Here is a 57,671-nt window from a genome sequence, read left to right on the forward strand (position 1 = left end):
CCCTGCAGCTTCTCGGCGGGAAGCCGGAGGGGGTGAGATCCCGTGTTGCGACGATGCTCGAACGTCTTGGCCTGACTGAGGTTGCGGACCGTCGGGCCGCCCAGGTCTCGGGTGGGCAGGCGCAGCGTGCGGCTGTCGGCCGAGCCCTTGTGCATCAGCCAGCTCTGCTCGTGGCGGACGAGCCGACCGGCGCGCTCGACACCGTGACGGCGGATGTGGTGATGCAGGCGCTGATCGAGACTGCTGCCGAGCAGAGCACGGCCCTGGTGGTCGTGACGCACGACAATCGCGTGGCGGCGTACCTGGATCGGCTTGTGACCATGCGCGACGGAAAGCTGGTGGGGTGACATGCTGCGGCCAGCTCGACTTGGTCTCACCCTCGCGTTGCGTTCGAGTGGAACAGGCCGATTCCGTGCGCTGAGTGCCCTGCTCACCACCGCGATCGGCAGCGCGATGCTGATCCTGGTGCTCTCCCTGCTGGACGCAGGCCGGCCACGCATGCTGGCGCCGCAAGAAGGCAGTGGCGTCTACGAGCTGATCCTGCCGGGCATTGTCGGCCTTGCCATCGGCTTGCCGGTCCTAGCGGCAGCCGCGGCGACGGGCCGCATGTCGGAACGCGAGCGGGCGCAGCGGATGGCTCGCCTGCAGCTGCTCGGCATGTGCAGACGAGACCAGATCCTGGTGGGGATCGGGGAGACGCTGCTGCCGACGCTGATCGGCCTGGTCGCAGGCACCGCCGCGGGGACGGCGCTGGTGCCGCTCATCGGTCGCTCACTGCTGGATATGTCACCGGAGCCGAGCGCGACCCGGTTCGCTGTCGTGGCGTCGTTCGCGGTGCCGCTGTGCTTGATCGCCGGATCTGTGATGCCGTCGGGGCGCGCCCGCGAGCGCAGCCTGGAGCGTGCCCGGGGTGCGGTGCCGCGCACGCCCGGTCTGTGGCGCGCCGCCGTACTGGGCATCGGCCTGGTGATGCTCTGGGTCAGCTGGGCCCTCCCACACCCGCACCAGCGCACGGCCGCTCTGTTCTTCGGTGGCACCGCCCTCGCCGCACTCGGAACCCTGCTTCTTCCAGCGCTGCTTGTGCGTCGAAGCGCCGATGTCATGGTTCGATCGCATGCCCCCGTCGCGGTGGTGGCGGGCCGACGTCTGCAGGTGCAGCCCGCGTTGCTGGGCAGGGTGCTCGGCGGCCTCGTGGTGGGTGTTGTGGTCACGACAGCGGCGCAGGGGCTCATCAGCGAACTGATGAAGGCGCCGGTCTATCAGGCGGGTCGGCACGACCGTGACGTCGAAGCGAGCGCTCAGGCGCGCGTCGGGGATGCCGCTGCGATCACAGACCTGGAGAACGCTGTCGAACAGGTTGGGGGTATTCGGCGTATCGGGTACAGCGCTGCAGGGGTCATCGCCGCCGCGGGTCAGGTACCGGACGAACTCCCCGTCGGGGCGCTCATCACCACATGCGAGGAGCTGCAGATTATCCGGCCCGAGATCACGGGGTGCACAGAGGACCAGGCGGCCTGGCTGCCCGCCGAACCATCTGTGGATCTGGGAACGCCGCCGGGCGGAGCAGTCGACGTGTTCAGCGGTGAATACGACGAGAACACCGGCGGATTCGGCGACGCCGTGCTACGGGTTGACCCGGGTGGAAACACGCTCAGCAGATCCCCCGATGCTCCCGCGTGGCAGAACACGGACGAGGCCCCGATGTTGTTCGTCCCACGAGCGCTGGTGAGTGATCAACAGTTCTGGCGCATCGGTGACGTCAGGGCGACGATCCTCGCTGATCCCCGTCCCGATTTGCCCGCGGAACTGCGCGCCCATGGCATCGACGCCTTCACCGGGTGGACCGCTGAGGACTTCGCTCCGTATCAGGCGACGATCGATGCGATCCGACTGCTGAACCTGGCTGTGCTCGCCGTAGGACTGGGCGCCTTCCTGCTCGGGACTGCAGATCTGGCCATAGGGCGCCGCCGCGAGCATGCGCGCTTGAGGCTCGTGGGCACACCCGTGAGCATTCTGCGTGGTGCACATCTGCTGGAAGTCACCCTCCCGCTGGTCATCGGCGGGGGAGCCGCCTTGGCTGTCGGGCATGCCGTGGCTGTCTCATTCGTCGAGCTCGGGAATCAGGGCTTGGGGCCAGAGGAGATGTCTCACCTGGGGCCATCGAGCCTGCTGGGTCCGGCCCTCGCCGTTGTGATCGGTTCGGTGGTGATTGCTGCGATCACCTCGATCGGAATCGGCGCTCCGCTGCGCTCCGACCACATCCGCCAGGAATAAGCGCCCGCGGACTTACGGTGCTGGAGCAGAACGCGTCTGACCTACGATGGAGCGGTGAACGACGCCGCTATCTCCCGCACCAGCTATGACACCGCCCTCGAGCGCAGCCAGGCTCTCGAGCAGAAGATCGCGCAGGACCCTTCGGGGCTGCGCATGCTCACCGGGGATCGCCCCACCGGGGCGCTGCACATCGGGCACTACTTCGGCACGCTGCAGAACCGCGTGCGCCTGCAGTCGGCCGGCGTCGAGACGTGGTTGCTCGTGGCGGATTATCAGGTGATCACTGACCGTGACGTGGTGGGCGATATCGCCGGTAGCGTGCGTGAGCTGCTCACCGACTACCTGGCCGCTGGCATCGATCCGGAGCGAGCCACGATCTTCGCCCACTCCGCTGTGCCCGCCCTGAACCAGCTGCTGCTGCCGTTCCTCTCGCTGGTGACCCAGCCCGAGCTCGAGCGCAACCCCACCGTGAAGTCTGAGCTGCAGGCCGCCGGGAAGTCCGCCATGGGCGGGCTCTTGCTCACCTACCCCGTGCATCAGGCCGCGGATATCCTCTTCTGCCACGGCAACGTGGTGCCCGTCGGCCGTGACCAGCTGCCCCATATCGAGCAGACCCGTGTGATCGCCCGCCGCTTCAACGAGCGTTACGCGGGCGGCGAGCACTTCTTCACTGAGCCCGATGCGCTGCTGTCGGATGCGCCGACGATTCTGGGGCTCGACGGCGACAAGATGAGCAAGTCCCGCGGCAACACCGTGATGCTCAAGATGACGGCCGACGAGACCGCCAAACGGATCAAGAAGGCGAAGACCGATTCCGAGCGGCTGATCACCTATGACCCCGACAACCGCCCCGAGGTGTCGAATCTGCTGATGATCGCCTCACTGTCCACGGGGCGCAGCCCGCAGGAGATCGCCGAGGACATCGGGGATAAGGGCGCCGGGACGCTCAAGGTGATGACGGCCGAGGCGCTCAACGAGCACCTTGCGCCGATTCGTGCGCGCCGCGCTGAGCTTGAGCAGGATCCGGGCTATCTGTTCTCCGTGCTGCGCCGCGGCATTGACCGTGCCAACGAGGTTGCCGACGCCACCTTGAACCGCGTACGCGACGTCATGGGCATGGTGTACTGACCCGCTCTGAGGTGCACCCGCTCGGCGGGACGGACGGCAGCTGCTCAGGCGAAGGGGTCCAGGAAGCTGCCGCCGCCCACGCCATTGAGCTTCCGCTCCCAATCGGGCAGAACGACGTGGGCGTCTTCGGCGATCACGTGATCGAAGGCGGCGCGCAAATACACCTCATCACCCGGGGCGATATCGATCAGCACCGTCGTAGCTCCCGCTGCCCGCGCGGCAGGGGCGAGCTGCGCAGCAGGAAAGACCACACCGCTCGTTCCCACCGCCACGAACAGGTCTGCCCGCTGCGCCAGACGCAGCCCGAGCGAGAGCGCGTCCATCGGCAGCTGCTCATCGAAGAGCACCACATCCGGACGCGTGGCCTCACCGCACCACGGGCACCGCGCGGGGACACCGTGATCCTCTGCGCGAGAACCGTCGCCCGGCGTGACGGCGGTTGACCACTCACAGTCTGGACCCAGGCACACCGCGCGCATCGCGGTGCCGTGCAGTTCGGCCACGAGCTCACTGCCCGCCGCCTGATGCAAGCCGTCGACGTTCTGGGTGATGACAGGGCAGCCCATGCGGGCGATCGCCCGGTGCCCCGGCGTGGGTCCGTGCTCGATGCCGATCCGCGCCATCCGGCCCCACACCCGCCACAGATCCGGTAGGGAGTCCGGCAGCGCGTCGGCGTGCATCGCCCGCTCGATATCGGGATCAAGCGCCCACAGGCCCTGCGGTCCGCGGAACGTTCCCATGCCGGTGCGGGCGCTCAGCCCCGAACCGGTGAGGAACACGATCTCGCGGTGCTGCGGCCCTGGGAAGAACCGGGTGGAGGAGCCAGTCACCACTCCTCATGCTCCCGACTGTCCCAGGCGCGCTCTTCGCCCAGGTCCACGGAGTCGAGCAGGCGACGGTCCTCATCGTCGAGGTGGATCGAAGTGAGGTCGAGGTTTGCTGCCTGACGCGCGGCGGAACTGGCCTTCGGGATCGCCACGATGCCTTGATCCACTGCCCAGCGCAGGCACACCTGGGCGGCGCTCACCCCGCGCTTGGCGGCGACCTTCTGCACCGCGAACTGGTCGGAGAGCTGTTCGCGGCCGCCCAGCGGCCCCCACGCCTCGGTGACGATCCCCTTCTCGCGATGGAAGGCGACGCTGCTGTGGCGGGGGAGGGCGGGGGAGAGCTGGATCTGGTTGACCTCCGGGGTGACGCCGGTGGCGTCGATCAGCTCCTGCAGCTGCTCGGGGCGGAAATTGGAGACGCCGATGTGCTCGGTGAGCCCGGCATCACGCAGCTCGATCAGTTCACGCCACGTCTCCAGTGCGAGGCCACGCGAGGGATTCGGCCAGTGGATCAGCGTGAGGAATACACGCTCGAGCCCGAGCCGACGCAGCGACTCGCGCAGGCCCCGCTCGGTGGTTCCCCGGCCCTGGTCGCCGCCAGCGATCTTCGTGGTCACCAGCACCTGCTCCGGGTCGATACCGCTGGTACGGATCGCCTCACCCACCGCGGCTTCGTTGCCATATTGAGCGGCGGTATCGACCAGCCGGTATCCAGCATGCAGGGCGTTCGTGATCGCCTCGCAGCCTGCCCTGCCTTTCAATGAGCTCGTCCCGAAGCCGATCAGGGGCATCGCGGTGCCGTCAGCGAGCGTGGTCATGGGGATGTCGACAGGCACTGAATCTCCTTCGGGAGGTGGCGCGGCTGGTGGAACGCTCAGCGGTGATCATCGGGGCCGAGGATCGGTGCGTTCCAGAGCGCCGAGTTGAGGCGGACACGTCGAGGCGGACACGGTGAGGTGGACACAGCGGGGTGAATGCTGCGTCTCTGGTCTACCACGTTTCGTGCGCGTCGGCGGGACCGACGACCCCAGCCTGCACGGACACGAGGCGGAGCCGACGCTGAGGTCTGTTCGGAGAAGAATTGGCACGGAAGTGCGGAAACGTGACGCGGGCGACTCGCACGCTCTGCTAGCGTGCCTCGCGGCGAGGACCTCACGACGAAGGAGTCGACATGACGCCGAGCAGCCAGACGACAACGGGGCAGCCCGAGCCTGCCGCGCAGGCAGACCGCGTCGAGCCCCGTCGGCCGACGGTCGCGGCACCTGCCGGAGTTCATGACGAAGTCTCCCCGCTGCGGACTGTGATCGTGCACCGCCCAGGCAGTGAGCTCGAGCGACTCACCCCGGAATCACGGGAGGAGCTGCTGTTCGACGAGGTGCTGTGGCCTGAGCGTGCGGTATCGCAACATGACGCGTTCGCTGCGCTGCTGCGCAGTCACGGAGCTGAGGTTCTTGAGCTGTCCACCCTGCTCGAGGAGCTGGTGGCCATCCCCGACGCGCGCGCCGAGCTGCTCGACGGCGTTCTGGATGCCGCGTTTCTGGGCGCGATCGCCGCGCAGGATCTGCGGGAGGCGCTGCAGGACCTCCCCTCGGCCCAGCTCGTGGACGTCCTCATCGGCGGCATCACCCTCGGGCAGCTGCGCGAGATCGGCGTGAAACCCCGCTCGATCCTCCTACATGCCGCCTCGGATGATGCGCTGGTGCTCTCCGCATTGCCCAATCATCTGTTCACGCGTGACTCGTCGGCCTGGATCGGTGACGCGGTCACCATCGGGCCGATGCGCCACCCTGCTCGTCGCCGCGAGAGCCTGCACCTTGAGGCGCTCTATCGCCACCATCCGCGTTTCCAGACCGATCTGGCACCGGTACGCATCTTCAGCGATGACCCGCGGCATCGCACCGAGGCCACCGTCGAAGGTGGCGATGTGCTCGTGCTGTCCGAGGGGACCGTGGCGATCGGGCTCTCCGAACGCACCAGCGCGGTGGGTGTGGAATGGCTCGCCTCGCAGCTGCTGCGCGGCGGCACCGTGGAGCGGGTGATCGCACTTGCCATGCCGCACCGACGCTCCATGATGCATCTGGACACCGTGATGACGATGGTCGATCACGAATCAATGGTGCGATTCGGCCCGCTCGGCACCCTGGAGAGCTTCGAGGTGCAGCTGAGCGGTGGCCGCCTGCGCACGAGGGCCCGAGCCGCCGACGACATGGACACGGTGCTCGCATCCGGTCTGGGCATCGACGCTCTGCGTGTGCTCATCGCCCCGCTCGACGGCCCGACGGCAGCGCGTGAGCAGTGGGACGATGCCTGCAACGTGCTCGCCGTCGCCCCAGGACGCGTTATCGCCTACGAACGTGCGGTGCGCACCAACGAGTACCTGCGCTCGCAAGGAGTCGAGGTGCTGGAGCTCGTCGGCGATGAACTGGGGCGCGGACGCGGAGGGCCACGCTGTATGAGCTGTCCCGTACGGCGGGATCAGCGTGCCTGAGCCACCCGGAGAGTGTCAGCTGCGCGCGGATGGTGGCAGCGGGGCGTCCGACTGCCCGCGTCCGAGCTCGGCGAGCTCGGGCAATGGCTCGGCCAGTGATCGCTCCATCAGTAACTGCTGGGCACCGAACTCCTCGAGGCCGCGACGCACGGTGAAGCCCAGCTTGCCCAGCAGGTGCACGCTGCGTTTGTTCCGCGTGGGTGTGACGGCGATGACGACGTCATCCGTCAGATGCGTCTGCGCCCAGGCCAGCAGCGTGCGGCATGCCTCGGCGGCATAGCCCTGGCCTGTGCTGTCCGGCAGCAGGGCGTAGGACAGCTGCAGCTCTTCACGGTCATAGTCCAGGGTGATCAGGCCAAGCATTGTGTCGTCGTCGGCGCGTGCGATCACCCAGCGACCCCAGCTGAGCCCCAGTGGTGCGAGCTCGAGCGCGTCCGGAGAGACATGCGCAATGCTGCCGCCCAGGTACTCGCGCGTGACCGGGTTTGTCATCAGCTCGATATGGCGGGGGCGATCTGCATCGCCGGCCTCGCGAATAAGGATCCGCTCCCCCCGGATACGGATCGGCCAGTCGTGCGCGCCATTGTTCGTCACCCCTTCACCGTACAAGCCGAAGCATCGCGGGGGAGAGACTTCCGGCAAAGCAACGGCGTGGATATGCCGGTGACCGGCAGCGTCTGTCAGCGAGATTCGACCGTTGTGTCCGCGTACCCGGACGGTGGCCGGAGACTGTCTGCCGTGGATCGCGACGATGCGGCTGTCCTTCGGGTCGACGGACGGTAGAGTGAGCCGCGCGGCACAGTGCGGTGCGAACTCCCTGCGCTTGGCTGATCGCCGCTGCCATGACCACGTTCGCGGCCAGGCCGCGGGATGGAGGAGACGCCGGATGAGCAACGCGGCACTGCGATCCACTCCGCTGGAGGAGACCCACCGAGCTCTCGGAGCGACCTTCACCGATTTCGCGGGCTGGTCCATGCCTGTGCGATACGGTTCCGACCTCGCCGAGCATCGCGCCGTGCGTGAATCCGCCGGAGTCTTCGACCTCAGCCACATGGGGGAGATTCACCTGCGCGGACCCGAGACGGGGGCAGCGCTCGATTACGCGCTCGCCGGGAAGCTGTCCGGTATCGGTGTGGGCCGCGCGAAGTACTCGCTGATTCTCGCTGAGGACGGCGGCGTGATCGATGACGTGATCGTCTACCGCCTGGCGGAGGATCACTTCCTGGTGGTTGCGAACGCCGCCAACGCAGAGGTTGATCACGAGGAGCTGCGTGCGCGCGCACGCGGTTTCGACTGCGAGGTGGCGAACGAATCTACCGCTACAGCACTGGTCGCTGTCCAGGGTCCCGCGAGCGCCGCCATCGTCACCGACGCCCTGGCGGCCGACGGTGCGTTGCAGGGCATCACCGCGCAGGACGTCGCAGACCTCAAGTACTACCGGGTGCTCGAAGGCACCTTCGCCGGGGCGCCGCTGCTGCTGGCGCGTACCGGCTACACGGGGGAGGACGGCTTCGAGCTGTATGTTCCCGCCGAGCACGCCACAGCACTGTGGGATCTGCTCGTTCGCGCGGGCGGCGACCGTCTCACCCCGTGCGGGCTCGCCTGCCGCGACACGCTGCGCCTGGAGGCCGGCATGCCGCTGTACGGCCACGAGCTGGGACGCGACCTGCTGCCCGCCCAGTCCGGGATGGGCCGCATCGTGGCGCTCGCCGCGAAGGAAGAGTTCGTGGGCCGTGCCGGGATCGAGGCCTCCGACCCGAGCGGGAAGCCCGTGCTGGTGGGTCTTGTCGCCGACGGGCGCCGCGCCGCCCGTGCCGACTCCGCAGTGCGGGACAGCGACGGCCGTGAGATCGGCCGCGTCTCCTCCGGTGCGCTCTCCCCGACGCTCGGCCACCCCATCGCGATGGCCTTCGTTGATCCTGCTTGCGCCGAGGAAGGGACCGAGGTTGTGATCGACGTGCGCGGCAAGGATCTGCCTGCGCGCATCGTCCCCCTGCCGTTCTACTCCCGATCCTGACCGACCCGATAGAGCCTGACGGTTCCCGATAGATCCTGTAAGCCCCGACAGTCCCTGACTGACCCTGGCGACCGGAAGTGCCGGTCGTTGACCGATCCGGCGCGCGAGCGCCCCTCCGGAAGGAAGATCTCATGGCTGATGACCTCCGCTACAGCAAGGACCACGAGTGGGTGCGCGTCGAGTCCGACGGCACTGCCATCGTGGGCGTGACCGACTTCGCCGCCGAACAGCTCGGCGACGTGGTGTACGTCGACCTGCCGGAGGTGGGCGCGAGCATTACCGCCGGCACGGAGATGGGCGAGATCGAGTCCACCAAGTCGGTCTCTGACCTGTTCTCGCCGCTGGACGGCACCGTGGTCGAGGTCAACCAGGCTGTGGTCGACTCGCCCGAGCTGGTGAACTCCTCGCCGTTCGATGAGGGATGGCTGATCAAGGTGTCCTTCGAGCAGCTGCCGGAGGACCTGCTGGACCAGGAGGGCTACGCCGCCCTCACGAACGCCTGAGGAACCGGTGACGCAGGGGATGACCGAACGCATCGACACTGCCAGCCCCGCCGATGATGCTGTGAACGGCCACGACTCGTTCGTGCGCCGCCACGTGGGCACCGGAGCGGACGCACAGCAGCACATGCTGGCGGAGCTCGGGCTGAAGGACCTTGACGAGCTGCTGCGCGCGGCCGTTCCGGGCACGATCCTGCTCGACTCCGATGCGGCTGGCGCGCTGCCGACAGGCATCAGTGAGAGCGCTGCCCTCGAGGAGCTGCGGGCGCTCGCCGATCGCAACACCGTGCGCCGTTCACTGATCGGGATGGGGTATTACGGCACCCACACCCCGGCGGTGATCCAGCGCAATGTGCTGGAGAATCCCGCCTGGTACACGGCCTATACGCCGTACCAGCCGGAGATCTCGCAAGGCCGTCTGGAGGCTCTGCTCACCTTCCAGACGATGGTGTGCGACCTGACCGGCATGGCGGTGTCCAACGCCTCCACGCTGGATGAGTCGACCTCGGCGGCGGAAGCGCTGATGCTCGCGCGGCGGCAGGCACGGCGCAAGGCACCCGTGTTCCTCGTCGATGCCGACACCCTTCCCTCCACGAAGGAGGTGCTCGCCGGCCGTGCTGCCGGGCTCGGCATCGAGTTGCGTGAGGTCGACTTCCGCACCGAGGGCATGCCCGATGTGGACTGCTTCGGTGTGCTCGTGCAGTACCCAGGCGCCTCCGGTCGGGTGTGGGATCCGAGCGCGGTGATCGCTGCAGCGAAGGAGTCCGGAGCAGTCACCGTGGTCAGCGCGGATCTACTGGCGCTGACAATGCTGCGCTCCCCGGGTGCTATGGGGGCTGATGTCACCGTCGGCACCACCCAGCGGTTCGGCATCCCCTTCGGCTTCGGTGGCCCCCACGCGGGCTTCGTGGCTGTGCGTGCAGGGCTCGAGCGGCAGTTGCCCGGTCGTCTGGTGGGCATCTCCAAGGACGCCGACGGCGATCCCGCTTTCCGGCTCTCCCTGCAGACCCGGGAACAGCACATCCGTCGAGAGAAAGCCACGAGCTCGATCACCACGGCGCAGGTGCTGCTCGCCGTCATGGCCGCGATGTACGCCGTGTACCACGGCCCGGACGGGCTCACCCGGATCGGCCGTCAGGTGGCCGACCGGACCGCGACCCTTGCCGCGCATCTGCGCGCCAGCGGATTCGAGCTGCTGGATGACGCCGTGTTCGACACTCTCGAGGTGCGCGTCACCGGCCGTGCCGCCGAGATCGCGGATGCGTTCGCCCAGGCGGGCTTCCTGCTGCACACCCCCGACGCGGACACGGTGCACCTGTCGCTGGATGAGACGGTGACCGAGGAGGACCTCTCCTCGATCGCCGCGGCGTTCGCGCCCTTCGCCCCGAAGCCGGGTGAGGAGCTCAGCCCGGTGAGCGCAGGGGAGAGCTGGGGAGGCCTTGTGCGGGACACCCCGTTCCTGCAGCATCCCGTGTTCTCCTCCTTCCACTCCGAGACCGCGATGATGCGTTACCTGCGCCGTCTCGCGGATAAGGACTTCGCGCTGGACCGTGGCATGATCCCGCTGGGCTCCTGCACGATGAAGCTGAACGCCGCCACCGAAATGGCCGGTATCACCTGGCCCGCGTTCAACGGCCCGCATCCCTTCGCGCCCGCGGAGGACGTTGCCGGATCGCTGGATCTGATCGAGCAGCTGGAACGCTGGCTGATCGAACTGACCGGGTACGACACCGTGTCCCTGCAGCCGAATGCCGGTTCGCAGGGCGAGTACGCGGGGCTCGCGGCGATCCGCGCCTACCACGCCTCGCGCGGGGAGAGCGGGCGCGATGTGTGCCTGGTGCCATCCTCGGCGCACGGTACGAATGCCGCGTCCGCTGTGAACGCCGGACTGCGGGTGGTGGTGGTCGACTCTGATGCCCACGGCAACATCGACCTCGACGATCTCAAGCAGAAGATCAAGGATCACGGGGATGAACTCGCCGCGATCATGATCACCTACCCGTCCACGCATGGCGTGTACGAGGAGGAGGTCCGCACCGTGTGCGAGCTCGTGCACGATGCGGGCGGCCAGGTGTATGTCGACGGTGCGAACCTCAACGCGCTGCTGGAGGTGGCACGTCCCGGCGAGTTCGGCGGCGACGTCTCCCACCTGAACCTCCACAAGACGTTCTGCATCCCGCACGGTGGCGGCGGGCCAGGCGTCGGCCCCGTGGCTGCGAAGGCGCATCTGGCACCGTTCCTGCCGGGCCATCCGATGATCCAACGACCGGAGCATCCGCTTGCGGGCGCCGACGGCGTGGTGCACGGCGGTGCACCGGTGTCGCAGGCGCCCTACGGTTCGGCATCGATCCTGCCGATCACGTGGACGTACATCCGCCTGATGGGCGCGGAGGGGCTGCGTCACGCCACCGCCTCCGCGGTGCTCGCGGCGAACTATGTCTCCTATCGCCTGCGGGACGTGTTCCCCACCCTGTACACGGGGGAGAGCGGCTACGTGGCGCACGAATGCATCCTGGACCTGCGGCCATTCACGGCCCGCACTGGTATCACGGTGGACGATGTGGCCAAGCGCCTGATCGACTACGGCTTCCATGCGCCCACGATGTCGTTCCCCGTGGCGGGCACACTCATGGTCGAGCCCACGGAGTCCGAGGACCTGATGGAGCTGGATCGCTTCTGTGACGCCATGGAGATGATCGCGAAGGAGGCGGAGGACGTGCTCGCCGGAGCCTGGCCTGCGGATGACAACCCGCTGGTCAACGCCCCGCACACGGCGCGTTCGGTGACGCTCGACGAGTGGGCCCACCCCTACTCGCGTCAGATCGCCGCCTACCCGGGTGTGCAGGCATCGAAGGATGCGGAGAATTCCCGTGACGGCTCGCGCCTGCACACCTCCGAGGCGATGCGCATCCAGTCGAAATACTGGCCGCCGGTGCGCCGCATTGAACAGGCGTGGGGCGATAGGAACCTCACGGCCGTGTGGCCTCGCGAGGACTGAACGGGACGACTCCCTGATTGGTGATGGCCGGGATTGGTGCACAGCGCATCAGTCCCGGCCATCGGCCTGTCGGAAGATGTGTGGAGCCATCGACGGCGCACCATCAGTTCGTGCCGGTCGAGCAGTTCGCGCCGGTCGAGGTGCAGCGGACAGGATGCGTGCTGCGTTCGAGGGCGCGCCGTTCGGTGATGCGCGGCGCGTTGCCGTGTTCATGCAGTGTCACGGAGGGGCGCATCGCGGCGCGCGGCCTTCTAGTCTGCACAGCACGATGACCACCGCCGAGGAACGGCCAACCACCCGGAAAGGCGCACCATGTCCACGATTCTCACCACCCACGCCGGATCCCTGCCACGCCCCGCAGAGCTCATCGAGGCCAATGCCGCCCGCCCCGTCGATGACACCGGCCTCGCCCCGGTTCTCGCCGATGACTTCACGGAGGTGCTGCGCACAAGCGTGGAGCGCGTCGTGCAGCGACAGCAGGACCTCGGCATCGACCTGCCCAACGATGGCGAGTACGGGCATCTCATGGCGTCCGCCGTGAACTACGGCTCCTGGTGGACGTACATCTTCGATCGCGTCGGCGGCCTGGAGCTGACCGGTGAGGACATCCGCACCACGAAGGCGGTGCGCTCCGAGCCCGGCCAGGTGCGCCTGACCTCGTTCCCGGACCGACGCGACTGGCAGCGTTTCCAGACCGCTTACAACGATCCCGATTCCGGTATCAGCCTGGGGGAGCAGAAGGTGTTCCCCGCCGCCACGGGGGCGATCTCCTTCACGGATCTTGGCCAGAAGCTCATCGGCCTGGACATCGCTCATCTGCAGGCCGCCCTGGACAAGAGCGGCTACCAGCAGGGATTCCTCAACTCCGTCTCGCCGGGGACTGGCTCCCGTATCGTTGACAACCATTACGGCGATGTCGACGAGTTCCTCGAAGCCTGGGTACAGACCCTGCGCCCGGAGTACCAGGCGATCGCCGAGGCTGGTCTGACCGTGCAGATCGATGCGCCGGAGCTGGCCGAGAACTGGGACCAGATCAACCCTGAGCCCACTATCGAGGACTACCTGGCTTTCACCGCCAAGCGCGTGGAGGCGATCAACCGCGCGATCGAGGGGATCCCTGCCGAGCAGGTGCGGCTGCACCTGTGCTGGGGTTCGTGGCACGGCCCCCACACCACTGACTTCCCGCTGGCAAAGCTCGCCCCCGTGGTGCTGCAGGCGAACGCGAAGTACCTGAGCTTCGAGGCGGGCAATGTGCGTCACGAGCATGAGTGGACCGTGTGGGAGCAGGTCGAGCTGCCCGCCGACAAGGTGCTTGTGCCCGGCGTCGTCTCCCACGCCACGAACGTTGTGGAGCACCCTGATCTGGTCGCTCAGCGGCTCGAGCGTTTCGCTCGTATCGTCGGTGCTGAGCGCGTGATCGGGTCCACCGACTGTGGCCTGGGCGGGCGCATCCACGCCGATATCGCCTGGGCGAAGCTCGAGTCACTGACCGCGGGCGCGCGCCTGGTGACCGGCGAGCACTGACCCTTTGTTCTCGTGCTGGGGCTGGCGGGCATTGCTCGTCGGCCCCAGCAGACCCTGAGGGACGAAGAGTTCACTTGGGTGTCGACGACACGACACGCGGGCGTGCAACCTCGGCCAGAGCCATGGAGGACAGTGGAGCGCGTGAGGATCCTTTTCGTTGCCGAGTCCTTTCTTCCGCATATGAACGGGGTCACCAACTCGGTGCTCCGTGTCGCCGACCATTTCGCCGCCGCCGGTGATGACCTCGGGATCATCGCCCCGCAGCAGCCGCGGGCCGACAAGTTCCTGCGCACAGCCTGCGGCCGCAAGGTGCGCGTGCGCCGCATCCCGTCGGTGCCGCTGGCCGGCTACCCGGATGTGCGCATCGCCACCACGAGCGCTACGTCGCTGCGCCGACGGATCGCGGAGTTCCAGCCCGACGTGGTCCATCTGGCCTCACCCACGGTGCTCGGCGGTCGCGCCGTCGTAGCGGCGCAGAAGGAGAAGGTGCCCACCGTCGCCGTGTACCAGACGGATATCCCGGGCTACACCGCGAAGTACGGCATGCCGTTCCTGGAGGCCGCCACCTGGCAGCTGCTCAAGGACGTCCACAATCGCGCCACGTTGACGCTCGCACCGTCCACGGCCACGCGCGACCAGCTGGTGGAGCACGGTATCGAACGGGTGAACCTGTGGCGTCGCGGCGTGGACACGTCACTGTTCTCCCCGTCGCTGCGCAGCGCGAAGCTTCGCGCCAAGTATGCCGATGACGGCGAGAAGCTCGTGGTGTATGCGGGGCGGCTAGCCCCGGAGAAGCAGGTCGCCGATCTGCGCATCATTCACGACATGCCGGGCGTTCGCCTGCTCATCATCGGCGACGGCCCCGAGAAGGACGCCCTGCGCAGGGCGATGCCGCGTGCCCGCTTCGCCGGGTTCCGCTCCGGCACAGACCTCGCCACCCACGTGGCCAGTGCCGACCTGTTCATCCACCCCGGGGAATTGGAGACCTTCGGACAGACCATCCAGGAGGCCATGGCCTCCGGTCTGCCGGTGGTCGCGCCGCGCCGTGGCGGCCCGGTCGACCTGGTGGCGCCCAGTCGCACCGGCTGGCTCTACACCCCGGGCATGCTCGATGAGCTGCGGGAGTGCGCCGCCGATCTGTTGTTCGACGACGCCAAGCGTGAGGCCTTCGGCAAGGCGGCGCTGGAGTCCGTGCGCAAGCGCACCTGGCCGGTGCTCGCCGAGCAGCTGCGCGGCTACTACCAGCAGGCGATCACCGCTGAACAGGGCGTGCACGCCCACCGCTGAGCGGCGGGGGCCTCACCGGCGGCAGTGAAGGGGCGGGGCGCATCTCCATCGGGTGCGGGCGGAGCCGCGGGAGGGCGGTGCCCGCGTCGATCCGCCCGCCCCGCGTGTGACGCTCGCAGCTGACTACGCTGTCGAGGGGGCTGCGATGGCCCCGAGCACGGCAGCGTGCTCGCAGCACCAGAGGCGAAGGAACAGCCGCATATGCGCACACTGAAGAACGAGCGATCGGCCCAGGCCGTTGAGGCCTTCACCCGGATCATGGGGCGCAAGCACGTGCTCACCTCGGCGCGTGCCACCGCGCCGTTCACCACGGGTGACCGCTTCGGCGCCGGTGAGGTGCTCGCCGTGCTGCGGCCCGGCTCGCTGGTGGACATGTGGCGGGCCCTGCAGGTGTGCGTGGACCACGATCTGATCGTCATCACGCAGGCCGCGAACACGGGGCTCACCGGCGGATCCGGCCCCGGCGACCAGGACTACGACCGCGACATCGTCATCCTCTCCACTCTGCGGATCGACGGGATCCACCTCATCAACGATGCCCGCGAGGCGATCAGCCTGGCCGGCGCCACCCTGTTCTCGCTCGAGGAGAAGCTCGCCGCGCACGGCCGTGAGCCGCACTCGGTGATCGGCTCGAGCTCCATCGGCGCGAGTGTCGTCGGCGGCATCGCGAACAACTCCGGCGGCTCCCAGATGCGCAAGGGCCCCGCTTACACGGAGCAGGCGATCTTCGCGCGCGTCGATGAGGACGGCCGGATCCACCTGGTGAACCACCTCGGGATCGATCTGGGCACCGACCCCACCCACATCCTCGACCGGCTCGAGCGCGGGGACTGGGACGCCGCCGATGTCACCCCGCCGCCGCCGGACTCCACCGGCACCGACTACGCCGACCACGTGCGCCAGCTGGTCGACACCCCGGCGCGCTTCAACGCCGACCCGACCTTCCTCCACGAGGCCTCCGGCTGCGCCGGCAAGATCATGGTGTTCGCCGTGCGCACCCGCACCTTCCCGCTCGAGAAGGACAAGGCCACCTTCTACATCGGCACCGACCGGCCTTCCGATCTCGAGTCGCTGCGCCGCCGCATCCTCGCTGCCGACGGTCCGCTGCCGATCTCCGGCGAGTACATGAGCTCCCACGCCTTCGACCTTGCGACCGAGTACGGCAAGGACACCTACGTCTCCCTCAAGCACGCCGGCTCCCGCACCCTGGTGAAGATGTTCGCGCTGAAATCCTGGGCGAACGGCGTGTTCGCGAAGCTGCCAGGCTGTGGTCCCTCCACCGCCGATGCGATCTCCCAGAAGCTCTTCTCCGTGGTGCCGGAGAAGATCCCGCCACGGCTCACCGACTTCCGTGACCGTTTCGACCATCACCTGCTGCTGGTGGTCAGCGGCGGTGAGCGTGCGGCGACCGCCCAGCTGCTCCGTGGGTTCTTCGCGGAGCAGGAGCACGAGGGTGCGTTCTTCGAGTGCGACGCCGACGAGGCTCAGAGCGCGACCCTGATCCGCTTCGGCGTGGCCAGCGCCGCGAGCCGCTACTACGTCATGCACCGGGCCGAGGCCTCTGCGATGGTCACCTTCGACGTCGCCTTGCGCCGGGACGACGACGACTGGCTGGAGCGTCTGCCCGAGGAGATCTCCGATCAGCTGCTCGAGAGCGTCTACTTCGGGCACTTCTTCTGCCACGTGCTGCACCAGGACCATGTGGCGAAGAAGGGCGTGGACCCGGTCGCGCTCAAGCAGCGGATGACGCAGCTGCTGGTGGACCGTGGGGCTGCGGTCCCGGCCGAGCACAACTACGGGCGCATCTACTCCGCTCCCGAGCACCTCGTCGACCACTACCGCGAGCTGGATCCGCTCAACATGTTCAACGCCGGGGTGGGGGAGACGTCGGCGAAGAAGGGGTGGGGTTNATGAAAACCGCGACCCACGCGATCTACCCCGGGTGTGTCGGTGGAAGGGTCAAATGTGTAAAAGAGACCGCACCGCCCCCGCGAAGTCGCCGAACACGATGAGGTCCCCGAACGCGGCGCCGGGGGCGAGCACCGGCGCGGTCGACAGGCGCACCAGCTGCTCGACCTCGCCCGAGTCGAGGTCCACGGCGCTGAGCAGCCCCGAGTGGCTCGCGACGTACACGATCCCGTCCACGAGCACGAAGCCCTCGTCCAGCACCCGCTCCGCCGTCTCGTGCCGGGCGATCTCGGTGCCGTCGGCGGGATCGATCTGCATTGTTCATCCTCATGCAGCGCCGGGTGATCGAGGGGCTCGCGCACTCGGGGCTGAAGGGGTGAGGAGCGTCAGCTGGCTGCTCGGAGGAATATCGTCTCGACCTCCTGCAGCTCAGGGCAGAGCTGCCTGACCCGGCTGTAGGCGGCTCCGGCGAGGCGACCGATGTGCTCACGGCCCCGCCCCGGGCCGCGGTGGACACCCATGGCTTCGGCGACCGGATCGAAGTACGCCTCCTTGGGGTCGCGGTGAGCGCGGACCGTCGCCCAGGAGTCCGAGAGCAGGGAACGGTCGCAGCCGGCGAGCCCCCACACCTCAAGCTCCTGATGGGCGGTGCGGCCGTCGACGTGCTGCGCGCTGCGGATCCTCTCCGAGGCGTTCTGCACCGTCGAGCTCAGACGGACGTCGTTGCTCTCGCTGCCATCACGATCGATGCAGTACAGGAAGAGGTCGGCGGTGCCATAGCGACGCGCCACCTGCTCGAAGAAGGGCATCGTGAGGACGGTGTCGATGCCTCGCGGGTGAGGTCTGGAGACCATGCGCAGCGTGGCATTCGGCTTGCCGACGTGCGCCAGCGCTGCTTTCAGCACGGGAGCAAGGATGTAGGAGTCCAGACGGTTGTCCTCAGGGATCACGACGACGTTGAAACTCACTGCGCCTCCTCGGGACTGGCATCACCCGTCAGGGCGGCGATGTCCTCGAACCAGCCGTCGCTCATCAGATCGGAGAGATCATCCTGATCGATGACCTCGGTGATGCTCTTCTCGCTCTTGACGTCCCATGCGCTGCTGTTCCCGTCCTGGGACCGCGCGATGAGCACGGGGCGGGCGTTCTCCGCGTGGTACCCGTGCTCGAGAAGCTGCGGGGAGTGGGAGGTGGCGATCACCTGGGCCGCGCTCTCGCGAACGCTGGTCTCGATGAGGTCGAGCAGAAGATCCACCCGATGAGGGTGGATGCCGTTCTCCAGCTCCTCGAAGAAGAGCACCCGGGGCGAGGATTCGTGGAGCATGGCCGCGACCATCGCGAGGAAGCGGACGGTGCCATCGGATGCGGAAGTCAACGGCGTCTCGTTCCCGTTGCCCTCGAGGAGCACGGCGAGCGTGTTGCCGTTCAGGTCGTCCTCGAAGCGGAGGTCCACTGCATCCATCGGGGTGAGGGCGCGGATCCAGGAGGTGAGGACTTCTCGCGCCGTCTCGGTCTCGGAGAGGGCGGCGAGCACGGAGGACAGGTTGTCGCCGCGGTCGCCGAGCGTGGTGATGCCGCGCTGGCTGCTGCGGCGCGCTGCATCCGGATCGAGATCGAGGAATCGCATCGCTCCGAGGAACTGTTGGGCGCGTCGTGCGGCGTCCCGGTTGCTCTGAGACGTGGCACCCGGCTCCAGCACCTGAGTGAGCAGCGGGCGATCGGTGAGAAATATCTGCTCGGGAGGCCGGCCGCCGCGCGAACGCACTCGGGCCTTGAGGGTGCGTCGTGCGGCTCCGGCACCTAGACCGATCCCCTCAGGATGGGTCTCGAAGACATACTTCGACTTCTCCCACAGAGCCTCGCCGACGATGGCGGGCGCGTTGCCGGTGGCCTCGATCGAGATCCGGTACCTCATCGGGATGCTCTTGGCGGGGTCGGAGCTGCTGGGGACGGTGAACTCAGCGTCGATCTCGAACGTGCCGTCGTCGGCGCCATAGCGGACTGCCTGGCCGGCGCCGCCGCGTACCCCGGTCCACACCCGCACGCCGCCCTCGGCCCATTTCTCCCCGAGGATCTCGGCGACCGAATAGCCGCGCCCTACGCCATGAAGGATCCGCAGGGCATCGCGGACGTTCGACTTTCCGCTCGCGTTGGACCCGATCAGGAGCGTGAACGGGTCCAAAGCGAAGGAAGTGTCCCCGAAGCTCTTGAAGTTCTGGAGCCGGAGCTTGGTGAACATTGGGAATACCTCGCGGATCTGCGCCTTTGATGTCTGAGCTCGCATGCTGCTCTCACCGCGAGTCTAGGGGACCTGCCTCGACCTCACTCGTCCGAGAGGTGGAACCCGTTAGTCATGCGGTCGCTCGCAGTGAACAGCACCTGCCCCAGCAGCGCCGCGGTCGCCTCCCGGATCTTCTCGGCGATCTCGGTGTTCGCCGCCTCGAGCAGGGCAGGGACCTCTGCGGCCGAACCGGCCCCGGCGGCCTGCCTGTCGGCCTCGTGCACGGCGGCGCGGTCGAGCGCCTGGGTGCGCTGCTGGTAGCGCTCGATCAGCGGGATCACATGATGGTAGTGCGGGTCGGCGAGGGCGGCGAGCATCCGGCAGCTCCAGTAGAAGCTGTCAGTGCTGACCGTCCTGTCGGTGGTGGTGAGGTATTCGGGCGCCGCGTCGACGTTCGTGAACATCGGCACCAGCGTGGTGAAGGGGAGCGAGGCGAAGCCGATCCACTGCAGGCCCCGATGCGACTCGGGCAGGTCGGGGCGGATCTGCAGGATCGCGAGCGCGTTATGGCGGTTGATGCCGATGGGGCGGAAGGCGCGCCGCTCCGCAACTGTGCCGCGCGGCGAGTAGGGGTCGTAGACGGTGCCCTGGTAGTGGGAGCTGAGCACGTCCTTCACGTCCTCGACCGTGAGGAGGCGTTCGGGGCGCCGGCTCCACGGGAGATCGTCGGAGTCCGGGCTCGCGCCGGGACGGCCCGCATCCCAGTCCTCGGCGTGCGGGCTGAGGGTACGCTGCATGTACCAGGCGCGGGGCGTGTTGTAGACGTGGTCGTGCTCGGTGTGGGACCCGAACGCCTCACGCGGGGTGAACACGTCCGCGCCCTGCCCGTCCTCGCGCAGGGTGAGGTCGAGGTGATGCTCGGCGAGGAAGGCGCGCAGGTCAGGGCTCGCCAGATGGTCTCGGCCGGGCCCTTCGGCGTCGGCGAGGTCGAAGGAGTCGAGGCCCAGCTGGTTCGGGACGGTCGCGTAGTGGTCCTCGGGTACGCGCCGTGCGATCCAGTGATGCCCGCCGACGGTCTCGAGCCACCAGATGTCCTCGGCGTCGCCGAACGCGATCCCGTTCATCTCGTAGGTGCCGTGCTCCTCCAGCAGCGCGCCGAGCCGCTGGACGCCCTCGCGGGCTGAGCGGATGTAGGGCAGAACGAGGGTCAGGAAGTCCTCCTCGCCGAAGCCGCCGGGCGTCTCGCCGTCCCGCACCACCAGCGGGTCCGCGCCGAGCACGCGCGGGTTCGAGGTGAGGGTCTCGGTCGCGCTCATCGCGACGTTCGCGGCGTTGATCCCGGCGCAGCCCCAGAACCCCTCGTCGGGCAGGGCGTTGGGGACGGCGGTGTATCGCAGCGGCTCCTCGGGCAGCTCGATCGTGCGCCCGCCAAGCACGGACGTGTAGGTGCGGGGCTGGTCCTCGGGCCGCACCACCACGACCCGCTTCGGATCGAAGCTCCCGGCTGAGGAGTCCTCGGTGCGGGCGATGAGCGGGGAGCCGTCGGCGCTCGCACGGCGGCCGACGAGCAGGGTGGTGCAGGGCATGGGCGGGTGACTCCTGGGGTGCGGGGACGGTGTGCGTTATCCACCGTAGACCTGCTCCCGGCATAGGGTGGCCCGCGCCATGGTGCCGCGTCCGGCGGCGCCGATCCGTCGTGGGGGAGCGGAGCAGCGATGGGACGGCGAAGCAAGGGACGAGCACGATTCTCCCGGAGCGAACGGACGTCCCTGTTCCTGGAGCTGTTCGACCTCATCGCGGGCGTGGCGCAGCTCCTGTGGCGCCTGCCGTTACTGATCCTGCGCCTGTTCAGCTGAGCGCGCAGAGTCGCGGGGTAGTGCGCACAGCGGGCCAGCCCGTCAGGCGCTGCCCTCCGACAGGCTCGCCGCCAGCAGCCAGTCCGCGCCGAGCAGCTGCGCGACGTCGGTGAGGCTCTCGGTGTCTCCGCCGACGGTGTCGGAGGCGGCGATCCGCTCCACCATCACCTTGGAGACCTGCTCCTCGCCCGTGTTCTCGGCGTAGGCAATGTGCCTAGGGGAGACCTGGTGGTCGCGATGGGTGCGTCCGGTAACCTGCCGACCTGCGATGCCGGGGAAGCGAGCCCGGTGGAACACACCGACGCGCGGCACCGTGCTCGCCCGCCGCCCACCGGGAAGCATCTCGCCGGTGTGGAGGCTGATCGAGGCGACGGTGGTGAACACGCACACCTTCGCCTCCCCGGTCCGGAAGCGCAGCCGCTCGGCCTCGATGTCGAAGCGGTCCCGGCCAAAGATCGTCGCGGCTTCGATCCCTGAGTCCCGCAGGCGCTAAGTGATCGGATCGCCGCCGGCCGGTCCGCGACCACCAGCACTCGCTCCGCGCCGCGCAGGTCGCCGACGGCGCTCGCGCCGAGTACGGCGGAGATCGTCTTGCCGACGCCCGGCTCGTTGGCCAGCAGGAACATCCGCCCGCCCACCGCCGCGCGGGCCGCGATCGCGTCGGCTGCCTCGTACTGGTTCTGCCGAGGCTCGAAGCCCTCGGTCGGCTCGGGGACCGGCGCGAGGGAGTCGGGGTTGTGGAGATGCTCCAGGAAACGGCCGAGGGTGTGCGGGCCGGGGGAGTAGGGCTTGAGGTGGTCCGGCAGCGTGCGTCCGACGTGGACGTGCATCTTTACCGCCGGATGCCAGGAGGCGCCTTCCACCAGCGTGCCGTAGGGGACGTCGAGGCTCCACAGCCGCTCGCCGGGACCGACGAAGGGAAGCTCGCGCGGGGCGTGGCGGGAGGAGCCCCCGGAGCGGCGGCGCGAAGACCTGCGGCGGCGGGTGGTGGTGGAGCGGCGGGAGGTGGGCACTCGTCGAGGTTGTCGGGGCGGACGAGCTGGGCGGTGCGGCGCTCAGCGCCCCGTGCGCCGCACCGCCACGTGCACCTCAGGGTTCTCGCCTTGTCCGACCACCACGACGAACGCCACACTGCCTTCAACGCCAGAGGCCAACCTGTCGCCCTGTTTCTGTACGCCGGGTCCGAGCCGCTCGACCGCCGTGGCCATGTCGTCCTTGTAGGCCTCGGACTGGATTCCGCTGTCGAAGTTCTCGGCGATCCAGGCCTCGACCTCCTCGCTCGGACCGGAGAAGGTGACGACCTTGCTCCACTTCTCGCCATCCTTCAGCTTTCCGTCCGTCACGGCCGTCTCCACTGTCGGTGCGCTGAATCCGGCGGCGGAGAGGATCTCGTCGGCGTCCATCGGGGTGTCCTCCTTCGACACGGGGCCGCAGGAGCTCAGGAAGGCACCTGCAGCAGTGACGGCGGTGAGGTGCAGGAAGCGGCGCCGGCTCACAGGACGCTTCCCTCGGTGTGCTGGGAGGAGGACTCGCCGAGGAGGTTGTACTCGCGTGCAATGCCGGCACGGTGCATCGCCGCAAGGCTCTCATCGGTGACCCGGATCGGGCCGGTCTGGGTCGACTTGCCGCCGTCCCAGTTGTATCGATCGCGGAAGTTGACCTGCGTGTCGACCTCGTAGCGCGCCTTCTGCGCGAACGCCGGCTGATCGGCGATCAGGTCGTCCACGTCGGCGTCGTAGTCCTCGGCGGTGTTGTCGAGGAAGTGGTCCAGATGCTCGACGGGACCGGGCGTCCCGTACTGGGCATTCGGGCTCTCTTCGTCCGGGTCGTAGGACTCATCGCCGTCGTTGCGCGGGGTGTTCTCACGTCCCTCTCCCCGCCGACCGCTGCGCTCATCCCCGCGGTTGTCCCAGCAGCCGAGGGCGTTCGACGACATCAGGCCGTCTGTGTGGAGCGCGTCCACCGACGGGCGCACCGTCGCGGAGTAGTGGGTGCGGAAGGAGTCCGCGTCGGGTCCTGACCAGTGCGAGCGGTTCAGGACGATGCCGTCCAGCGCGATGAACAGTTCTTCGTGACTGAGCGCGTGCGCCGAGAACAAGGTCCCCGTCTCTCGCAGCTGGTCCGTCGGGGCGCCCCAGAAAGGTGCCATGGTTCGCCGCCTCCGGCCTATGGCTGTCGAATACAGGTCCACGATAGGAGGACAAGGCGGGGCTGCGCGAGGGGGAGGTCTCCCCATCCCGGCATCTCATGCCGGCATCGAAGGTGCCGTGGTCAAGTCCCTTGAAGCGTCCTGGGTTTCGTTCCGAGTCTCAGCAAGGAGAATCGGAGTATGCCCAAGAAGTTCAGTCCAGAGCTGCGTGACCGCGCCGTGCGGATGGTCTACGACCGTCAAGCCCGCGAGGGCGGTCCCCGTGCAGCATCGATCCGTGCGGTCGCCCCGCAGCTCGGTGTCGGCGAGGAGACGCTACGGATCTGGTGCAACCGCTACGGCCCCACCGAACCAGCCGGCCCAGCAGAGCCGCTCGAGGAGGAGAACCGTCGGCTCAAGCGTGAGCTTGCCGAAGCCCGGCGCGCTAACGAGATCCTGAAAGCCGCCTCGGCGTTTTTCGCAGCGGAACTCGACCGCCCCACAACGAAATGATCGCTTTCATCGACATGCATCGCGGTCAGTTCGGGGCCTGGGCCATCTGCCGCACCCTGCGTGCGACAGAGTGTGGGTTCATCACCTCCCGCGGATACCGTGCTTCCAAGAACAGGAAGGCTTCCGCACGCAGCGTTCGGGACGAGATCCTCATAGAGGAGGTGCAGCGGATTCACCAGGAGAACTACAGCGTCTACGGGGTGCGGAAGATGTGGCACGCCATGCGGCACGCGGGATGGGACGTGGGCCGAGACCAGGTGGCGAGGCTGATGAAGATTGCAGGCCTTCAGGGCGTTCGCCGAGGTCGCAAGCCCGTTACCACGCGTCCCACGGCCGGAGAGGATCAGCGTCCCGACCTTGTGGAACGGAGGTTCGTTGCGGACCGACCGCAGCAGCTCTGGGTTGCCGATATTACCTATGTCCGGATACTCACCGGATTCTGCTACGTCGCGTTCATCACCGATGTCTTCAGTCGCAGAATCGTCGGTTGGGCGGTTGCGGCCACCCTCCACACGGAGCAGCTGCCATTGCTCGCACTGGAACACGCGCTCCTCGCCACCGGGGCGAGCAGGAATGGAAGCGGACTGATCCATCACTCCGACCGGGGCAGTCAAGGCGGATTCAATCGGTGGTTGCAACACCGGTGTTGTCGAGTGAGTGTAGCTGGTCGGCGAAGACCTCAGCGGGAGTTCTCCAGCCGAGGACTTTCCGGGGGCGGTTGTTGAGCGTGTATGCGACGGCTTCGAGCTCCAGTGCGCTCCAGCGTGTGAGATCTGTGCCTTTCGGGAAGTACTGACGCAGAACCCCGTTCGTGTTCTCGTTCGTCGGGCGCTGCCACGGCGAGTGGGGGTCGGCGAAGTACACCTGAGTGCCCGTCTCGAGCGAGAATTGCGCGTGATCGGAGAGCTCTTTGCCACGGTCCCAGGTCAGCGTCTTGCGTAATTGGGCCGGCAGGTTCGTGATTGACGAGGTCAGCGCCTGGGCCATCGCGCCGGCCCCGTAGCCAGCCAGGGCCGGACCGTTCTTCTCTCGGGGCTGCTGGCCGTAGCCAGGCAGGCGGGGCAGGTGCACCAGTATCGTCGTGCGGCTGCTGCGTTCGACGAGGGTGCCGATCGCAGATCGGTTCGTGCCGATGATCAAGTCGCCTTCCCAATGGCCTGGCACCGCCCGGTCAGCGGCTTCGGCCGGCCGCTGGGAGATGACGACGTCGGCAGTGACGTGCCCCTGGGGCTTATTCCGCGTCCTTGCTCTGGGCTTGCGCAGTGATCGACCGGTCCGCAACGCGGCGACAAGTTCACGCCTGAGCGCTCCGCGCCCTTCGATGTAGAGGGCCTGGTATATCGCTTCGTGACTGATCCGCATGCTCTCATCATCGGGGAACTCGACCTTGACTCGCTGAGCGATCTGCTCCGGGCTCCACGCCAGAGACCACTTCCGGTCGCCCCGGCGCGGCTTGTTCCGGCCCTTCCACTCCGCCACCTTGGGTCCGTCGACACAAGTTCCGTCGGGCAAGCGCAGGCACCCGTCCAGGCGCTGTTGAACGTACTCGCGCAATCTTGGGTTGCTTACGAGCTTCGCGGTCTTCGGGCGACGGGCAAGCAGTTCGGCCTTCCACTGTGCGACCGAAGCCCGATACTCGAGCTTCCCACCCCGAGTCGCCGCATTCCGGCGGAGCTCTCGTGAGATCGTCGAGGCATCCCGGCCGAGCCTGCGTGCGATCTCGCGGACACCAAGACCACCGGAGTGCATCAGCGCGATTTCTTCACGCTCGGCGAATGACAGGTACCGTCCACCTGGCGGGGACAACGTGATCGTCGGCATGCCGCCACCTTGACGGAACCAGCGGGCCCCGACCGCGGGTGACACGCCGATCGCCGCCGCCGCATCCTCGGACGAGGCCCCACTGGCGATCCGCACCCAGAACTCTCGCTCGATGCTCCGCCTGCTCGATGGGGCCCCGGGCGAGATCATCGGATTCCTTCCCGTGAGCTCCTTCAACCATCCCGCTGGACGACCCATGACCACCCTCTCTGACAGGGTGTTGCAACGACCAGTTGAATCCGCCCAATACATCTCTCTCGCCTACTCAGACGCTCTTCTTGCCGCAGGTGTGAAAGCGTCTGTCGGCACCGTCGGCGATAGCTACGATAACGCGCTGGCCGAGACCGTGAACGGCCTCTACAAGGCGGAGCTGGTCTACTCCAAGCGGATCTGGGAGTCGGTCAGCGAGGTCGAGCTTGCCACGATGGGATGGGTCCACTGGTGGAACACGGCCCGGCTCCACGAAGCTCTCGACTACCGCACCCCAGCAAGCGTCGAAGCGTCCTACACTCACCCCACGACGACCGCGCCCGCGACCGTCTAACCACCGAACGAAACCCAGGGCGCTTCACCGACCGGCCCGGCTGCCGGTCTGGGCACTCGAGCTGATCGAGCAGTGGCGACGAACGAAGAAGTGGTCCGCCCGCAGGATCGCCGGTGAACTCGCCGACGGCCACGGCATGAGGTGCTGCGTGCGGACGGTGACGCGCTGGCTGGATCAGTTGGGCCTGAATCGGATCCGAGACACCACCCCGGACGGGCAGGACCTCCGTCAACCCGGGAAGATCAACGCCCGCTATCCCGGGAACACGGTCCACATGGACGTCAAGAAGATCGGCACGCTCCGTGACGGCGGCGGCTGGTGGGCCCACGGCCGCGGCTCCGCCCAGGACAAGAAGAAGCACGCCCATCGGATCGGCTACACTTACCTCCACTCGATGATCGACGGGTTCTCCCGCCTGGCCTACACCGAAGCACTCGAGGACGAGAAAGCAGTCACGACGATCGGCTTCTTCCATCGGGCCCAGGTGTTCTTCGCCGCGCACGGCATCACGCGGATCTCCCGCCTGGTCACCGACAACGACGCGAACCACACAGCGACGGCATACCCGTTCGACCTGCGCGTTCATCGGCCGACACCAGCGACTACACCCTCAACCGCGATGGGCCGGGAAACGTCCGCTCGACGCCCTGGCACGACACGACCTGCCTGGTGAGAAGACCTCAGCCAACATGAGGGTTGGCGTGCTACTTGCATTGCGGTACCGTGCAACGGAGGTGATTGCAAAGGAGCCCACATGCTTTCGTTGCCCTCCCACGTCCCACCTGCCCGATACGTGGTAAGTCAAATCGACCAGTGCATCGACGCCTTACTGGACGGATCGAGGGCGTCAGAATGAAGTTAATTGAGAGCATAATGCAGACATGGAAGGCCGAAGAGCTGCCCGGCCAGTATAGGTCGGCTGTTGACACGTGGAAGTTGAAACACCCATCTTGGGATCATCGCCTAATCGACGACACGGCGCTCCTTGCGTGGCTTGACAATCATGATCGTCAATTCGGGTTTATCAAGGAACGGCTCCAGCCTTTTGTTCGGGTCGCTGACCTGTTTGAGTACGCTTGGTTGTTTGAGTACGGCGGGCTCTTCGTGGACCTTGATTTCGTCGCAGTCCGTGCGCTCGATCCGCTGATCCTATCAGTGGACGGTGAAGTACTCCTGGGGACCGTTGAGATGCCTAATTTGCGACTTCGGCCGAGGAATCGGGTTCCGAACGCGTTCATGTACTCGGCGGTCCGCGGACACGAACTCTGGGCAGTGGCATTGTTCCTGGCCAGCCAACGGAAGGAAGAACAGTGGCCGGAAAAAGCTTCGGGCCCGATGCTCCTTTTGGATGCCGTCGAATGGCTGGAGCGACAGCATTCCCGGGAGCAGTCCGGCGAGCAATCGAAGGCATTTGACGAGTGGTGTGATCGTCATGCGGTTCACCCGACGAGTTCTGGCCCAGTGACCCTGCTCCCACCGCGATACCTGTACCCAGTGTCATGGGGACTCGATGGTCATGCCGACCGCCTCGACCAGCTGCGTACGATCGAGGACTTCCGCCAGCAGGACTGGGTCGAGTACTTCGGCGACGAGGACACGCACGCGTTTACATTCTGGGCGCACAGCTGGGGAGACCAAGTCGAGGGCGCTTGACAACGATGCTCGAGGTAGTCATCCCTATAGCTGCGGGTACCGTCGCGTGCTGGGAGGGAGGTGAAACGTCATGCGGCAGCTCCCATTAACGCGTCTCGGTGAACCGAACACGTCCTCACCGCGTTCCCTCCTGCTGTGGCTGATGGGCCAGCAGGGGATCATATTTGCCGGTGCCGTGCTCATGGCCGTGATCTGGATGTGCGCCGGGGCGCTCATACCCGCGGCGCTGGGTAACGCGATCGATCGTGGGGTCGCACAGGACGACGGCACTGCACTTCTCCGTTCCTGTGCTGCATTACTAGCGCTCGGTGTCGTCGAAGCCGGCTCGCACATTGCTCGGCACCGGCTGTCGATGCAGAACTCACTCGGCGCGAGCACCCGATTGCTGCAGCTGCTCTCGTCGCGACAACTGGACGATCGGGAGGGCTGGCGTAATGACGCCCGATTGAGCGACAATGACGCCACGTCGATCACAACCACAGACCTAGACCGCATCGGCATCGCCATCGACGGGAGCGCGAGGGTTGTCGGCGCACTGCTTGCACTCGCGATCGTTGCGGTCGTGGTCTTCAACATGTCCGTTACGCTCGGGCTGATCGTCCTGTTCGGTGCACCGCTCATGATCCTCTCGCTGACACCGCTCCTCCGTCCGCTGCGCCGTCGACAGCAGGTGTACCGCTCGTATATCGACAAGGTAACGATGCTCGGGAACGATCTTGCAGACGGGCTGCGGGCGCTACAGGGGGTTGGTGGCGAGCAGGTCTTCGCGGAGCGGTACGGGCGTTCCTCCCAGGAGTTGCGGCGGGCGGGACTCAAAGCGTCCAAGATCGAGACAGTGATCGGCACCGCCGAGATTTTCTTGCCAGGATTGTTCGTCGTAGTCCTCGTGTGGGTCGGCGCGCACCTGTTGCTCGCTGGCCAGATCACCGCCGGCAACCTCGTCGCGTTCTACGCCTACGCGGCTTTCATCGCGACACCGATCGGCATCGCCGCCAGCTTCCTCGACCAGTGGTCAAGGGGCCTCGTCGCCGCTGAACGCATCAATGCCGCACTGCACCTGCTCAACCCGACCGGCTTCTCCAGCAGTCCGAACGCAGCCACAGGTGCTGTCGGTCGAGGCGAGCGCTTTGGCGTTCGCGGGGTCAAGTTGGCCACCCCGAGAACGTTCACAGTGATCGCGCCCAGCACACCGGATCAGGCACTCGCCGTTGGTCGCGCTGTGGAAGAGCAAGCCCGCCTGAGCGACTATGCCCCCCGGCCGACATTGCTCACCCATTCGGGTCTCCGATTGTTCGCTGGACCCCTCCGGCCGCAACTCGATCCCGGGGGAACACGCTCGGACGCCGAGATCTTCGCCGCCCTCGAAGCAGCCGCAGCGACGGACATCCTCGAGCGGCGCGGGGAGGGGCTCAACCTGGTCCTGCAGGAACGAGGATCAAACCTTTCCGGTGGTGAGCGCCAGCGAATCCTGATTGCTCAGGCGCTATTGACCGACTCCGATTTCCTTATCATGGTCAACCCCTCTTCAGCGGTCGACGCGACAACCGAGTCATTGGTCGCTCGGCGCGTACGGGAGTTCCGCCGTGGGCGCACGACGGTCATCGTCGGCATGAGCCCACCCCTCCTTGCAGTGGCGGACGAGGTCCTGTTCATCCGCAGCGACGGCGAGCGAGCAGTTCGTGGATCTCACGAGGGATTACTGCGTAATGACGCCGATTATCGGTCACTTATTCGGCGGGAGGAGTAGCCAGTGCGTTATAAGGAAGCACAGGGCATGCACACGAATGCGCTACCCGTAGCTGGCCGCCAAGAGACACTGCGCTACGGGATTGAGCTATTCATGCGTCGTCGGCGGGCACTTGTCGTGCTAGTCGCATTCACCGCACTTTCCGTCGGAGCCGCACTAGTCATCCCGAGAATCGTGGGCGCTCTGATCGACGGCGCCTCCCAGGGGCGGGATGCCGATTTTGTGGACAGTCTCGGCATCTGGCTTTTCATCGTCCTTCTAGGACAGGCCGCAGCATTCGCGGTGGCGCGGGCGACCTCGTGGAGGCTCGGGGAAGACGTATTTGCACAGTTGCGCGAGGAGTTCGTGGGCAGCGCACTTCGGGCAAACGTTACTAAAATTGAACGAGCTGGCTCCGGAGACCTTTCCACACGAATGATACGGGATGTCGCTAACCTGGACCGCTGTATCCGATTCGGAATCCCCGAGACCCTCACCGCGATAACGTCGCTCGTCCTCACGACCGGAGCGCTGATCATCCTATCGCCTATTCTGGCGCTCGCCTCGCTTGCCGTCGTGCCGGTCGTGGTGGTGAGCACGCGTTGGTACTTGCAGCGAGCGCCGTCCGCATACCTTCGGGAGAATGCGGCATTTTCCCGGATGAACGCATCTTTCAAGGAAACTGCGGTCAACCTTGAGGCCGCACACGTAATGGGACAACGAGGTGCACGAAGCGTCCACTTGCTGAATGCTATCCGCGATGTCTTTTCGATCAAGCGGTACACACTGTTCCTGAGGACAGTGTGGTATCCAACGGTCGACATTGGGTACCTTATACCCCTAGTCGGCGTCATACTTCTAGGCGGCCACCTATACTCCCAAGGGAATACGACGCTTGGTGTCGTAAGCGCAGCCGCGATTTACACACAACGCCTTGTCGCGCCCGTGGACAAGCTATTGTGGTGGTTGGAGTCGCTGCAGGTGGGGACCGCCTCGTTGGCACGACTCCGTGGTGTCCGCCAGGCGGAGATGACACACGGGACGGAGAACAGGCGACCGCCGGACTACCGCCTCGAGTGCCAGATCGACCGCTACGGGTACCCTGGCGGACAGACCGCTATCCGGGCAGTCACGCTCGCCGTACCGCAGGGTCAACGCGTCGCGCTCGTCGGGCCGAGCGGCTCGGGAAAGTCGACGCTGGCGAAATTGCTAGCCGGCTTCGACTCGGCAGGCGCGGGCGCGGTTCGCATCGGTGGCGTAGACGTGACCGACTACTCGCCCGCTACTCTTCGTAGATTCTCCATTATCGTCACGCAGGAGAGCCACGTCTTCACCGGGTCAATCCGCGACAACTTGGTGATGACGGCGCGGGAGATGCCCTCCGATGAAGAGATTGTCGCCGCCCTGGATCTGGTTGAGGCGCATTGGGTATATCAATTGGCCGATGGCATGGATGAGAACATTTCTATCGGCGGTCTAGAACTTCTAGCGGGACAGAAACAACAGATTGCTCTCGCGCGAGCTATCCTTTCTCAGCCACGAATACTTATACTCGACGAAGCCACTTCGGATCTGCCGGCACGTCTGGCCCGTAGGGTCGAAAAGGCACTGATGGACGCATTGAGCGGCGTCACGATCATCTCAGTCGCACATCGTCTCCACACTGCGGAAGAGGCGGAGCGGGTTTTGGTGATGTCGGACGGTGTTGTCGCGCAGGACGGAGATTGGGCGACCCTTTCGCAAAGCGATGGTCTCTTTCGGGAGATGTGGATCGCGTACCACGTCAATGATCTATAGGAAGGCGGCGTAGCGCACTCGATGGCAAGAGGTTTCTCGCGACTTTGGCTATTATGAAGGAGTACAAGAATGCAGGAGAACCAAGAAAATCACCCTGCGATCTTCGTCGGAGGTCCCATACAGCACGCGATGGATCGCGATTCGTTTAATACGGAGCTGCGTCGACTTATTTCGGCAGTGATCACAGAACTCGGTGGCCGTGGAGTGCGTGTCTTTTCTGCACACGTAGCCGAAGAATTTGGTGCCGCCGATCAATCGTAATTCACTCCAGCCTCGGTATCGTTGCGCGACTGGGCCTGGATGGAAGAATGTGATGTCTACGTCGCGCTGTGGCCGACCAACGCCGAGGGAGAGTTGATCCAGAGCGCAGGGACTGCCATCGAGTTGGGTTGGGCGTCCGCCATGGGTAAATCCATGGTCATTGCACTCAATGACGACACGCCCGATCAGTACAGCCACCTCGTCCACGGGCTGACGAACCTGGCGGACGTCGCGTACGTCTCCCTCGCCGGAGCGCAGACCAACCTCGCCGCGACGGTCGCATCGATCGTCGATCAGGCCCTCGTGCAGCTCGAAGCCCGGTTGACGGCCAAGTTGGCCACAGCGGCACCCGGCGCTCTTTGCTCCGAGAGTCGAACTGTCGCCAATCTGGCGTAGTCTGCGGGGCACCCAAAGCCTGTGAGGCACCGCACACTTGGGGCAAAGGCGCGTGGTGATCAGACTGGATCTGTCCGAGAACGACTCGCAGTGGTCCGCTGCGCCCAGCAGTGCTGCCGAGTCGTTCGGGAACGGTGCGGCGGACGAGTTGCCCGTGCTCGGGCCAAGGGCAACGCTTGACGACCCTGCTGTACCTCGGGGCATCCAGGACTGGCTTGGGCCCGGGCTGAGTTTTGAGGACCTCGGCGGGTCGGTAAACCTTAACGTGAAGATTACGAATGAAGGTGGAGTTACCGCTCTGGTGCGCGTCCACCGGCCTTGGGAATCACTTGCTCGGTTGCGAGCAGTGCGCGAACTCCGGCGGCGGCTTCGCGCACGGGGACTCCGGGTGGCTGCGCCTCTCTGTGGAGACTCTGACGGCGTCGCACGAGTTGGCGGGCGTTGGGCCGAGGTTGAGGAGTACTTGCCCGTGAAACTTGGAGCTCCGGAGCCCCAGGCCCTTGTCGCGGCGCTCGTGAAGCTGCATCAGCGCGGTCGAGGGTGCTGGGACGTCAACTGGCCACGACCGGCGCTCCCTAACTTCGACTCCGGATCACGTGTTGCCACCTGGCTAGCGCGCTCGCGGGGCGGATTCAACTGGTCGTTGCAACACCCTGTCAGAGAGGGTGGTCATGGGTCGTCCAGCGGGATGGTTGAAGGAGCTCACGGGAAGGAATCCGATGATCTCGCCCGGGGCCCCATCGAGCAGGCGGAGCATCGAGCGAGAGTTCTGGGTGCGGATCGCCAGTGGGGCCTCGTCCGAGGATGCGGCGGCGGCGATCGGCGTGTCACCCGCGGTCGGGGCCCGCTGGTTCCGTCAAGGTGGCGTCATGCCGACGATCACGTTGTCCCCGCCAGGTGGACGGTACCTGTCATTCGCCGAGCGTGAAGAAATCGGGCTCTTCACGAACGAGGGTGTAGGTGGGGTCTGAAGCCTCCGGCTTCGAGCAGGCTGCGCGCGACGTAGTTCGTGAGGTTCCTGAAGCCGAGCGCGGAGCCGCGGAGGTGTTCGAGTCGGCCGTTGATCGCCTCTGTTGGCCCGTTCGATGTGCCGGGGCGATCGAAGAACGCGAGGATGTCGGTGGCGCGCTGTCCCATGGTGCGGCCGAGCCGGCGGATCTCTACGAGCGCGGCGGGGACGCCGGTGGTGATCGCATCGATCGCGGCGTGCATCATCTGTTTGGCCTTCTTCTTGTCGGGTTCCCGGTAGGCGGCGACGATGCGCTGGTAGATACCCCAGGTCGCTTCGACTTCGACGTGCTCTTCGATCGCGAACACAGCCTCCAGGCGGGCGGTCTGTTCCTCAGTGAGCAGGTCCGCGCCGGTGTGCAGGGTGCGGCGCGCTTTGTAGAGCGGGTCACCGGCGCGGCCGCGATGCCCGACGGTGTGCTGCGGCACTCGGAGTCGGCAGTGGTCCAGCGGGTGGCCGGCGAGGCGGAGGACGGGGAAGGGGTCAATGACGGGGACGGCGTCGGGGAGTTCTTCGGCGGCGGCCGTCTTGAGGCCTGCGAACCGGTCCAGCGCGACGCCTTCGGTCCGCTTGGTCCAGTCGGGCGGGCGCGCCGCGAGCCATTGCTTGAACGCCGCGTTCGAACGACCCTCGACCATGTCCAGCAGCCGCGCGGGGCCGGTCTTGTCGCGGGCCGGGGTGAGGTCGATGATCACGGTGACGTACGTGTCACCGAGGCGGGTGTGCCGCCAGACGTGCTCGTCGACCCCGATCGTGGTCACCCCGTCGAACCGACCCGGATCGCCGATGAGTCGACGCTTGCCCTCCGCGAGCACCGCAGTGTTCGCCGCGCTCCAGGAAACCCCGAGACCCGCCGCCACACGGGTCACGGTGAGGTGGTCGATGACGATGCCCCGCAGCGCCCACTCCACGCCAAGGCGGGAGATCTTCGCTCGCGGCGCGGCGGCGCGAGTCATGTCCTGCCGCCACGTCCGTCGGCAATGCGCGCACCGGTAGCGGCGGACCCGGACCAGAAGCGTTGTCGGCCTATGCCCGAACGGCTCATGCGCGAGTCGACGCGTCACCGTGTCCCGCGACACGCCCTCCGCCCCGCACTTCCGACACCAGGGGTCCACCTCGACCGGCCGACACTCGATCATCGCCCGGTCCCGCCCGATCAGCTGGCCGACCGCTTCGAGTCCGAGTTCATCCAGGCGGCAGACCGTGGTCAGGTCAGGGGTCGCGAAAGTAGAGTGGAGCACGTCGAGGTCTTTCGGGATGGCGAGCGTGAAGAACTTCCATCATCCGGGAGACCTCGACCCCTACCCGGCCACCCACGCGCTCACCCGACTACACCCTCGTTCGCGAAGAGCCAGAAATCGCGCTGATGCACTCCGGTGGTCTTGGTGTCCGCGAGATCGCACGCAGGCTCGGCCGGGATGCCTCGACGATCTCACGAGAGCTCCGCCGGAATGCGGCGACTCGGGGTGGGAAGCTCGAGTATCGGGCTTCGGTCGCACAGTGGAAGGCCGAACTGCTTGCCCGTCGCCCGAAGACCGCGAAGCTCGTAAGCAACCCAAGATTGCGCGAGTACGTTCAACAGCGCCTGGACGGGTGCCTGCGCTTGCCCGACGGAACTTGTGTCGACGGACCCAAGGTGGCGGAGTGGAAGGGCCGGAACAAGCCGCGCCGGGGCGACCGGAAGTGGTCTCTGGCGTGGAGCCCGGAGCAGATCGCTCAGCGAGTCAAGGTCGAGTTCCCCGATGATGAGAGCATGCGGATCAGTCACGAAGCGATATACCAGGCCCTCTACATCGAAGGGCGCGGAGCGCTCAGGCGTGAACTTGTCGCCGCGTTGCGGACCGGTCGATCACTGCGCAAGCCCAGAGCAAGGACGCGGAATAAGCCCCAGGGGCACGTCACTGCCGACGTCGTCATCTCCCAGCGGCCGGCCGAAGCCGCTGACCGGGCGGTGCCAGGCCATTGGGAAGGCGACTTGATCATCGGCACGAACCGATCTGCGATCGGCACCCTCGTCGAACGCAGCAGCCGCACGACGATACTGGTGCACCTGCCCCGCCTGCCTGGCTACGGCCAGCAGCCCCGAGAGAAGAACGGTCCGGCCCTGGCTGGCTACGGGGCCGGCGCGATGGCCCAGGCGCTGACCTCGTCAATCACGAACCTGCCGGCCCAATTACGCAAGACGCTGACCTGGGACCGTGGCAAAGAGCTCTCCGATCACGCGCAATTCTCGCTCGAGACGGGCACTCAGGTGTACTTCGCCGACCCCCACTCGCCGTGGCAGCGCCCGACGAACGAGAACACGAACGGGGTTCTGCGTCAGTACTTCCCGAAAGGCACAGATCTCACACGCTGGAGCGCACTGGAGCTCGAAGCCGTCGCATACACGCTCAACAACCGCCCCCGGAAAGTCCTCGGCTGGAGAACTCCCGCTGAGGTCTTCGCCGACCAGCTACACTCACTCGACAACACCGGTGTTGCAACCACCGATTGAATCCGCCTTGACTGCCCCGGTCGGAGTGATGGATCAGTCCGCTTCCATTCCTGCTCGCCCCGGTGGCGAGGAGCGCGTGTTCCAGTGCGAGCAATGGCAGCTGCTCCGTGTGGAGGGTGGCCGCAACCGCCCAACCGACGATTCTGCGACTGAAGACATCGGTGATGAACGCGACGTAGCAGAATCCGGTGAGTATCCGGACATAGGTAATATCGGCAACCCAGAGCTGCTGCGGTCGGTCCGCAACGAACCTCCGTTCCACAAGGTCGGGACGCTGATCCTCTCCGGCCGTGGGACGCCTGGCAACGGGCTTGCGACCTCGGCCAACCCCCTGAAGGCCTGCAACCTTCATCAGCCTCGCCACCCGGCCTCGGCCCACGTCCCTTCCCTCCTGCCGCATGTCGTGCCACATCTTCCGCACCCCGTAGACGCTGTAGTTCTCCTGGTGAATCCGCTGCACCTCCTCTATGAGGATCTCGTCCCGAACGCTGCGTGCGGAAGCCTTCCTGTTCTTGGAAGCACGGTATCCGCGGGAGGTGATGAACCCACACTCTGTCGCACGCAGGGTGCGGCAGATGGCCCAGGCCCCGAACTGACCGCGATGCATGTCGATGAAAGCGATCATTTCGTTGTGGGGCGGTCGAGTTCCGCTGCGAAAAACGCCGAGGCGGCTTTCAGGATCTCGTTAGCGCGCCGGGCTTCGGCAAGCTCACGCTTGAGCCGACGGTTCTCCTCCTCGAGCGGCTCTGCTGGGCCGGCTGGTTCGGTGGGGCCGTAGCGGTTGCACCAGATCCGTAGCGTCTCCTCGCCGACACCGAGCTGCGGGGCGACCGCACGGATCGATGCTGCACGGGGACCGCCCTCGCGGGCTTGACGGTCGTAGACCATCCGCACGGCGCGGTCACGCAGCTCTGGACTGAACTTCTTGGGCATACTCCGATTCTCCTTGCTGAGACTCGGAACGAAACCCAGGACGCTTCACAGGAGTGTTTGGGCGAGGCCGTATCCGGTCGGGCCGGCCTCGTAGATCGCCGCGGCTGGTCCGGGCAGCGCCTTGATCCAGCCGGTGACTTCTGCGGGGTCGGGGCAGAGTCGGGCTTTGAAGATTTCTCCGGTCTGGACGTCCATCGCATGTGCCACCACGCTGCGGGCATGCACGTCCAGGCCGACACTCGTACGCTCAGTAAACAACCGGGGCCTCCCACGTATGTCGGAAAGGCCGGACAGGACGCCCCTGTCCGGCAACCCACGAATCGTTGCGCGGCGAGGCCCCGGCCTGCCAGAGCCTCACCCCCGATCGGGGTCACCCATACCGTCTAGCTATATAAGGTCATGACGAGGGCTTCCGTGGCGCTGCCATGAATCGCGTGTCCTGCCGGCTGTTAGATGTCGCGATCAAACCCGGGGCGATGCCCGCGGCCCCACCTGATCGCTGAGGGACTCCTCATTCCCCGCTCCGGGGGGACGGGACGATCCGCTGTGCGAAGGCGCCCAGCAGGTGTGCCCAGGCGCTCCGCGCCGCCTGTGCATCCTCGATCTCGCGGGCGAAGCTGTCCGGTGTGCGGCCTTCTGGCGTGAGACTCGAGGTCTCTGCCCAGCGTTGCACGATTCCGGGCTGCACCTCGGGATGGAACTGCACCGCCCAGAAGCTGGCGCCGACGCGGAAGGCCTGCACAGCACCGTCGGGGCCCGTCGCGAGCACGGTCACGCCGGGCGGCATCTGCGCAAGAGTGTCCTGATGCCACTGCAGCACCGGCACAGCAGGAACCGAGCCAGCAACGTTCCTCACCGACTCTGGCCGCGCGTACTCCGATGACGCGGCACGCTGCTTCATGTCCGGTGACTCCGCGCCCGCATCCTCACTCGCACGCAGAGCGCCCAGCAGCGCATCGTCGCAGCCCGCTGCCGTCAGCGTGATGGAGCACAGCCCGACTTCCGGATGAGCGGCCCGGCCCGTCGCTCCGCCCAGCGCGTCGACGGCAAGCTCCGCACCCAGGCAGATCGCGAGCGTCGGCACATCCTCGGCTGCTGCACGCCGCAGCAGGGCGCGCGTCGGCTCAAGCCAGGGATGCTCAGCATCATCGCGCGGCCCCATGCCGCCGCCGAGCACCACGAGCGCGTCGGCGCCCTCGAGGTCGGTGGGGACCTCCTCGCCCTCATGCGCCCTCACCACGCGCGCTGACGCGGAGGATCTGTGCAGTGCGGTAGCGAGTTCGCCGAGCGGGCAGTCGTCCTCATGCTGGATCACGAGCACCCGCGAGTGCGTCATCTGCGGGATCTGCGGGCTGGGGGAGTGGCCGGTCATGCGGGATTCCTATCACGACCCGGGACGCTGACGGGACGGGCCGGAGAGCGCATGCCGTCGCATGCGGGATGTGAGGGCCGCGCACCGATGGCCTCACGACGTGAGGGCTGCACCTCGATCCATGCCCCGATCAGTGCCCCCGGTCCGCACCCCGATCCATGCCCGGGCGTCACATTCGGTCACGGACCTCGCCGCGAGACGTCGGCGAACGGCAGGCTGTGAGGGCATCGCCCGGGAACAGACCGAGCCGGGGAAGGACCAGCGAACGACGGGCCCCATCGCGGGGTCCCTAGCGGAGAGGATCAGTCATGGCGCAGCGCAGCACAGCACGTCGCCCGCTCATCGGCATCACCGCGGGGACCCGTCCGATGATGGACGGCGCCTGGGCCGGCCACGACGCGGTGGTGCTCACCGAGCACTATGTGCGCGCCGTACGGGAGGCCGGAGCGCGCGCCGTGGTGCTGTCCGTGCAGGATGCGTGGACCGAGGATGAACTCGCCGAGCTCGACGGCATCATCCTCACCGGTGGAACCGATCTGGATCCAACCCTCTACGGCGGCGTGGCGCGTGTCACCGATTTCCCTGCCGATCCCGCCCGGGACGCTTTCGAGACCGAGCTCTACCGCACTGCGCGACGCGTCGGGCTGCCTGTGCTCGCGATCTGCCGCGGTGCACAGATCGTGCTCGTTGCCGAAGGCGGCACGCTGCATCAGCATCTGCCCGAGGATCTGCCGTCGTACCCACAGACCGGCACCGCACCCACGCAGGTGCAGATCGAGGTGGCACCCGACAGCGACCTGGCGCTCGCGCTCGATGGCCGCAGCGTCGTGACCGCCTTCCACCACCAGGGTGTGCGCACCGTCGGCGAGGGCCTGCGGGTCGTGGCACGCCACAGCACCGGCCTGCCGCTCGCGCTCGAAGCGCGCTCCGGTGCGCCCGTGCTGGCGGTGCAGTGGCATCCGGAGCTCGATGCCGACGCGCATGGGCTCGTCCGCTCCCTGGTGCAGTCCATCACGCACAGCGTCGAAGGAGACGTCGAGGTCGGCTCTGGTCTACGATGATCGGGACCATGGGCCCGGTGCAGAGGCCCGTCAGCCTCGGGAGGAGCACAGCCTGATGAGCAGCGAGAAGACCGACCCCGTCGCCACGAGCGCGGAGACGACGTCGGAAGGCAACAGCCTGCCTGTGAGCATCGCGCTGTTCATCGTGCTGTTCGGCCTGTTCGTCGGCGGCCTGTACGTGATGAGCCTGTTCACCCCGGTGACGTTCCTTGTGGGCCTGGGCATGTGCATCGTCGCGCTATTCGGGACCTTCGAACTCGTGCCCCGATTCCTCACCTGAGCCGGTCGCCTCGACATCGACACGGCAGACACAGACGCGACAGACGCAGACGCGACACGGGCCGCCCCGCAGTGCTGGGGCGGCCCGTGTGTGTGCTCTTCTGACCAGAGGCCTCAGTGGCCGTGGCGTTCGTGCAGGCGCACCACCGACTCGAGCGCCATCACCACCATGTCATCGAAGGACTCCTGGCGCTCCTGGGCGCTGGTCTCCTCACCGCTGATGAGGTGATCCGACACGGTGCAGATCGCCAGTGCGCGGCGCGAGAACTGTGCGGCCAGCGTGTACAGCGCCGCCGCCTCCATCTCCACGCCCAGCACGCCGTACCGCGCAAGTGTTGCCGCGATCGTCGTGTTCGGGTTGTAGAACTGGTCGGAGCTGAACAGGCCACCTGCCACCATCGGCAACAGCCGTTCCTGCGCGACGTCCGCAGCGATCCGCGCCAGCTCGAAGTCTGCGGCGGGAGCGAAGGTCACGTCACCGAAGCGCGGCCGGTTCATCGCCGAATCCGTGGATGCGGCCACCCCGAGCACCACGTCACGCACCGCGACCGCCTCGGACAAGCCACCGCAGGTACCCACCCGGATGATGGCCTGCACGTCGTATTCGGCGAACAGTTCATGCGCGTAGATGCCGATGGACGGCTGGCCCATGCCGGAGCCCTGGGCGGAGATGCGCACACCCTTGTAGCTGCCGGTATAGCCGAGCATGCCGCGCACGTCGTTGTACTGCACGGGGTCTTCGAGGAAGGTTTCAGCGATCCACCGGGCCCGGTACGGGTCTCCCGGCATCAGCACGTAGGGGGCGATCTGGTCGGGGGATGCTCCGATATGAGTCGACATGGCGCCACCCTACGGCCTCACGCGGTGCGGAAGTCCGCGGTGTGCCGCGCACACCCAGGCCAGTACGCCGACGAGCCTCACATTGCGCAGACGTCCTGAATGGCGCACCCGCGCAGCAGGATAATGGTTTGCCGTGTTCGCCTCCCGTGATCTCGCTGCACGCCGTGTAGCCCCGGATGCGCGTCGCGCCCGCTGGGCTGTTTCACTCATCTTCTTCCTGAACGGGGCGTCCTTCTGCGCGATCCTGCCGCGTTACCCCGAGTTGGTTCGCGCGATCGGCCTGACCAACACAGAGCTCGGGCTCGCCGCTGGACTCGGCCCTCTGGGCGGACTGCTCGCCGGGCTCGGTGCGGCGAAGATCATGAAACGCCTGGGCTCCGCCCGCACCGCGGTGCTGTTCCAGATCATCGCCTCCACCAGCCACCTGCTCGTGTACGTGGCGCAATCCTGGCTGTGGCTCACCGCCTCGCTCATGATCGCAATGGCGGCGGACGCCATCACCGACATCTCCATGAACCGCCACGGCATGCGCGTGGAGCGACGCTACGGCCGCTCGATCATGAACAGCTACCACGGCTGGTGGTCCCTGGGAGCTGTTGGCGGCGGACTGTTCGGTTCGGCGGGGGCGCAGGTGGGGCTGCCGTTGTGGGCTCAAGGTGTGCTTGGCCTGGTCATCTTCGGCGCCGCTGCGCTCGTCGGTTCGCGCTTCATGCTCGCCGGGCCCGACGGGACGGAACGCGAGAGCATGGCGGGCCCATCAGCGGCTTCGGCCGGAGAAGTCCCTGGCGATGTCTCCCAGGTGCCTGCGGGGCGGCAGATCGCCGGGCAGTCTGTGCGCTCGGTGCTGATGGTGCTGTCACTGGGCATCATCCTCATCTTCGCCGGCTCGACGGAGGATGCCGGCAACACATGGGGCGCCCTGTTCATGGACGACACCTTCGCCGTGACCCCGTTCATGGCGGGCATGGCGTTCGTGGCGCTCCAGGGCGCGCAGACGATCGGCCGTTTCGTCGGTGACGCCGTGGTGGATCGGCTCGGTGACCGGCTCACGGCACGCATCGGGGCAGTGCTGTCGGCTATGGGCATGACGTTCGCGCTGCTGGTGCCGCACCCGGTGACGGCTCTGCTTGGGTTCGCCCTAGCCGGCTGGGGTGTGGCCACACTGTTCCCTGCTGCGTTCCGCGCTGCAGATGAGATGCCCGGGCTGGGCGATGGCGTGGGCGTGACACTCGTGGGCTGGATCGCCCGGCTCGGCTTCTTCGTCAGCCCACCGGTGGTGGGCGCACTCGCGGACGCCTTCACGCTCCGCTGGGCACTGTTCCTCGTGCCGATCTACGCGCTGGGCATTGCGCTCTTCTCTTTCTCGCTGGATGGGAGGAAAGCGCCGACGGGGCACGAGACGGGCGCTGCTGCAGCGCGGAACGGCGGCGACGATGCCGTCAGCGAATCGTAAGAACTCCCTTCGGGCCCGGTAAGGGTTGCCGGGGGAGTCTTGCAGCACGTCCGTCGTCACGGGCATGGCGCTCGCGGTGTGCAGTCGACGGCCGCTCAGAAGCGTGCGACGTCCCCGGCACCCTCGCGCAGAACCGTCACATCACCACCGCTGAGGTCCACGACACTGGTCGGTTCGGTGCCCACCTCCCCAGCGTCGATGATCGCGTCGAGCTGATGGTCCAGCTCCTCCTTGATCAGCCACCCCTCGGTCAGCGGCTCCTCATGGCCCGGCAGCAGCAGCGTGGAGGAGACGATCGGCTCACCGAGCGCATCCAGCAGTGCGTGCGTGACGCGATGGTCGGGGATGCGCACGCCGACGGTGCGGCGCTTGGGGTGCGACATCCGTCGCGGAACCTCCTTGGTGGCCGGCAGGATGAACGTGTACGGCCCCGGAGTCGCGTTCTTCACCAGACGGAACACCGGATTGGAGACGATCACGAACTGGCCCAGCTGCGCGAAGTCCGCACACACCAGCGTGAAATTGTGGTCATTGCCCACCTGCCGCAGGCGGCGAATCCGCTCGAGCGGCTCATGGGCGTCCAGGGCACAGCCCAGCGCGTAGCAGGAGTCGGTCGGATAGGCGATCAGACCCCCATCGCGCAGGATCGACACCGCCTGGTCGATCAGACGCGGTTGCGGATCCACGGGATGAATGTCGAGATAGCGGGCCATGCCTGATGGTACGTCCGCGACCGACGCGACGGGACGGAGGCTGGTCCCGCAGGCCGACGGCTCAGGCGACGACGACGAACTCGCGGCCAATCCACCGGGTGCGGCGAAGACGCAGCACCGCAGAGATCGGCAGCGCCCCACGGATGCACGGCCAGCCGCGACCCCCGTGCGGATCCGCCTCGATGTCGACCGCCACCTGGGCGGCCTCCACGCGCGCCACATCGATCTCGAGAATCACGAGGCCGTCGGGCCGATCCGGATACGCCTTGAGTGCCACCAGGGAGATCTGCTCCGGCCAGGCCGCATGGATGTAGCCGACCTCCGCAAGGTCCTGGCCGCGGGTGGCTTGCGTGTACTCGCCGCGCCGGACCGCCTTCTCCCAGGCAGCCTGCTCGGTGATGTGCCAGATCAGGGGCGCGGGCATGCTCGGCAGTGTAGCGTGAGCGGCACCGAATCCACCCCTGACGTCCGCGCCAACGCATCCTTTCTCACCCGCGCGATGGACGCGACGGCGCGATACGGGACCACACGTTGAGAGGAGCGCCGAGCCGTGGCCTACCGCATCCTGACCATCTGCACCGGAAACATCTGTCGTTCCCCGATGGCCGAGTACGCGCTGCGAGAGGCCGTGGCGCAGCGCCCGGACCTTGGCGAGGTCCAGGTGGAGTCGGCAGGCACCACCGGTTATGAGGTAGGTAATCCCGTGGATCCGCGGGCCGGAGCGCTGCTGCGCCGGGAAGGGATCGACGCGTCGGCGCACCGCGCGCAGGCCGTGACCCGGGAGCAGCTCGACCGGGCTGACCTGGTGCTCGCGCTCGACCATGACCATGTGGGGCCGCTGCAGCGCCTGGGCGGTTCACGCGTGGCAGACACGCTGCACCTGATGCGCGACTTCGATCCCGAGGCCGGAGAGGACACCGGCATCCGCGACCCCTGGTACGGCGACGAAAGCGACTTCGAGCTCGCGTGGAGCCAGATCACCGCGGCCGTGCCCGGCATCCTCGAGCACGTGGCGCAGACCCGACGCGGCCGCGAGGCAGAGCAGTGACCCCCGCACCCGCAGCGGCAAGCGCCGGGCAGGCGCTGGGCGCCCTCGAGCTTGCTGCCGCACTGCGTGCCGGAGACATCGACCCGGTCGAGCACACGCAGTCCGTTCTCGCCGACGCGCAGGATGCGGGCCGACGCGTCGGCGCCTTCGCCCATGTGCTCCAGGAGCTCAGCCTGCAGCAGGCCCAGGACGCCACCGACCGCCTGAAGACCGCGCGCTCCACGGGCACGATCGAGGAACTGGCCCAGCAGGCACCGCTGCTCGGTGTGCCACTGCCCATCAAGGACCTCACCCGCGTGGCCGGCCAGCCGTACACCGCTGGTAGCGCCGCCCTGGCTGGCACGATCGCCGACGTCACCGATGGCGTGGCTCAGTCGATCCTCGACGCCGGCACGGTCACGATTGGCAAAACGTCGGTGCCCGAGTTCGGCATGCCCTGCTACACCGAGCCGGCGATCGGCGACCCCGCACGCACCCCCTGGGATCTGCGCCGCACCGCCGGTGGATCCAGCGGTGGCGCAGCCGCGGCTGTGGCCGCCGGGACTGTGCCGATCGCCCATGGCAGCGACGGCGGCGGATCGGTGCGGATCCCCGCAGCCTGCTGCGGTGTGCTCGGCATCAAACCCACCCGTGGCCTTGTCTCCACCGGGCCGTACGGTGCCGAAGGGCCTGGCCTCGTCACCGAGGGAATGCTTGCCCGCACCGTCGCGGACCTGGCTGCCGGGCTCGATGTGATCGCCGGCCCACGCCCCGGGGACGCATTCAGTGCGCAGATGCCCGCCGATGGATTCCTCGCTGCCGCGCAGGCTCCGGATCACAGCGAGCGTCCGCTCCGTTTCGGCGTGCTCACGGAGCCGCTGAACACGGTGACAGATATTCACCCCGCGGCGCTGCGGGGGCTCGAGCGTGCCATCCAGGTGCTGCAGGGTCTCGGACACGAGGCAGTGCCGATCCCCGCACCGTTCACGCCGCAGCAGTGGCGGGCCTTCATGCCGCTGTGGACCGTCGGCGCTGCATCGATTGATCTGCCGCCCGAGGCAGAGCCGCTGCTGCTTGAGCTCACCCGCTGGCTGCGGGAACAGGGCCGCGGCTATGACGGTGTGGCGGTCACGAAAGCTCTTGCCGGCATGCAGCTCGTGGCGCGCCGCGCCGGCGAGGCCTTCGCGGGTTTCGACGCTATCCTCACGCCGTCCCTGTCCGGTCCGCCGGCCTTCCCGGCCGATCTGCAGCTGGCCGACGGTGCTGCCGACTTCGCGGCCCAGTGCGCTTTCACCCCGTGGACGAGCACCTGGAACATGACCGGCTGCGCCGCGATCAGCGTACCGATCCACCGCGAGCGCATCGACGGGATCGAGCTGCCCTTTGGCGTGCACATCGGCGCCGTGCGACCCGGCGACGACGCCCTGCTGCTGCGGATCGCCGCGCTGCTCGAACGCCACGATCCCTGGCCATTGATCACGCGGCCGCAGCCATGAGCCACCCAGCATGACCAGGGACAGCGGAACGCCGCCGATGGGGGAGGGAAGGCAGCTGCAGGATGCACGGGACCGACGGCCCGGCCCCGAATCGGTGCGGGTGGACGTGTGGCTGTGGAGCGCGCGCCTGTTCCCCACACGATCAGCAGCCACCGCTGCCGTGCGCGCAGGGCACGTGCGTCGTAACGGCGACAGTGTGAAGGCCTCCCAGCAGATCCGCCTGGGCGATGAACTGCGCGTGCGCTCACCGGGGCGCGAACGGATCGTGGTGGTCACCCGCATTCTCACGAAGCGGGTGGGTGCTCCGATCGCACGCGAGTCCTACGACGACCACAGCCCGGAGCCGATCCCACAGCTTGCAGCAGCGCCACCGCGGCGTGAACGCGGTACGGGGCGGCCCACCAAGCGTGAACGTCGTGAGATCGATCGGTTGCGTGGCCGCGACAGTCGTGACCGACGCCGACGGTGATCAGAGCGCTGCGTTGCTGATCACCGAGCGGCCTGCAACAGCTCCTGACGGTTTCGGGTGAGCTGGTTGAGCAGAGCAGCCTCGTGCTTCACAGCCTTCGGATCCTGACCGTCGGCCAGCAGCCGCTGACGCACCGAGGCAAGATCGGCCGCTTCCCTGATGAACCGCTTCATCAGCCGTTTGGCTCCGAAGGACGCGGCCCATCGCTTGCCTTCGCGACGTCCACGCCACGTGGCCAGCATGTTCACCTCTTCGTGGGTGAGCCAGCCGTGGTTGGCGTAATCGCCCAGGCGTACGCGGGTCAGTCGTGCTTCGTCCCAGAGCAGAATCAGGATCGCGAAGATGAAGATCAGCGTGATGAGCGCCTGCCCGCCGAACATGAGGAGCAGCACGATCAGCCCGCCGCCAAGCCCGGCGGTGAAGTTCCATGCGGCATGCAGGAGCATGCCGGGAATGAGCGCGACAACAAACGAGAGCGCCCCGGGGATGGTGCCCCACTTGCGGGCAACGAAACCCATGACCACGCCGGTCAGGCCGGTGTAGATCGCGTGACCGAAGATGTTCAGCACACCACGGATGACCACGATGAAGATCAGTCCGCCCACGCCGGCATCGTCATAGGTGCGGGTGTAGTAGATGATGTTCTCGGTGAATGCGAAGCCGCCACCGGCGAGCATGCCGTAGATGAGGCCGTCCAGTGGTCCGTTGAAGTAGCGCCGCGCGAGGAACAGCAGTAGGAGCAGGGCGAGCCCCTTGGTGATCTCCTCGACGATCGGAGCGCTGATCACAGGTCCGTAGAAGTTGGCCGCAGCCTCACCGAAGAGCGTGTACACGACCATGCTTCCGAGCGTGTTCACCCAGTAGCTGACGAACGTCGCGATCGCTGCTCCCCACAGCACGGCCACGATCAGCAGACCGATGGGCTGTGGATCCCATCTGTCGGCGAGGAATGCGGTGCAGAAGATCACCAGCAAGGAGAAGAACGCGAGGAATGCGGAGATCGGCCACCAGATCGGATTCGAGCTTGACCCGATGATGTAATCGAGGAAGAAGTAGCCCAGAACCAGCACGAGTGCCATGCCCAGCAGGATCACGGCGATCCACATGGCCATTTTCGCGAAGGGGACCAGCGCTTTCTCGTCGGCGACCTGTTGGATGCGGCGGGTCTGGGTAGCCCAGGCTGACTGCGGCTGCGCGGTGTTCGGCCGGGAGATCTGCGCGGGGGCGTGGCGTGCCCGGGTCAGACCGGTGGCCGGCCTGACAGATGTGTCATACGCGCGCGGGTTGCCGTAGTCCACGTAATGCGGATTGGACTGGAAGGACGGAGCGCCCTGGGGCATGGGAGCCGCGCCGGGACGCGGTCGACCCGTGGGCTGATGCCCGGGCCCGGGAGCGTAGTGACCCTGGGGGTACGTCATGGAGTGCCTCGAGATCTGACGGCGGGGACGTGCATGTTTGGAACCGGGCCTCCCCTCATCCAGGGCCGCGGCATCCGTGTGTGATGCTACCTGCGATCGTTCACCGGAAAGGACAGGGTGTGGATGCACAGAACAGATCCGCCACCCCCGCAAAGTTGAGCGGAATAGACTCAACTTAGATGACGTTGTGACCTCTGTGATGCGCGGATGGTCCGTGCATCCGGCCCCACCCAACGGGCCGCATCGCCATAGGAAGGAGCCCCGTGGACTTCCGCTTCACCACCCGCTCGCAGGACGCAGTCACAGCCGCCGCGCAGCGCGCCGCGGAGCTCGGCAACCCGTCGATCGCCCCGCTGCATCTGCTCGAGGCTCTCCTGGCCCAGCGTGACGGCATCGCCCGCGCCGCCCTGGCAGAGGTCGTGCATGACCTCGACCGGCTCCAGGAGCGCGTCACCTCTGCCGTCGAATCGCTGCCGCGTGTCAGCGGCGACAGCGGCCACCCCACGTTCATCGGACCCGGCTACGACGCCCTGGAGGCAGCCCGCACCGAAGCCGATTCCCGCCACCGTCAGTTCCTGTCCACCGAGCATCTGGTCATCGGCATCGCGCTCGGCAAGGACACCGCCGCCTCCCTCCTGCGCTCTGCAGATGCGGGACCAGCGGCCTTGCGCGATGCCGTCGACCGTCTCACAGGAGGAGACCCCATGCCTCACAGCGACAGCCAGAACCCCGAAGGCACCTTCCAGAGCCTGGAGAAGTACGGCATCGACCTCACGGAGCAGGCCCGTGAGGGCCGACTGGACCCGGTGATCGGACGTGACAGCGAGATCCGACGTGTGGTCCAGGTGCTCTCGCGACGCACTAAGAACAACCCCGTGCTGATCGGTGAGCCCGGAGTGGGTAAAACCGCCGTGGTGGAGGGCCTTGCCCAGCGCATCGTTGCCGGTGATGTGCCCGACTCCCTGCGCGGCAAGCGGCTCATCTCGTTGGATCTGTCCTCCATGGTGGCCGGTTCGAAGTACCGCGGCGAGTTCGAAGAGCGGATGAAAGCCGTGCTGGACGAGATCCGCACGAGCAATGGCCAGATCATCACCTTCATCGATGAGCTGCACACCGTGGTGGGTGCCGGCGGCACCGGCGACGGTTCGATGGACGCGGGCAACATGCTCAAGCCGATGCTCGCCCGCGGCGAGCTGCGCATGGTGGGTGCCACCACGCTCGATGAGTACCGCGAGAACATCGAGAAGGACCCGGCGCTGGAGCGTCGCTTCCAGCAGGTGCTCGTCGGTGAGCCCAGCGTGGAGGACTCCATCACGATCCTGCGCGGGTTGAAGGACAAGTACGAGGCCCACCACAAGGTCTCCATCACTGATGCGGCGCTCGTGGCGGCAGCCACGCTCTCCGATCGCTACATCTCCGGCCGTCAGTTGCCCGACAAAGCCATCGACCTGGTGGATGAGGCCGCGTCCCGGCAGCGGATGGAGCTCGATTCCTCGCCGGTCGAGCTGGACATGCTGCGCCGCCAGGTGGACCGCCTGAAGATGGAAGAGCTGGCGCTCGACGGCTCGGATGATCCGGGCAGCATCGCCCAGCTGGAGTCGGTGCGCTCGCAGCTTGCGGACCGCACTGAACAGATGGAGGAGCTCTCGGCCCGCTGGGAGCGAGAGAAGGCCGGATTGAACCTGGTGGGCGATCTGAAGGCCCAGCTTGAGAAGCTGCGCATGCAGGCTGATCGCGCCCAGCGCGAGGGCGATCTCACCGCTGCTTCCAAGATTCTCTACGGGGATATCCCGCAGCTGAAGAAACAGCTGCATGAGGCCGAAGAGGATGAGGCATCCGGCGCTAGCGAGCAGGAGCGGCCGCTGGTCTCTGACCATGTGGGGCCCGACGACATCGCCGAGGTCGTCGCGAGCTGGACGGGTATCCCGGCGGGTCGTCTGCTGCAGTCGGAGACGCAGAAGCTGCTCGCGATGGAGGACATCATCGGGCAGCGACTGATCGGGCAGCGCCGCGCTGTGACCGAGGTGTCCGATGCGGTGCGCCGTGCCCGGGCCGGAATCGCCGATCCGAACCGTCCCACCGGATCGTTCCTGTTCCTGGGGCCGACGGGTGTGGGCAAGACGGAGCTCGCGAAGTCGCTTGCGCAGTTCCTCTTCGACGACGAGCGCGCGATGATCCGCATCGACATGTCGGAGTACGGCGAGAAGCACACCGTCTCGCGTCTGGTCGGTGCCCCTCCGGGGTACGTCGGCTACGACGAGGGCGGGCAGCTCACGGAGGCGGTGCGCCGTCGGCCGTACTCGGTGGTGCTGCTGGACGAGATCGAGAAGGCGCACCCGGACGTGTTCGACATCCTGCTCCAGGTGCTCGACGACGGTCGACTCACCGATGGACAGGGCCGCACGGTGGACTTCCGCTCCACGATCCTGATCCTCACCTCGAACCTCGGTGCGCACATCCTGCAGGATGTGGAGCTGCCCGAGTCGGAGCGGCACAAGCGGGTGATGGACGTCGTGCGGGCGTCGTTCAAGCCTGAGTTCCTGAACCGGCTTGATGACGTGGTCATGTTCGACTCGCTCAGCCGTGACGAGCTGGGCCGCATCGTCACCCTGCAGGTGGAGGCTGTGGCTCGGCGCCTGCGGGAGCGGCGGATCGCGCTGCAGGTGTCCGACGCTGCGACGACGTGGCTCGCCGATCAGGGCTTCGACCCTCTGTACGGCGCACGACCCTTGAAGCGGCTGGTCCAGAAGGAGATCGGTGACGCCCTGGCACGTCTGATCCTGCGCGGTGAGGTGCACGACGGTCAGCAGATCCGTGCCGACGTCGATGCGGCTGGCGACGGCCTCGAGCTCACCGTTGTGGGGGAGGCGCCGACCACGACGAGCCCCACCCCGGAGGTCGACGAGGACACCGCATCCACGCCGCTCTGACCAACCTCTTCACAGTGGTTACATACTCCATAGTGGTGATGCCGGGCTTCACGCATGCGGGCCCGGCATCACCATGCGAACATCCGGACACCTCACCGGGTCAGCGCGGCTCGTCCCACGGCAGCGGCACTGCCTCGCGGCGCAGGTCATACAACCGCTGGGCGTGAGCCGAGGCATCCGTCCACCGCTCGAACCGATCGACCTGCTCTGACACGTGATCGCTGACATCCCCCAGAGCCTCGGAGACGCCCGGCGCCACCGGACGCGTCGCGTCCGAAGCGATAGCGGTCAGCTCTGCCGTCGTGTGGCCCACGGTACTCAGCGGCGAGCTCATGAGCAGATCTCCGGTGCTTCCCGCATCACGGAACATCGCCTGCTCAACAGCGCGCGCGCCGGCTCCCAGGTCGCGGTTCTCCACGGCCGAGGTGAGATCTGCCTGAGTCTGCAGAGCGGAAGCGAGCTTCGCATCGATCACACTGCCGACCTGCCCGAGCATCGAATGCTCACCGAGCATGGCCCCGGAGAGCGCGTGCGACACACGGAACGGGGTCATGAGAGCGGCGGCTGCGTGGGCGTCCTCTGCGACGAAAGCATCCCGTGTTCCCTCGAGTCCCGCACCGAGCGCCGTGTGCATCCCCATGACTTTCTGCACCGGGCCCACCATCGGCAGCATGCTCAGCATCGAGGCGCGACTACGCTCAGCTGCATCCTGCTGTTCGGCCGACGGCGCGAGGTCGCTGCCGGTCGGATCGCTCGGCGGATCGGGCAGCATCAGGTCATCCAGTGATCGCGGTGCAGCCTGGAGCGGCCACGGGCGCTCGCCGGATTGCCGTGTGGGATCGGCCATCATCAGACGCACATACTTCAGGTCCGGCAGCTCGATGCCGCGCAGACGTTCTGCCCACCGCGTCACTCCCTCCGGGTCATATAGTCCAGGCCCTACCGGCCACGGCGGCTGAGGGGAGGGAAAGCCATCCTCGCGGCTCAAACGCGGTAGCCCCGGCGGGAGGTGCCACGGCATTGGCGCACCATCGCGACCGGGCGCCTGAGTCGACGTATCGGCGCTCGAATCCGCGTCACTCGCGTCATCTTGCTGCTCCGCCTCACCCGTGAGGCGTTCCGCGAGTCGACGCACCTCCTCCATCAGATCGGCGAGAACGGCGAGCTCGCGCAGCGTGCGCTCGCGATGCTCCTGTGCATCTAGTCCTTCCCAACGCACCGTCAATGACGCCTGCGCCAGGTGTGCGCCGAGCATGTCGGCCCGCCCCGCCGCGTCCGCGAATCGCTCGCCGAGCGCTGTCATCGCCTGTGTATCGCATCCCCAAAAGTTGCTCATGCGGCGACCGTAGGCGGGCCGAACCCGGTGCTGTGCAGCGCGTGCCGATCTTGGGGACGAACCCCCGATGGGGAGGAAACGCGAGGAAGCCCGCGCACAGCAGTCAGCGACTCACTGCGCGCGGGCTCCTCGATGACGGCTGTGCTGAATGGCCCTGATGTTGCTAGCGACTCCCCGCGCGGGGGATCCCTCTCGATCGGGCCTGTATCAGACCACGATGTTCACGATCTTCGGGGCGCGCACGATCACCTTGCGCACAGACTGCCCATCCAGCAGCTGCTGCACGCGTTCCTGGCCCATCACGAGAGCCTCCAGATCCTCGGCGCTGATCTCGGGATCAACCTCCAGCTTGTGGCGCACCTTGCCCTTGATCTGCACCACGCACGTGACCTGATCAGCCTTCACGAACTGCGGATCAGCCTGCGGGAAAGGCTCGCGGGCCAACGACGTCTCATGCCCCAGCCGCAGCCACAGTTCCTCCGCCAGATGCGGCGCGAACGGCGAGGTCATGAGCACGAGCGGCTCGATCGCCTCACGCGGGCTGCTCCCCAGCTTCGTCAGGTGGTTCACCAGCTCGATGAGCTTCGCGATCACCGTGTTGAACTGCAGCTGATCCATCTCACGGGCCACCGCATCGATCGTGCGGTGCAGGGCCTGCTTCGTCGGCAGATCCGCCGGCTCGTCGCAGACGATCACCTCGCCGGAATTCTCATCCACCACCAGGCGCCACAGCCGCTGCAGGAACCGCTGCGAACCCACCACAGCGCGGGTCTCCCACGGGCGCGACAGGTCCAGCGGACCCATCGACATCTCGTACACGCGGAACGTGTCAGCGCCGTAGTCCGCGTACATCTCGTCGGGCGTCACCATGTTCTTCAGCGACTTGCCCATCTTCCCGTACTCCTGGGTGACCGGCGTGCCGTTGTAGGTGAACGTGCCGTCGGCTTCCTCCACCACGTCGTCAGCGGGAACGTACGTGCCGCGTTCGTCGGTGTAGGCGTAGGCCTGCACGTAGCCCTGGTTGAACAGGCGGTGGAACGGCTCCTGACTGGAGACATCGCCGCGGTCGAACAGCACCTTGTGCCAGAAGCGGGCATACAGCAGGTGCAGCACGGCGTGCTCCACACCGCCCACATACAGGTCCACGCCACCCACATCGCCGTCGTGGCGCGGACCCATCCAGTAGGCCTCATTCGCCGGGTCGGTCACGGCATCGTCGTTGAGCGGGTCCGTGTACCGCAGCTCGTACCAGCTCGAACCGGCCCACTGCGGCATCACATTCGTTTCGCGACGGTAGCGCTTCATGCCATCGCCCAGATCCAGTTCCACCTCCACCCAGTCACGGTTGCGCGACAGGGGCGTTTGCGGTTCGGTCTGGGCGTCGTCCGGGTCGAAGGTGCGCGGTGAGAAATCCTCCACCTCCGGCAGCTCCACGGGCAGCATCGAGGTGGGCAGTGCGATCGGCACATCGGGCTTCTCGACGTCATAGACGATCGGGAAGGGCTCGCCCCAGTAACGCTGGCGGGAGAATAGCCAGTCGCGCAGACGGTACGTGGTCTTCGCGCGGCCGAATCCCTTCGCCTGCGCGTACTCGACGGCGCGCTGTTTGGCAGCGTCCTTGTCCAGGCCGTTGAGGTCCAGTTCTGCGTTCGCCGAATTGATCTTCTCGCCCTCACCGGTCCAGGCGCCGCCGTCGAAATCCGCTGGCGGCTGGACGGTGCGGATCACGTCCAGATCGAAACGCTCGGCGAAGGCGTAGTCACGCTCGTCTTCCGCGGGCACGGCCATGATCGCGCCGGTGCCGTAGCCCATCAGCACGTAATCGGCCGTGAACACCGGCAGACGGCGACCGTCCATCGGGTTGGTGGCGAACCAGCCCGTGAACACACCGGTCTTCTCCTTGTCGTCGGCGGTGCGCTCCTCATCGCCCTTGGCAGCTGCGGCCGCACGGTACGCGCTCACGGCGGCGCGTGGATCCGCGGCACCTGCGGTCCACGCCTCGCGCGTGCCCTCCGGCCAGGCCTCCGGCAGGGCCGACGGGTCCTCCAACAGCGGATGCTCGGGGGACAGCACACAGAAGGTCGCGCCGAACAGTGTGTCCGCGCGGGTGGTGAACACTTCAAAATCAGCGCCCGCTGCAGGCACCTCGAAGCGGATCTGGGCACCCTCGGAACGACCGATCCAGTTGCGCTGCATGGAGCGCACCGACTCGGGCCACTCCACTCGGTCCAGGTCCTCCAGCAGACGGTCGGCGTACGCGGTGATGCGCATGTTCCACTGCTTCAGCCGCCGCGTGTACACGGGGAAGTTGCCGCGCTCCGAGCGGCCTTCCGCCGTGACCTCCTCATTCGCGAGCACCGTGCCCAGCCCGGGGCACCAGTTCACCGGTGTCTCGGCCAGGTATGCCAGACGGAACGCATCCGCCAGAGCAGTCAGCTCCTCATCATCGGCCTCGCGGGCGTCCTGTGCAGTGCGTCCCTGCCACTGCTCGGGCAGGTGGATGCCCTGCCGCTCGGCCAGGGCGAAGGGATCGACCTGCCCGTTGCGAATGGCGTCCGGCAGCTCGCTGATCGGCCGAGCCTTGCCGGTGATGCCATCGACGTTCGGTGCCTCGGGGTCGTACCAGGAGTCGAAGATCCGCAGCACGATCCACTGCGTCCACTTCACGTACTCCGGATCCGTGGTGGCGAAGGAGCGACGCCGATCGTGGGACAGCCCCAACCGGTGCAACTGCCAGCGCATGTTGTCGATGTTCTCCTCGGTGGTGGTCCGAGGATGCGTCCCGGTCTGGATGGCGTACTGCTCAGCGGGCAGACCGAAGGCGTCGTAGCCCATCGTGTACAGCACGTTCTTTCCCAGCATCCGTTGGTGGCGGGCAATCACGTCGGTCGCGATATAGCCCAGCGGGTGGCCGACGTGCAGCCCCTTGCCCGAGGGGTAGGGGAACATGTCCATGATGAACTGCTTCGGCGGCAGCTCACTTGCCGCGTCGCCGCTGGCGAGGGGGCCTGTCGGGTTCGTCGCAGCGAAGGTCTGCTCCTCGTCCCAGCGGGCCTGCCAGCGCAGCTCGATCTCATCGGCCATCTGGGCGGTGTAGCGGAATGGTGCCTCAGTCATCGGGTGGTGTCCTTCAGGGATAGGTGCGCTCCGGACGCACGCGCTCGACATGAAAAAACCCTCGCGCAGGCGAGGGGGCCGCATCGGTGCCGTCGCCAGCCGACGGGCGGCGCCACGCGTTCTCCGATGCGGCTACAGAAGCAGGAGCTGTGCAGCCACGCGCTCATCCTACGCCAGTGCTCGCAGCGACGACGGAAGGGCCCCATCCGTGGATGGGACCCTTCCGTTGCTGGATGCACCGCGCAGGGAGCGTCGATGCGGGGAGCAACGCCGCCGACGGCGCGCGACGTACTCCGCGACGACGCTCAGCCAGCGCCGCCGTCGGAGGCCTGCGCCTCTTTCTGCTCCTCCTCATCGGCGATCTCGAAGTTCGGATCAGGTTCGCCGAAGCCCTCGGGCAACTTGATCGGGCAGAAGCCCTTCATGGTGGGGTTCACGTAGCGCTGCGCCTCATCGACAGCCTCCTGCGGTGTCTTGGACCGCTGGTTGAGGCTGCCCTGCATCGAGAACATGGCGTCCCACAGCTTCGTGCCCACAGGCAGCGGCGGCCGAGACTGGGCATACTCCATGATCTCCACGAAGAAGCGGATGTCTGCATTCCAGCCCTCGGGGTCCTTGATGCACTCGATATTGGTGGGGATGCGGCTGATCTGCGGCATGAGGATCTTCTGACCTTCATAGCCCGCGTAGAACTTCAGCAGTTTCCACGCCGCTTCCGACATGCTCGAGCCCTTCGGCATCGCCACCGCGAAACCGCCCGCCCAGGTGAAGGGCCGATCGCCCTCATTGGGCACCGGCAGGTGGGTGACGCCGTAGCGCATGTCCGGTTTGTACTCCGCCTGCGATCCCACGCCCCAAGGCCCGGAGATCTGGAACAGCTGACGGTTCGAGAAGAACGACGTCTGCGTGGGCGGTGCGTTCGGCGGCTGATACGTGGCCTTGAACGCGTCCAGGCGGGGATAGTTCAGCTTCTCCACCCAGTCCGCGTACATCTCCGCGACCCCCAGCATCTCGGGGGAGTTGAGGGTCATCTCGCAGGTGTCATTGTCGAAGAACGTTGCGCCCTGGGCGATGGCCCACATGAGCAGCGAGGCCTGATCATCCCAGGGAATCCAGGTCACCCGCTCATAGGTGCCGCGCTTGTCGGTGACGTTGAACGCGTCGTTGATCTCCCAGATCTGGTCGTAGCTCATGGGCCCGTTCGCGGGGTCCAGGAGCTTCGGGTCGATCTGCGCTTCCTCGGCCAGGTCCTTGTTGTAGTACATGGCGCGGGTGTCGGTGTCCATCGGCAGCCCGAACCATTCGCCGTCGTAGAAGAGCTCGTCGGTGGCGAACTTGACCCACCCGGACATGAACTCCTCGGGGTCGACCTTCTCGTACTCCTCGATCAGCGAGTTGATCGGCTCGAGCAGGCCCAGCGATGCGAACTGCGCACCGTTGAACCGGTCCATGAAGTACAGGTCCGGGCCGGTGCGGCCGCGCACCGCCGTGATCACGGAGGAAGCGTCACCCTGGCCGTTGGACGGCACCTGGGAGATCTGTACCTTGATGTCGGGATTCTGTTCCGTGAAGGCCTCGATGATCTTGGCCTCTTTGTCGGCGTCGGAGGCCCAGATGCCCCACATGCGCACGACGTTCGGATCCCGGTCTTCGCCGACGGGGCGGTTCGTGCAGCCGACGATGGAACCGCCGGCGACGGTGAGGGTGGCGCCCGCTCCGAGCGCCTTCAGCAGAGTGCGACGGTTGATCACTTGAAGCCTCCCAGGGTGATGCCGCTGATGAAGTAGCGCTGGAACAGGAAGAACAGGATCACCAGAGGCAGCAGCACCAGGAAGGATGCGGCCATCAGCAGGTTGAACGGCACGTCCTGTGCGTTGACGGTGCGGAACACCTGCATACCGATGGCAAGTGTCTGCTTGGACTGGTCCTGCAGGTAGAGCAAGGGACCCATGAAGTCGTTCCAGGTGCCCACCGCCGAGAAGATTGCGATGACTGTGACGGCCGGACGGGCCGTGGGGAAGACGATCCGCCAGGCGATCGACCATTCACTGGCACCGTCCACGCGGGCTGCGTCGAGCATGTCCTTCGGGATCTGACTCATGAACTGTCGAAGCAGGAACGTGAAGAATCCGCCCGCGAAGGCCGCCGGTGCGATCAGCGGCACCCACGTGTTCACGAACCCGAGGCTGGCCCACATATCGAACATGGGGATCAGCGTGACCGGGAAGGGGAGGAACAGCGTGGCCAGCACGACGTAGAACACCTTGTCGCGGCCCGGCCAGTCGATGCAGCTGAAGCCGTAGGCGACGATGAAGTTCGAGGCCACCGACAGAATCACGACAGAAATGGTGATGATCGCGCTGTTGCGGAAGAACGTCCAGAACGGCATGACGGCCACGGCGTCAGCGAAGTTCTGCCAGTGCATCTCCCGTGGGAAGAGCGTGGGCGGGAACTCGGCGAGCTCGGCCGGGGACTTCAGCGCGGAGATGAGCATCCAGTACAGCGGCAGGGAGAACAGCGCGAGCACCAGCACCATCACGATGCGGGAGACCCATGCGCTGACAGGGCCCTGACGCGAGCCGTCGGCGCTGCGCCCGTAGTTCGAACGGGACTTGAGCTGCGTGGCACCGCCGCCGGAGACGCCACCGGGTGTGGTCATTGCAGGGGAGACCATGATGTGTCCTTCCTCAGCCAGCCGAGACGTCGTAGTTCACGAACCGGCGCGAGAGCCAGAAGATGAGCCCGGCCAGCACCATGCCGAACAGGAACAGCAGCACCGCCAAAGCAGAGGCGAAGCCGAGCTGCCCGTACGAGAACGCGTTGCGGTACAGGTAGAGCATGTAGAACAGCGTGGCGTTGTCAGGACCGCCGTTGGTCATGATGTACGCCTCGGTGAAGACCATCATCGCCCCAGAGACACCGGTGATCAGGTTGAACAGGATCGTCGGGGTCAGCAGGGGCAGCGTGATGGACAGGAACTGCCGCATGCGGCCAGCGCCGTCCACGCGCGCCGCTTCATACAGCGTCGCCGGGATGTTGCGCAGGCCGGCCAGGTAGATCAGCGCCGCGTTGCCAGCTCCGAGCTGTGCCATGAGGATCATGACCAGCTTCGCCGTGCTCGGCTCGCCCAACAGGTTCGTATCGGGCGCCCCGAACAGGGACAGGAACCGGTTGATGATGCCGAACTGGGGGTTGACGAACACGATGAAGATGAACGACATCGCGAAGGCCGGGATGAGCGAGGGCAGGTACAGCAACGTGCGGTACAGCGCCACCTCACGCACGTTGCGGTTCATGGCCAGCGCGAGGAGCAGCGCCACCACGAGGCCCACCGGAACGGCGATCAGCATGTAGTAGAGCGTGTTCCCCACGGCCGTGCGCACCAGCGGATCGGTGAAGGCAGACACGTAGTTCTGCAGGCCGATGAACGTCGGCGTCTGCATGCCGGAGTACTGCGTGAGGCTGATCGCAAAAGAGTAGATCAGCGGGTAGATCACGAAGACGGCAACCCCGATCATCCATGGGGAGATGAACAGCAGCCCCGTCCTCAGGTTCTTCTTCTGCCGCCCCGTCATGCGGGTGCGGCCGCGGCGGCCGGGTGAGGATCCTCCCGTGCCGCTCTCGACGCCATGCGCGTCGAGTGTCTGCGACGTGCTCATGGTCCGCCCTTCCGACCACCGACGGGGTGGTCTGTTGTTCGTCGTCGAACGAAAGCGAGAGGTGAGGGACACCTCTACGCCTGCATGGGGTACATTACTCACACCGTTGGACATAAGCAATGTTGCTTCCCGCGAGTCTTCGGGACGGCGGATATCCATCGACCGCAGGAGGCGGGCCATGCGCGGAACCTCGATGCC

The 57,671-nt window shown here is 66.7% G+C and carries 51 protein-coding genes and 3 pseudogenes (2 of these 54 only partly in view); 29 read left to right on the forward strand and 25 right to left on the reverse strand.

The annotated features are described in order from the left end of the window. The 3 genes in view from C8271_RS05520 to trpS are tightly spaced (at most 54 nt apart) and all read left to right on the forward strand, a layout consistent with a single transcriptional unit that may run on beyond the window. On the forward strand, positions 1-347 hold the 3' end of the coding sequence (locus C8271_RS05520; RefSeq protein WP_106506464.1) for an ABC transporter ATP-binding protein. Its footprint begins 364 nt before the window's first position; only the last 347 of its 711 coding nucleotides appear in the window; its start codon lies beyond the left edge, outside the window; it ends in the stop codon at positions 345-347. A gap of 1 nt (position 348) precedes the next feature. Continuing rightward, on the forward strand, positions 349-2,274 hold the full coding sequence (locus C8271_RS05525) for an FtsX-like permease family protein (RefSeq protein WP_106506465.1): 1,926 nt from the start codon (positions 349-351) through the stop codon (positions 2,272-2,274). Positions 2,275-2,328: 54 nt separating this feature from the next. Next, entirely contained in the window at positions 2,329-3,402 is a 1,074-nt protein-coding gene (trpS, locus tag C8271_RS05530) for a tryptophan--tRNA ligase (RefSeq protein WP_106506466.1), read from the forward strand. 44 nt (positions 3,403-3,446) lie between these two features. On the opposite strand, the gene C8271_RS05535 is transcribed toward trpS, so the two are convergent. Beyond that, positions 3,447-4,232 carry an SIR2 family NAD-dependent protein deacylase gene (locus C8271_RS05535; protein WP_245920937.1) on the reverse strand — a complete coding sequence of 262 codons (786 nt, stop codon included), beginning with the start codon at positions 4,230-4,232 and terminating at the stop codon, positions 3,447-3,449. After that, complete coding sequence (locus C8271_RS05540) at positions 4,229-5,065, reverse strand: aldo/keto reductase (RefSeq protein ID WP_245920939.1); 837 nt, start codon at positions 5,063-5,065, stop codon at positions 4,229-4,231. The genes C8271_RS05535 and C8271_RS05540 overlap by 4 nt, the downstream gene beginning before the upstream one ends. Before the next feature lie 335 nt (positions 5,066-5,400). On the opposite strand from C8271_RS05540, the gene C8271_RS05545 reads away from it, so the two are divergent. After that, positions 5,401-6,717 (forward strand): arginine deiminase, encoded by a 1,317-nt coding sequence (locus C8271_RS05545; protein WP_106506467.1) that lies wholly within the window; start codon positions 5,401-5,403, stop codon positions 6,715-6,717. A gap of 15 nt (positions 6,718-6,732) precedes the next feature. Here C8271_RS05545 and C8271_RS14110 read toward each other — a convergent pair whose 3' ends face one another. Further along, positions 6,733-7,311 carry a GNAT family N-acetyltransferase gene (locus tag C8271_RS14110; RefSeq protein ID WP_245920942.1) on the reverse strand — a complete coding sequence of 193 codons (579 nt, stop codon included), beginning with the start codon at positions 7,309-7,311 and terminating at the stop codon, positions 6,733-6,735. A 292-nt stretch (positions 7,312-7,603) separates the two neighbouring features. On the opposite strand from C8271_RS14110, the gene gcvT reads away from it, so the two are divergent. The 6 genes from gcvT to dld all read left to right on the forward strand — a co-directional run bounded on the left by gcvT (position 7,604) and on the right by dld (position 16,957). Continuing rightward, entirely contained in the window at positions 7,604-8,734 is a 1,131-nt protein-coding gene (gene gcvT, locus C8271_RS05555) for a glycine cleavage system aminomethyltransferase GcvT (RefSeq protein ID WP_106506468.1), read from the forward strand. 131 nt (positions 8,735-8,865) lie between these two features. After that, on the forward strand, positions 8,866-9,237 hold the full coding sequence (gene gcvH / locus C8271_RS05560; protein WP_106506469.1) for a glycine cleavage system protein GcvH: 372 nt from the start codon (positions 8,866-8,868) through the stop codon (positions 9,235-9,237). 19 nt (positions 9,238-9,256) lie between these two features. Then, the gene (gene gcvP / locus C8271_RS05565) at positions 9,257-12,232 is read left to right on the forward strand and encodes an aminomethyl-transferring glycine dehydrogenase (RefSeq protein ID WP_106506470.1); all 2,976 of its coding nucleotides are present in this window, start codon (positions 9,257-9,259) and stop codon (positions 12,230-12,232) included. Positions 12,233-12,544: 312 nt separating this feature from the next. Then, entirely contained in the window at positions 12,545-13,756 is a 1,212-nt protein-coding gene (locus tag C8271_RS05570) for a cobalamin-independent methionine synthase II family protein (protein ID WP_106506471.1), read from the forward strand. Between the two features lie 141 nt (positions 13,757-13,897). Continuing rightward, positions 13,898-15,043 carry a glycosyltransferase family 4 protein gene (locus tag C8271_RS05575; RefSeq protein WP_106507906.1) on the forward strand — a complete coding sequence of 382 codons (1,146 nt, stop codon included), beginning with the start codon at positions 13,898-13,900 and terminating at the stop codon, positions 15,041-15,043. 201 nt (positions 15,044-15,244) lie between these two features. Continuing rightward, the gene (gene dld / locus C8271_RS05580) at positions 15,245-16,957 is read left to right on the forward strand and encodes a D-lactate dehydrogenase (protein WP_106506472.1); all 1,713 of its coding nucleotides are present in this window, start codon (positions 15,245-15,247) and stop codon (positions 16,955-16,957) included. 45 nt (positions 16,958-17,002) lie between these two features. On the opposite strand, the gene C8271_RS05585 is transcribed toward dld, so the two are convergent. From C8271_RS05585 to C8271_RS05600, 4 genes are all read right to left on the reverse strand, one after another. Continuing rightward, positions 17,003-17,269, reverse strand: a complete 267-nt coding sequence (locus tag C8271_RS05585) for a PQQ-binding-like beta-propeller repeat protein (protein ID WP_106506473.1) — start codon at positions 17,267-17,269, stop codon at positions 17,003-17,005. Between the two features lie 68 nt (positions 17,270-17,337). Beyond that, positions 17,338-17,919, reverse strand: a complete 582-nt coding sequence (locus C8271_RS05590) for a hypothetical protein (RefSeq protein ID WP_106506474.1) — start codon at positions 17,917-17,919, stop codon at positions 17,338-17,340. Further along, complete coding sequence (locus C8271_RS05595; RefSeq protein ID WP_106506475.1) at positions 17,916-19,235, reverse strand: AAA family ATPase; 1,320 nt, start codon at positions 19,233-19,235, stop codon at positions 17,916-17,918. Before C8271_RS05595 ends, C8271_RS05590 begins: the two co-directional genes overlap by 4 nt. 38 nt (positions 19,236-19,273) lie before the next feature. Further along, entirely contained in the window at positions 19,274-20,758 is a 1,485-nt protein-coding gene (locus C8271_RS05600; protein WP_106506476.1) for a C69 family dipeptidase, read from the reverse strand. 129 nt (positions 20,759-20,887) lie between these two features. Between C8271_RS05600 and C8271_RS13845 the strand changes: the two genes are divergently transcribed. Next, a complete protein-coding gene (locus tag C8271_RS13845) occupies positions 20,888-21,028 on the forward strand; it encodes a hypothetical protein (protein WP_170957811.1) in 141 nt (46 codons plus the stop codon). 42 nt (positions 21,029-21,070) lie between these two features. Here the strand turns inward: C8271_RS13845 and C8271_RS14115 are convergent, their stop codons facing one another. The 3 genes from C8271_RS14115 to C8271_RS05615 form a co-directional block, all read right to left on the reverse strand. Continuing rightward, positions 21,071-21,412, reverse strand: a complete 342-nt coding sequence (locus C8271_RS14115) for a hypothetical protein (protein WP_245920944.1) — start codon at positions 21,410-21,412, stop codon at positions 21,071-21,073. Between the two features lie 671 nt (positions 21,413-22,083). After that, the gene (locus C8271_RS05610; protein ID WP_106506477.1) at positions 22,084-22,524 is read right to left on the reverse strand and encodes a twin-arginine translocation signal domain-containing protein; all 441 of its coding nucleotides are present in this window, start codon (positions 22,522-22,524) and stop codon (positions 22,084-22,086) included. After that, complete coding sequence (locus C8271_RS05615; RefSeq protein ID WP_106506478.1) at positions 22,521-23,177, reverse strand: hypothetical protein; 657 nt, start codon at positions 23,175-23,177, stop codon at positions 22,521-22,523. Before C8271_RS05615 ends, C8271_RS05610 begins: the two co-directional genes overlap by 4 nt. A gap of 180 nt (positions 23,178-23,357) precedes the next feature. On the opposite strand from C8271_RS05615, the gene C8271_RS05620 reads away from it, so the two are divergent. Together C8271_RS05620 and C8271_RS14445 are read left to right on the forward strand one after the other, a co-directional pair. Beyond that, complete coding sequence (locus C8271_RS05620; RefSeq protein WP_106506479.1) at positions 23,358-23,669, forward strand: transposase; 312 nt, start codon at positions 23,358-23,360, stop codon at positions 23,667-23,669. Between the two features lie 14 nt (positions 23,670-23,683). Continuing rightward, positions 23,684-24,394, forward strand: coding sequence for an IS3 family transposase (locus C8271_RS14445; protein WP_425428205.1), 711 nt, complete (start codon positions 23,684-23,686; stop codon positions 24,392-24,394). On the opposite strand, the gene C8271_RS05630 is transcribed toward C8271_RS14445, so the two are convergent. After that, positions 24,291-25,688: an IS30 family transposase gene (locus C8271_RS05630; RefSeq protein ID WP_425428177.1), complete on the reverse strand. Its 1,398-nt coding sequence runs from the start codon at positions 25,686-25,688 to the stop codon at positions 24,291-24,293. The genes C8271_RS14445 and C8271_RS05630 overlap by 104 nt on opposite strands. On the opposite strand from C8271_RS05630, the gene C8271_RS14450 reads away from it, so the two are divergent. The 7 genes and pseudogenes from C8271_RS14450 to C8271_RS14120 all read left to right on the forward strand — a co-directional run. Continuing rightward, positions 25,603-26,034, forward strand: coding sequence for an integrase core domain-containing protein (locus tag C8271_RS14450; protein WP_425428186.1), 432 nt, complete (start codon positions 25,603-25,605; stop codon positions 26,032-26,034). The genes C8271_RS05630 and C8271_RS14450 overlap by 86 nt on opposite strands. Before the next feature lie 25 nt (positions 26,035-26,059). Next, a pseudogene (locus tag C8271_RS05640) lies at positions 26,060-26,666 on the forward strand (transposase family protein); the annotation flags it as partial. Positions 26,667-26,907: 241 nt separating this feature from the next. After that, positions 26,908-27,687, forward strand: coding sequence for a glycosyltransferase (locus tag C8271_RS05645; RefSeq protein WP_170957812.1), 780 nt, complete (start codon positions 26,908-26,910; stop codon positions 27,685-27,687). Between the two features lie 70 nt (positions 27,688-27,757). Continuing rightward, positions 27,758-29,434: an ABC transporter transmembrane domain-containing protein gene (locus C8271_RS05650; RefSeq protein ID WP_106506482.1), complete on the forward strand. Its 1,677-nt coding sequence runs from the start codon at positions 27,758-27,760 to the stop codon at positions 29,432-29,434. A gap of 27 nt (positions 29,435-29,461) precedes the next feature. Further along, positions 29,462-31,210: an ABC transporter ATP-binding protein gene (locus C8271_RS05655; RefSeq protein ID WP_138774530.1), complete on the forward strand. Its 1,749-nt coding sequence runs from the start codon at positions 29,462-29,464 to the stop codon at positions 31,208-31,210. Positions 31,211-31,492: 282 nt separating this feature from the next. Further along, positions 31,493-31,867: a nucleoside 2-deoxyribosyltransferase gene (locus C8271_RS05660; RefSeq protein ID WP_138774531.1), complete on the forward strand. Its 375-nt coding sequence runs from the start codon at positions 31,493-31,495 to the stop codon at positions 31,865-31,867. Positions 31,868-32,559: 692 nt separating this feature from the next. Then, positions 32,560-32,829, forward strand: a pseudogene (locus C8271_RS14120) (IS30 family transposase); the annotation flags it as partial. Here C8271_RS14120 and C8271_RS05675 read toward each other — a convergent pair. Beyond that, positions 32,810-34,117, reverse strand: coding sequence for an ISL3 family transposase (locus C8271_RS05675; protein ID WP_106506486.1), 1,308 nt, complete (start codon positions 34,115-34,117; stop codon positions 32,810-32,812). The pseudogene C8271_RS14120 and the gene C8271_RS05675 sit on opposite strands and share 20 nt — an antisense overlap. 59 nt (positions 34,118-34,176) lie before the next feature. On the opposite strand from C8271_RS05675, the pseudogene C8271_RS05680 reads away from it, so the two are divergent. Further along, positions 34,177-35,370 (forward strand): annotated as a pseudogene (locus C8271_RS05680) (IS30 family transposase); the annotation flags it as partial. Here C8271_RS05680 and C8271_RS14455 read toward each other — a convergent pair. From C8271_RS14455 to C8271_RS05700, 4 genes are all read right to left on the reverse strand, one after another. Beyond that, complete coding sequence (locus tag C8271_RS14455) at positions 35,267-35,995, reverse strand: IS3 family transposase (RefSeq protein WP_106506487.1); 729 nt, start codon at positions 35,993-35,995, stop codon at positions 35,267-35,269. The pseudogene C8271_RS05680 and the gene C8271_RS14455 sit on opposite strands and share 104 nt — an antisense overlap. After that, positions 35,992-36,303 (reverse strand): transposase, encoded by a 312-nt coding sequence (locus C8271_RS05690; RefSeq protein WP_106506479.1) that lies wholly within the window; start codon positions 36,301-36,303, stop codon positions 35,992-35,994. The genes C8271_RS14455 and C8271_RS05690 overlap by 4 nt, the downstream gene beginning before the upstream one ends. A gap of 45 nt (positions 36,304-36,348) precedes the next feature. Further along, on the reverse strand, positions 36,349-36,561 hold the full coding sequence (locus C8271_RS05695) for a hypothetical protein (protein ID WP_138774532.1): 213 nt from the start codon (positions 36,559-36,561) through the stop codon (positions 36,349-36,351). A 253-nt stretch (positions 36,562-36,814) separates the two neighbouring features. Further along, a complete protein-coding gene (locus C8271_RS05700; protein ID WP_106506489.1) occupies positions 36,815-37,675 on the reverse strand; it encodes a type 1 glutamine amidotransferase in 861 nt (286 codons plus the stop codon). Positions 37,676-37,983: 308 nt separating this feature from the next. Here C8271_RS05700 and C8271_RS05705 point away from each other — a divergent pair, with 308 nt between their 5' ends. Together C8271_RS05705 and C8271_RS05710 are read left to right on the forward strand one after the other, a co-directional pair. After that, entirely contained in the window at positions 37,984-38,736 is a 753-nt protein-coding gene (locus tag C8271_RS05705; RefSeq protein ID WP_106506490.1) for a gamma-glutamyl-gamma-aminobutyrate hydrolase family protein, read from the forward strand. Positions 38,737-38,791: 55 nt separating this feature from the next. Beyond that, positions 38,792-39,016 carry a hypothetical protein gene (locus C8271_RS05710; protein WP_106506491.1) on the forward strand — a complete coding sequence of 75 codons (225 nt, stop codon included), beginning with the start codon at positions 38,792-38,794 and terminating at the stop codon, positions 39,014-39,016. Between the two features lie 113 nt (positions 39,017-39,129). On the opposite strand, the gene deoD is transcribed toward C8271_RS05710, so the two are convergent. Next, positions 39,130-39,855 carry a purine-nucleoside phosphorylase gene (deoD, locus tag C8271_RS05715; RefSeq protein WP_106506492.1) on the reverse strand — a complete coding sequence of 242 codons (726 nt, stop codon included), beginning with the start codon at positions 39,853-39,855 and terminating at the stop codon, positions 39,130-39,132. A 133-nt stretch (positions 39,856-39,988) separates the two neighbouring features. Between deoD and C8271_RS05720 the strand changes: the two genes are divergently transcribed. After that, positions 39,989-41,308 carry an MFS transporter gene (locus tag C8271_RS05720; protein WP_106506493.1) on the forward strand — a complete coding sequence of 440 codons (1,320 nt, stop codon included), beginning with the start codon at positions 39,989-39,991 and terminating at the stop codon, positions 41,306-41,308. Positions 41,309-41,403: 95 nt separating this feature from the next. Here the strand turns inward: C8271_RS05720 and C8271_RS05725 are convergent, their stop codons facing one another. Further along, positions 41,404-42,021 carry an L-threonylcarbamoyladenylate synthase gene (locus tag C8271_RS05725; protein ID WP_106506494.1) on the reverse strand — a complete coding sequence of 206 codons (618 nt, stop codon included), beginning with the start codon at positions 42,019-42,021 and terminating at the stop codon, positions 41,404-41,406. A 61-nt stretch (positions 42,022-42,082) separates the two neighbouring features. Beyond that, complete coding sequence (locus tag C8271_RS05730) at positions 42,083-42,445, reverse strand: DUF952 domain-containing protein (RefSeq protein WP_106506495.1); 363 nt, start codon at positions 42,443-42,445, stop codon at positions 42,083-42,085. 126 nt (positions 42,446-42,571) lie between these two features. Here C8271_RS05730 and C8271_RS05735 point away from each other — a divergent pair, with 126 nt between their 5' ends. The 3 genes from C8271_RS05735 to C8271_RS05745 are packed head-to-tail and all read left to right on the forward strand — an operon-like array spanning position 42,572 to position 45,013. After that, positions 42,572-43,069 carry a low molecular weight protein-tyrosine-phosphatase gene (locus C8271_RS05735; protein WP_106506496.1) on the forward strand — a complete coding sequence of 166 codons (498 nt, stop codon included), beginning with the start codon at positions 42,572-42,574 and terminating at the stop codon, positions 43,067-43,069. Beyond that, the gene (locus C8271_RS05740; protein WP_106506497.1) at positions 43,066-44,544 is read left to right on the forward strand and encodes an amidase; all 1,479 of its coding nucleotides are present in this window, start codon (positions 43,066-43,068) and stop codon (positions 44,542-44,544) included. Before C8271_RS05735 ends, C8271_RS05740 begins: the two co-directional genes overlap by 4 nt. 37 nt (positions 44,545-44,581) lie before the next feature. Further along, entirely contained in the window at positions 44,582-45,013 is a 432-nt protein-coding gene (locus C8271_RS05745) for an RNA-binding S4 domain-containing protein (RefSeq protein WP_106506498.1), read from the forward strand. 20 nt (positions 45,014-45,033) lie between these two features. Here C8271_RS05745 and C8271_RS05750 read toward each other — a convergent pair whose 3' ends face one another. Further along, the gene (locus C8271_RS05750) at positions 45,034-46,353 is read right to left on the reverse strand and encodes a PrsW family intramembrane metalloprotease (RefSeq protein WP_245920946.1); all 1,320 of its coding nucleotides are present in this window, start codon (positions 46,351-46,353) and stop codon (positions 45,034-45,036) included. A 341-nt stretch (positions 46,354-46,694) separates the two neighbouring features. On the opposite strand from C8271_RS05750, the gene clpB reads away from it, so the two are divergent. Continuing rightward, positions 46,695-49,361, forward strand: a complete 2,667-nt coding sequence (clpB, locus tag C8271_RS05755; protein ID WP_106506500.1) for an ATP-dependent chaperone ClpB — start codon at positions 46,695-46,697, stop codon at positions 49,359-49,361. 100 nt (positions 49,362-49,461) lie between these two features. On the opposite strand, the gene C8271_RS05760 is transcribed toward clpB, so the two are convergent. The 5 genes from C8271_RS05760 to C8271_RS05785 form a co-directional block, all read right to left on the reverse strand. Next, positions 49,462-50,697, reverse strand: a complete 1,236-nt coding sequence (locus C8271_RS05760) for a hypothetical protein (protein ID WP_138774533.1) — start codon at positions 50,695-50,697, stop codon at positions 49,462-49,464. A 207-nt stretch (positions 50,698-50,904) separates the two neighbouring features. Then, complete coding sequence (gene leuS / locus C8271_RS05770; RefSeq protein ID WP_106506503.1) at positions 50,905-53,814, reverse strand: leucine--tRNA ligase; 2,910 nt, start codon at positions 53,812-53,814, stop codon at positions 50,905-50,907. Between the two features lie 305 nt (positions 53,815-54,119). After that, a complete protein-coding gene (locus C8271_RS05775; RefSeq protein WP_106506504.1) occupies positions 54,120-55,565 on the reverse strand; it encodes an extracellular solute-binding protein in 1,446 nt (481 codons plus the stop codon). Further along, complete coding sequence (locus tag C8271_RS05780) at positions 55,562-56,488, reverse strand: carbohydrate ABC transporter permease (RefSeq protein WP_245920948.1); 927 nt, start codon at positions 56,486-56,488, stop codon at positions 55,562-55,564. Before C8271_RS05780 ends, C8271_RS05775 begins: the two co-directional genes overlap by 4 nt. A 13-nt stretch (positions 56,489-56,501) precedes the next feature. Further along, entirely contained in the window at positions 56,502-57,473 is a 972-nt protein-coding gene (locus C8271_RS05785; protein ID WP_106506505.1) for a carbohydrate ABC transporter permease, read from the reverse strand. Positions 57,474-57,651: 178 nt separating this feature from the next. Between C8271_RS05785 and C8271_RS05790 the strand changes: the two genes are divergently transcribed. Further along, positions 57,652-57,671: the start of an ROK family transcriptional regulator gene (locus C8271_RS05790; protein WP_106506506.1), read on the forward strand. The gene runs 1,411 nt beyond the window's last position; the window shows 20 of its 1,431 coding nt (coding positions 1-20); the start codon lies at positions 57,652-57,654; its stop codon lies off the right edge, out of view.

The sequence above is a fragment of the Brachybacterium timonense genome, assembly GCF_900258505.1.
Taxonomy (GTDB): domain Bacteria; phylum Actinomycetota; class Actinomycetes; order Actinomycetales; family Dermabacteraceae; genus Brachybacterium; species Brachybacterium timonense.

Bases quoted from the DNA above. Each gene is read 5' to 3' on its own strand.
- C8271_RS05690 (WP_106506479.1), bottom strand. From the start codon at position 36,303: ATGCCCAAGAAGTTCAGTCCAGAGCTGCGTGACCGCGCCGTGCGGATG.
- C8271_RS05645 (WP_170957812.1), top strand. From the start codon at position 26,908: ATGCAGACATGGAAGGCCGAAGAGCTGCCCGGCCAGTATAGGTCGGCT.
- C8271_RS05615 (WP_106506478.1), bottom strand. From the start codon at position 23,177: ATGGCACCTTTCTGGGGCGCCCCGACGGACCAGCTGCGAGAGACGGGG.
- C8271_RS05630 (WP_425428177.1), bottom strand. From the start codon at position 25,688: ATGGGTCGTCCAGCGGGATGGTTGAAGGAGCTCACGGGAAGGAATCCG.
- C8271_RS05595 (WP_106506475.1), bottom strand. From the start codon at position 19,235: ATGCGAGCTCAGACATCAAAGGCGCAGATCCGCGAGGTATTCCCAATG.
- C8271_RS05600 (WP_106506476.1), bottom strand. From the start codon at position 20,758: ATGCCCTGCACCACCCTGCTCGTCGGCCGCCGTGCGAGCGCCGACGGC.
- C8271_RS05745 (WP_106506498.1), top strand. From the start codon at position 44,582: ATGGGGGAGGGAAGGCAGCTGCAGGATGCACGGGACCGACGGCCCGGC.
- C8271_RS05570 (WP_106506471.1), top strand. From the start codon at position 12,545: ATGTCCACGATTCTCACCACCCACGCCGGATCCCTGCCACGCCCCGCA.
- C8271_RS14455 (WP_106506487.1), bottom strand. From the start codon at position 35,995: ATGATCGCTTTCATCGACATGCATCGCGGTCAGTTCGGGGCCTGGGCC.
- gcvT (WP_106506468.1), top strand. From the start codon at position 7,604: ATGAGCAACGCGGCACTGCGATCCACTCCGCTGGAGGAGACCCACCGA.
- C8271_RS05650 (WP_106506482.1), top strand. From the start codon at position 27,758: ATGCGGCAGCTCCCATTAACGCGTCTCGGTGAACCGAACACGTCCTCA.
- C8271_RS05760 (WP_138774533.1), bottom strand. From the start codon at position 50,697: ATGAGCAACTTTTGGGGATGCGATACACAGGCGATGACAGCGCTCGGC.
- deoD (WP_106506492.1), bottom strand. From the start codon at position 39,855: ATGTCGACTCATATCGGAGCATCCCCCGACCAGATCGCCCCCTACGTG.
- C8271_RS05710 (WP_106506491.1), top strand. From the start codon at position 38,792: ATGAGCAGCGAGAAGACCGACCCCGTCGCCACGAGCGCGGAGACGACG.
- C8271_RS05705 (WP_106506490.1), top strand. From the start codon at position 37,984: ATGGCGCAGCGCAGCACAGCACGTCGCCCGCTCATCGGCATCACCGCG.
- C8271_RS05655 (WP_138774530.1), top strand. From the start codon at position 29,462: ATGCACACGAATGCGCTACCCGTAGCTGGCCGCCAAGAGACACTGCGC.
- gcvP (WP_106506470.1), top strand. From the start codon at position 9,257: ATGACCGAACGCATCGACACTGCCAGCCCCGCCGATGATGCTGTGAAC.
- C8271_RS14445 (WP_425428205.1), top strand. From the start codon at position 23,684: ATGCATCGCGGTCAGTTCGGGGCCTGGGCCATCTGCCGCACCCTGCGT.
- leuS (WP_106506503.1), bottom strand. From the start codon at position 53,814: ATGACTGAGGCACCATTCCGCTACACCGCCCAGATGGCCGATGAGATC.
- C8271_RS13845 (WP_170957811.1), top strand. From the start codon at position 20,888: ATGGGACGGCGAAGCAAGGGACGAGCACGATTCTCCCGGAGCGAACGG.
- C8271_RS05730 (WP_106506495.1), bottom strand. From the start codon at position 42,445: ATGCCCGCGCCCCTGATCTGGCACATCACCGAGCAGGCTGCCTGGGAG.
- C8271_RS05780 (WP_245920948.1), bottom strand. From the start codon at position 56,488: ATGGTCTCCCCTGCAATGACCACACCCGGTGGCGTCTCCGGCGGCGGT.
- C8271_RS05525 (WP_106506465.1), top strand. From the start codon at position 349: ATGCTGCGGCCAGCTCGACTTGGTCTCACCCTCGCGTTGCGTTCGAGT.
- C8271_RS05785 (WP_106506505.1), bottom strand. From the start codon at position 57,473: ATGAGCACGTCGCAGACACTCGACGCGCATGGCGTCGAGAGCGGCACG.
- gcvH (WP_106506469.1), top strand. From the start codon at position 8,866: ATGGCTGATGACCTCCGCTACAGCAAGGACCACGAGTGGGTGCGCGTC.
- C8271_RS05620 (WP_106506479.1), top strand. From the start codon at position 23,358: ATGCCCAAGAAGTTCAGTCCAGAGCTGCGTGACCGCGCCGTGCGGATG.
- C8271_RS05725 (WP_106506494.1), bottom strand. From the start codon at position 42,021: ATGGCCCGCTATCTCGACATTCATCCCGTGGATCCGCAACCGCGTCTG.
- C8271_RS14450 (WP_425428186.1), top strand. From the start codon at position 25,603: ATGCTCCGCCTGCTCGATGGGGCCCCGGGCGAGATCATCGGATTCCTT.
- C8271_RS05585 (WP_106506473.1), bottom strand. From the start codon at position 17,269: ATGCAGATCGATCCCGCCGACGGCACCGAGATCGCCCGGCACGAGACG.
- C8271_RS05750 (WP_245920946.1), bottom strand. From the start codon at position 46,353: ATGCCCCAGGGCGCTCCGTCCTTCCAGTCCAATCCGCATTACGTGGAC.
- C8271_RS05545 (WP_106506467.1), top strand. From the start codon at position 5,401: ATGACGCCGAGCAGCCAGACGACAACGGGGCAGCCCGAGCCTGCCGCG.
- C8271_RS05700 (WP_106506489.1), bottom strand. From the start codon at position 37,675: ATGACCGGCCACTCCCCCAGCCCGCAGATCCCGCAGATGACGCACTCG.